40 protein-coding genes (2 of these 40 running past the window's edge) are annotated in these 57,671 nt (G+C 71.2%); 19 read left to right on the top strand and 21 right to left on the bottom strand.

Annotated elements, in window-relative coordinates; translation table 11 throughout:
• Positions 1 to 679: the 3' portion of a bifunctional aspartate kinase/homoserine dehydrogenase I gene (gene thrA, locus K8625_RS34480; RefSeq protein WP_223785074.1), read on the top strand. The gene continues 1,775 nt to the left of window position 1, outside the view; the window shows 679 of its 2,454 coding nt (coding positions 1,776-2,454); its start codon lies off the left edge, out of view; the stop codon is at positions 677 to 679.
• On the opposite strand, the gene K8625_RS34475 is transcribed toward thrA, so the two are convergent.
• A complete protein-coding gene (locus tag K8625_RS34475) occupies positions 601 to 2,727 on the bottom strand; it encodes a PAS domain S-box protein (protein WP_223785073.1) in 2,127 nt (708 codons plus the stop codon). The two genes, thrA and K8625_RS34475, sit on opposite strands and share 79 nt — an antisense overlap.
• A 297-nt stretch (positions 2,728 to 3,024) precedes the next feature.
• On the opposite strand from K8625_RS34475, the gene K8625_RS34470 reads away from it, so the two are divergent.
• Both K8625_RS34470 and K8625_RS34465 read left to right on the top strand, forming a co-directional pair.
• A complete protein-coding gene (locus K8625_RS34470) occupies positions 3,025 to 4,629 on the top strand; it encodes a hypothetical protein (RefSeq protein ID WP_223751240.1) in 1,605 nt (534 codons plus the stop codon).
• A 38-nt stretch (positions 4,630 to 4,667) separates the two neighbouring features.
• Entirely contained in the window at positions 4,668 to 5,174 is a 507-nt protein-coding gene (locus K8625_RS34465; protein ID WP_223785072.1) for a hypothetical protein, read from the top strand.
• A 413-nt stretch (positions 5,175 to 5,587) separates the two neighbouring features.
• On the opposite strand, the gene rsgA is transcribed toward K8625_RS34465, so the two are convergent.
• Positions 5,588 to 6,676, bottom strand: coding sequence for a ribosome small subunit-dependent GTPase A (gene rsgA, locus K8625_RS34460; RefSeq protein WP_223751238.1), 1,089 nt, complete (start codon positions 6,674 to 6,676; stop codon positions 5,588 to 5,590).
• Positions 6,677 to 7,005: 329 nt separating this feature from the next.
• Here rsgA and K8625_RS34455 point away from each other — a divergent pair, with 329 nt between their 5' ends.
• Positions 7,006 to 11,049 carry a serine/threonine-protein kinase gene (locus K8625_RS34455; protein WP_223785071.1) on the top strand — a complete coding sequence of 1,348 codons (4,044 nt, stop codon included), beginning with the start codon at positions 7,006 to 7,008 and terminating at the stop codon, positions 11,047 to 11,049.
• An 11-nt stretch (positions 11,050 to 11,060) separates the two neighbouring features.
• Here K8625_RS34455 and K8625_RS34450 read toward each other — a convergent pair whose 3' ends face one another.
• The gene (locus K8625_RS34450; protein ID WP_223752218.1) at positions 11,061 to 11,555 is read right to left on the bottom strand and encodes a hypothetical protein; all 495 of its coding nucleotides are present in this window, start codon (positions 11,553 to 11,555) and stop codon (positions 11,061 to 11,063) included.
• Positions 11,556 to 11,642: 87 nt separating this feature from the next.
• Positions 11,643 to 13,208, bottom strand: a complete 1,566-nt coding sequence (locus K8625_RS34445) for a sigma 54-interacting transcriptional regulator (protein ID WP_223785070.1) — start codon at positions 13,206 to 13,208, stop codon at positions 11,643 to 11,645.
• 214 nt (positions 13,209 to 13,422) lie between these two features.
• Here K8625_RS34445 and K8625_RS34440 point away from each other — a divergent pair, with 214 nt between their 5' ends.
• On the top strand, positions 13,423 to 14,190 hold the full coding sequence (locus K8625_RS34440) for a sigma-70 family RNA polymerase sigma factor (RefSeq protein WP_223785069.1): 768 nt from the start codon (positions 13,423 to 13,425) through the stop codon (positions 14,188 to 14,190).
• On the opposite strand, the gene K8625_RS34435 is transcribed toward K8625_RS34440, so the two are convergent.
• Both K8625_RS34435 and K8625_RS34430 read right to left on the bottom strand, forming a co-directional pair.
• Positions 14,126 to 15,487, bottom strand: coding sequence for a TAXI family TRAP transporter solute-binding subunit (locus K8625_RS34435; protein ID WP_223785068.1), 1,362 nt, complete (start codon positions 15,485 to 15,487; stop codon positions 14,126 to 14,128). The genes K8625_RS34440 and K8625_RS34435 overlap by 65 nt on opposite strands.
• A gap of 60 nt (positions 15,488 to 15,547) precedes the next feature.
• A complete protein-coding gene (locus tag K8625_RS34430) occupies positions 15,548 to 17,041 on the bottom strand; it encodes a hypothetical protein (protein ID WP_223752214.1) in 1,494 nt (497 codons plus the stop codon).
• Between the two features lie 344 nt (positions 17,042 to 17,385).
• Here K8625_RS34430 and K8625_RS34425 point away from each other — a divergent pair, with 344 nt between their 5' ends.
• Positions 17,386 to 19,392 (top strand): hypothetical protein, encoded by a 2,007-nt coding sequence (locus tag K8625_RS34425; protein ID WP_223752213.1) that lies wholly within the window; start codon positions 17,386 to 17,388, stop codon positions 19,390 to 19,392.
• 67 nt (positions 19,393 to 19,459) lie between these two features.
• On the opposite strand, the gene K8625_RS34420 is transcribed toward K8625_RS34425, so the two are convergent.
• From K8625_RS34420 to K8625_RS34405, 5 genes are all read right to left on the bottom strand, one after another.
• The gene (locus K8625_RS34420; RefSeq protein ID WP_223785067.1) at positions 19,460 to 20,206 is read right to left on the bottom strand and encodes a hypothetical protein; all 747 of its coding nucleotides are present in this window, start codon (positions 20,204 to 20,206) and stop codon (positions 19,460 to 19,462) included.
• 51 nt (positions 20,207 to 20,257) lie between these two features.
• Complete coding sequence (locus tag K8625_RS43985; protein WP_255666187.1) at positions 20,258 to 20,386, bottom strand: hypothetical protein; 129 nt, start codon at positions 20,384 to 20,386, stop codon at positions 20,258 to 20,260.
• A 147-nt stretch (positions 20,387 to 20,533) separates the two neighbouring features.
• Positions 20,534 to 21,346 (bottom strand): LytTR family DNA-binding domain-containing protein, encoded by an 813-nt coding sequence (locus K8625_RS34415; RefSeq protein ID WP_223785066.1) that lies wholly within the window; start codon positions 21,344 to 21,346, stop codon positions 20,534 to 20,536.
• A 273-nt stretch (positions 21,347 to 21,619) separates the two neighbouring features.
• Positions 21,620 to 22,750, bottom strand: coding sequence for a sensor histidine kinase (locus K8625_RS34410; RefSeq protein ID WP_223785119.1), 1,131 nt, complete (start codon positions 22,748 to 22,750; stop codon positions 21,620 to 21,622).
• 163 nt (positions 22,751 to 22,913) lie between these two features.
• Positions 22,914 to 24,572, bottom strand: coding sequence for a M14 family zinc carboxypeptidase (locus K8625_RS34405; RefSeq protein WP_223785065.1), 1,659 nt, complete (start codon positions 24,570 to 24,572; stop codon positions 22,914 to 22,916).
• 79 nt (positions 24,573 to 24,651) lie between these two features.
• On the opposite strand from K8625_RS34405, the gene K8625_RS34400 reads away from it, so the two are divergent.
• Complete coding sequence (locus K8625_RS34400; RefSeq protein ID WP_141325926.1) at positions 24,652 to 25,110, top strand: YaiI/YqxD family protein; 459 nt, start codon at positions 24,652 to 24,654, stop codon at positions 25,108 to 25,110.
• Positions 25,111 to 25,120: 10 nt separating this feature from the next.
• Here the strand turns inward: K8625_RS34400 and K8625_RS34395 are convergent, their stop codons facing one another.
• The 3 genes from K8625_RS34395 to K8625_RS34385 form a co-directional block, all read right to left on the bottom strand.
• Positions 25,121 to 26,578, bottom strand: coding sequence for a glycoside hydrolase family 6 protein (locus K8625_RS34395; RefSeq protein ID WP_223785064.1), 1,458 nt, complete (start codon positions 26,576 to 26,578; stop codon positions 25,121 to 25,123).
• Between the two features lie 196 nt (positions 26,579 to 26,774).
• Positions 26,775 to 28,448, bottom strand: a complete 1,674-nt coding sequence (locus tag K8625_RS34390; RefSeq protein WP_223752208.1) for an amidase — start codon at positions 28,446 to 28,448, stop codon at positions 26,775 to 26,777.
• A gap of 26 nt (positions 28,449 to 28,474) precedes the next feature.
• Positions 28,475 to 29,212: a 1-acyl-sn-glycerol-3-phosphate acyltransferase gene (locus tag K8625_RS34385; protein ID WP_223752207.1), complete on the bottom strand. Its 738-nt coding sequence runs from the start codon at positions 29,210 to 29,212 to the stop codon at positions 28,475 to 28,477.
• A 113-nt stretch (positions 29,213 to 29,325) separates the two neighbouring features.
• On the opposite strand from K8625_RS34385, the gene K8625_RS34380 reads away from it, so the two are divergent.
• From K8625_RS34380 to K8625_RS34370, 3 genes are all read left to right on the top strand, one after another.
• Positions 29,326 to 30,222 (top strand): PilZ domain-containing protein, encoded by an 897-nt coding sequence (locus tag K8625_RS34380; RefSeq protein ID WP_223752206.1) that lies wholly within the window; start codon positions 29,326 to 29,328, stop codon positions 30,220 to 30,222.
• Positions 30,223 to 30,279: 57 nt separating this feature from the next.
• A complete protein-coding gene (locus K8625_RS34375) occupies positions 30,280 to 32,061 on the top strand; it encodes a leucine-rich repeat domain-containing protein (protein WP_223785063.1) in 1,782 nt (593 codons plus the stop codon).
• A gap of 223 nt (positions 32,062 to 32,284) precedes the next feature.
• Positions 32,285 to 33,112 (top strand): mechanosensitive ion channel family protein, encoded by an 828-nt coding sequence (locus K8625_RS34370; protein ID WP_223785062.1) that lies wholly within the window; start codon positions 32,285 to 32,287, stop codon positions 33,110 to 33,112.
• 66 nt (positions 33,113 to 33,178) lie between these two features.
• On the opposite strand, the gene K8625_RS34365 is transcribed toward K8625_RS34370, so the two are convergent.
• Positions 33,179 to 34,120, bottom strand: coding sequence for a hypothetical protein (locus K8625_RS34365; RefSeq protein ID WP_223752203.1), 942 nt, complete (start codon positions 34,118 to 34,120; stop codon positions 33,179 to 33,181).
• Between the two features lie 2,275 nt (positions 34,121 to 36,395).
• Here K8625_RS34365 and K8625_RS34360 point away from each other — a divergent pair.
• Genes K8625_RS34360 through K8625_RS44305 form a run of 3 tightly spaced genes read left to right on the top strand, consistent with a single transcriptional unit; the run spans position 36,396 to position 42,481 of the window.
• Positions 36,396 to 37,595: an HlyD family secretion protein gene (locus K8625_RS34360; protein WP_223752202.1), complete on the top strand. Its 1,200-nt coding sequence runs from the start codon at positions 36,396 to 36,398 to the stop codon at positions 37,593 to 37,595.
• Positions 37,596 to 37,598: 3 nt separating this feature from the next.
• Positions 37,599 to 40,295 (top strand): ATP-binding cassette domain-containing protein, encoded by a 2,697-nt coding sequence (locus K8625_RS34355; protein ID WP_223752201.1) that lies wholly within the window; start codon positions 37,599 to 37,601, stop codon positions 40,293 to 40,295.
• Entirely contained in the window at positions 40,292 to 42,481 is a 2,190-nt protein-coding gene (locus tag K8625_RS44305) for an ABC transporter ATP-binding protein (protein WP_267696982.1), read from the top strand. The genes K8625_RS34355 and K8625_RS44305 overlap by 4 nt, the downstream gene beginning before the upstream one ends.
• Positions 42,482 to 43,579: 1,098 nt before the next feature.
• Here the strand turns inward: K8625_RS44305 and K8625_RS34345 are convergent.
• Positions 43,580 to 45,379 (bottom strand): hypothetical protein, encoded by a 1,800-nt coding sequence (locus K8625_RS34345; protein WP_223751551.1) that lies wholly within the window; start codon positions 45,377 to 45,379, stop codon positions 43,580 to 43,582.
• 263 nt (positions 45,380 to 45,642) lie between these two features.
• Complete coding sequence (locus tag K8625_RS34340; protein WP_223751550.1) at positions 45,643 to 47,163, bottom strand: cytochrome c peroxidase; 1,521 nt, start codon at positions 47,161 to 47,163, stop codon at positions 45,643 to 45,645.
• 739 nt (positions 47,164 to 47,902) lie between these two features.
• Here K8625_RS34340 and K8625_RS34335 point away from each other — a divergent pair.
• Entirely contained in the window at positions 47,903 to 48,724 is an 822-nt protein-coding gene (locus tag K8625_RS34335; protein ID WP_223751549.1) for a hypothetical protein, read from the top strand.
• Positions 48,725 to 48,826: 102 nt separating this feature from the next.
• Entirely contained in the window at positions 48,827 to 50,221 is a 1,395-nt protein-coding gene (locus K8625_RS34330; RefSeq protein ID WP_223785061.1) for a di-heme oxidoredictase family protein, read from the top strand.
• Positions 50,222 to 50,355: 134 nt separating this feature from the next.
• On the opposite strand, the gene K8625_RS34325 is transcribed toward K8625_RS34330, so the two are convergent.
• Positions 50,356 to 50,871, bottom strand: coding sequence for a hypothetical protein (locus K8625_RS34325; protein ID WP_223751547.1), 516 nt, complete (start codon positions 50,869 to 50,871; stop codon positions 50,356 to 50,358).
• 4 nt (positions 50,872 to 50,875) lie between these two features.
• Positions 50,876 to 51,463, bottom strand: a complete 588-nt coding sequence (locus K8625_RS34320; protein ID WP_223751546.1) for a hypothetical protein — start codon at positions 51,461 to 51,463, stop codon at positions 50,876 to 50,878.
• 220 nt (positions 51,464 to 51,683) lie between these two features.
• Here K8625_RS34320 and K8625_RS34315 point away from each other — a divergent pair, with 220 nt between their 5' ends.
• The gene (locus tag K8625_RS34315; RefSeq protein WP_223751545.1) at positions 51,684 to 52,442 is read left to right on the top strand and encodes an RNase H family protein; all 759 of its coding nucleotides are present in this window, start codon (positions 51,684 to 51,686) and stop codon (positions 52,440 to 52,442) included.
• On the opposite strand, the gene K8625_RS34310 is transcribed toward K8625_RS34315, so the two are convergent.
• Positions 52,427 to 53,404 carry a bifunctional 2-polyprenyl-6-hydroxyphenol methylase/3-demethylubiquinol 3-O-methyltransferase UbiG gene (locus tag K8625_RS34310; protein ID WP_223785060.1) on the bottom strand — a complete coding sequence of 326 codons (978 nt, stop codon included), beginning with the start codon at positions 53,402 to 53,404 and terminating at the stop codon, positions 52,427 to 52,429. The two genes, K8625_RS34315 and K8625_RS34310, sit on opposite strands and share 16 nt — an antisense overlap.
• Positions 53,405 to 53,556: 152 nt before the next feature.
• Here K8625_RS34310 and K8625_RS34305 point away from each other — a divergent pair, with 152 nt between their 5' ends.
• Positions 53,557 to 54,420: a hypothetical protein gene (locus tag K8625_RS34305; RefSeq protein ID WP_223751543.1), complete on the top strand. Its 864-nt coding sequence runs from the start codon at positions 53,557 to 53,559 to the stop codon at positions 54,418 to 54,420.
• A 37-nt stretch (positions 54,421 to 54,457) separates the two neighbouring features.
• Here K8625_RS34305 and K8625_RS34300 read toward each other — a convergent pair whose 3' ends face one another.
• A complete protein-coding gene (locus tag K8625_RS34300) occupies positions 54,458 to 55,354 on the bottom strand; it encodes a DMT family transporter (RefSeq protein ID WP_223785059.1) in 897 nt (298 codons plus the stop codon).
• 124 nt (positions 55,355 to 55,478) lie between these two features.
• Here K8625_RS34300 and K8625_RS34295 point away from each other — a divergent pair, with 124 nt between their 5' ends.
• On the top strand, positions 55,479 to 56,402 hold the full coding sequence (locus K8625_RS34295; RefSeq protein WP_223751541.1) for a LysR substrate-binding domain-containing protein: 924 nt from the start codon (positions 55,479 to 55,481) through the stop codon (positions 56,400 to 56,402).
• Positions 56,403 to 56,417: 15 nt separating this feature from the next.
• Positions 56,418 to 57,671 carry the 5' portion of an aldehyde dehydrogenase family protein gene (locus K8625_RS34290; RefSeq protein WP_223785058.1) on the top strand. The gene runs 279 nt beyond the window's last position, so 1,254 of the gene's 1,533 nt are visible here — the first part of the coding sequence; the start codon lies at positions 56,418 to 56,420; the stop codon falls past the right edge of the window.

Raw genomic sequence — 57,671 nt, 5'->3', positions numbered from 1 at the left:
CGAGACGGCGTCGCGGCACCAGCGCCGCTTCCTGTACGAGACGAACGTGGGCGCCGCCCTGCCCGTCATCGACACGCTCAAGAACATGCTGCGCACCGGCGACCAGGTGCACCGCATCGAGGGCATCCTCTCCGGCTCGCTGTCGTACATCCTCGGCCTGCTGGAGGAAGGCGTGCCGCTGTCGCGCGCGGTGGGCTCCGCCATGGAGAAGCGCTTCACGGAGCCGGACCCGCGCGACGACGTGCAGGGCACGGACGTGGCGCGCAAGGTGCTCATCCTCGCGCGCGAGCTGGGCCGCCCCGTGGAGCTGGAGGAAGTGGCGCTCCAGTCGCTCCTGCCCGAGGACTTCGACGCGTCCGGTCCGCTCGACACGTTCCTCGCGCGGCTGCCGTCGCTCGACGAGGGCTTCCAGCGCCGGGTGGAGGCGCTGCGCACGGAAGGCAAGGTGCTCCGGTACGTGGGCAGCGTCGGCCCCGAGGGCTGCTCGGTGGGGCTCAAGGCCGTGCCGCTCGCCAACCCCCTGGCCGCGGTGAAGGGCGGAGAGAACGCGCTGAGCTTCCTGTCGGAGCGCTACAGCCCCACGCCGCTGGTCATCCGGGGCTATGGCGCGGGCGCGGCGGTGACGGCGTCCGGCGTGTTGGCGGACGTGCTGCGGCTGGTGGAAGGCCCGCTGCCGTGAGTCCAGCGGGGCAGCTCGACGACGAAGCGGGCGCCCCGCCCCGGCTCGCTCTCCACCCAGACCTCTCCGCCATGGGCCTGGGCGATTTGACGGGTGATGAAGAGGCCCAGGCCCAGGCCGCCGTAGTTGGGTGAGGCGGCGCGCTCGAAGCGCTCGAAGATGCGCCCCTGCGACTCGCGGGGGATGCCCATCCCGTGGTCCTCCACGCTCAGCCACACCCGCTCGTCGTGGTGGGCGGACAGCCGCAGCCGGATGGGCCGGCCCGCGCCGTACTTCACCGCGTTCGTCAGGAGGTTCATCAGCACCTGCTCCAGCCGCAGCCGGTCCCACCGGCCCGGCAGGGACCCGGGGGTGTCCAGCACCAGCTCGCAGCCCGCCTTCTCCAGCTGCTCACGCAGGTGGCCCACCACGTCGCGCGTGACGGCGACCAGGTCCATGTCCTCCAGGCGCAAGGACAGCCGCGACTCGTTGATGCGCGAGACATCCAGCAGGTGCTCCACCAGCCGGGACAGCCGCGACAGCTGGCTCTCGCACACGTTCAGCATGCCGGACAGCCGCGCGCGCAGGCCCGAGTCCGCCCGGGGCCGCGACAAGAGGGCGCCCATCTGCTGCATGCGCAGCTTCATGGACGTCAGCGGCGTCTTCAGCTCGTGCGAGGCGATGGAGAGGAACTCGTCGCGCACGCGGATGGCCTCCTGGGACTCGCGGTAGAGCTGCGCGTTGTCGATGGCGTACCCCGCGCGCCGCCCGAGCTCCTCCGCCAGCGCCACCTCGTCCGCGCCGAAGGCCCGCGCCCCCTGTCGCGACACGAGCGTCAGCACGCCCAGGCCCCGCCCGCGCGCCTGCAGGGGCACGCTGAGCGAGGGCTTGCCGCCCCACGCGCGCACATGGCTCCAGCGCGGTGAGCCCAGCCCTCCGTCGCGCAGGATTCCATGGGGCACCGGCGAGCACTCCGAGCGCCCCGACGCCATGACCCCCACCGGGCCGTACGTCACGCCGGGGACCAGCGGATGCGCCTCGAGCAGCTCCCGCACCTCGCGCTCCACGTCGGGCGAGCGCGCCGCCACCGCCACCGGGTGCAGCCCGCGACTGCCGTCGGGCATGAAGACGATGCACACGTCCCCCAGACGGGGCACCGTCAGCTCCGCGACGCGCTGGAGCGTCGTCTCGTAGTCGAGCGACGTGCCCAGCTCCCGCCCCGCCTCCGCGAGGAAGCGCTGGGACTCCTCCAGGCGCTTGCGCTCGGTGATGTCGGTGGAGATGCCGCAGACGGCGTAGGGCACACCCGACGCGTCCAGGAGCGGGAACTTCTGGGTGATGTGCGTGTGGACGCCGTCCTCCTGCGGGACGCGCTCCTCGCGCACCACGGGCAGCCGCTGCTCCAGCACCTGCTCGCTCAGCGCCTGGAACTCTCTCGCGCTGTCCTCCGGGAAGATGTCGTGCACCGTCTTGCCGAAGACCTCCTCGCGCGTGCGGCGGAACATCAGCTCCCACTGGCGGTTCACGAAGATGTAGCGCCCGTGGGTGTCGAGCAGGAAGAAGACGGAGGTGGCGTTGTCCAGGATGGCGCGCAGCTGCCGCTCGCTCTGCTGGAGCGCCTCCTCGGCGCGCTTGCGCTCGGTGACGTCCAGCAGCACCGCCAGGGAGCGCACGCAGGCGCCCGAGACGTCGCGCTCCATGATGGCGGACAGCAGCACGTCCAGCCGCGTCCCGTCCTTCTTCACCAGCTGGTACGGCACGTCCTTGCAGCGGCCCGTCCTGTGGAAGGCCGGCAGCACCTCCTCGCGCGCCCGCCGGGCCGACTCCTCGGTGAGGAACTCCGTGGAGTCGCGGCCGAGCACCTCCTCGCGCGTGTAGCCCAGCGTGGCCAGCCAGCAGTCGCTGACACTCACCAGCCGGCCCGCCCGGTCGATGGAGTGCATCATCACCGGCGTGTTGTTGTAGAGCGTGCGGTACTTCTCCTCGCTCTCGCGCAGGGCCCGCTCGACGCCGGCGAGGTCCCGGGAGGCCTCGGGAGGTGACGCGGGGCTGTCGGTCGGGTGGGGCATGGCGAGGAGGCGATGGGCCGTGGGGTCGCCCGCCCTCCGCGCGTGACGCCCTCCTCAATGATTGGCGCGCCCCCGGGCCCCGCCAACCCGGCCTCCGCGCCACCCCCAGGTCGGCCAACCCACCGAGCCCCGGAAGACGGGCACGCCCGCCAGGATGCTGTCCCGCACCCGCCCCTCACGACGGACAAGCCTCATCCCACGGCCTTCTCCGGGTCCTCCGTGTTTGAAGTTCCCGGACGTCCCGTCGAGAATGGCCCGCCACCCATCTCAGGCGACGAAAGGAAGGGGGAGGACGGAATGTACGTATCTCGCAAATCAGCGTGGGCCCGCACAGGCGCGACGCTGGCACTCGCGCTCGGTCTCACCGTGCTCGGTTGTTCCGACAAGGAGGGTGACGACGACAAGGACGAGGGGACGCCCGTCACGGCCACCCTCACGGGCCGGGTGACGTTCGACTCCGTCCCGGCCGTCTACACGCCGACGACGCGCCAGGGCTCGCTCGCCTTCAACCAGGTGAGCGTCAAGCCCGTGCGCAACGCCACCGTGCAGGTGCTCCGGGGCAGCACGGTGCTCGCCTCGGCGACCACCGACGACGACGGCCGCTACCAGCTCACCTTCACGGCCGGCGACCAGGCCGACGTGACGCTGGCCACGCTCGCCAAGACGACCACGCCGGACATCCAGGTGGAGGACAACACCGACGGCAACGCCATCTGGGCGGTGGTGACGCAAATCAAGGGCGGCACCACGAGCAAGGACCTGCACGCGGGCCACGGCTGGAACGGCTCCAGCTACACCGCCAACCAGCGCGTCGCGGCGCCCTTCGCCATCCTGGACGCCATGTACACCGCGTCCCACGCCTTCCTGGCGGAGCGCCCCGTGCCCTTCCCGCCGCTCAAGGTGAACTGGAGCCCGAACAACGCCCCGCAGAACGGCGACAAGGCCCGGGGCCAGATTGGCACCTCGCACTTCTCCCCCAACGAGAACGAGGTCTACGTGCTGGGCCTCGCGGGCGCGGACACCGACGAGTTCGACAGCCACGTCATCGTCCACGAGTGGGGGCACTTCTTCGAGGCCAACCTGTCGCGCGCCGACAACCCCGGTGGCCCGCACTCCTCCGGCGACGTGCTGGACCCGCGCATCGCCTTCGGCGAGGGCTACGGCAACGCGCTGTCCGGCATGCTCCTGCCCAGCTCCATCTACGTGGACACGCTCTGGAGCGGCACCCGGCTGGGCGCGTTCGGCTTCGACCTGGAGACGCCGCCGACGACCACGGACGACCCGAACCCGGGCGTCTTCTCCGAGTTCAGCATCATGCGCTTCCTCTACGACCTGCACGACGAGTCGACGCTGTCGGAGACCCCGTTCGACCAGGTGTCCCTGAGCCTGGGCACGCTCTATGACGTGCTGGTGGGGCCGCAGCGCACCACGGAGGCGGTGACCACCGTCGGCTCCTTCATCCACGGCCTCAAGGCCCAGCCGGGCGTGGACGCCGCCGCGGTGGACCGGCTCGCGGCGCACTACAACATCGGCGCCATCCGCTCGGAGTGGGGCGAGGGGGACACGGACCTGTATGGCATGTACAAGTTCGTGACGGTGCCCTTCTCGGAGAACAACTTCTTCACCCGAGGCGAGCCCTTCAACCAGCGGCAGCAGAACCGGTACTACGTCTTCACCGGCAATGGCCGCAGGATGACCGTCACCGCCGACTCCACGGAGGACGTGAGCATCCTCGCCCTGCAGCAGGGCGCCACGGCGGGTGAGGCCGACCGCTTCACCACCGGCAAGGAGACCTTCGACTTCAACAGCCAGACCGACCGGCGCTACGTCCTGGTCACGACGGGCTGGGCCGACGAGGGCTCGGGCAACTACAACTACACCCTCTCCATCAGCAGCCAATGAGCGGACCTCTCACTCCTCCCGCGTTCCCAGGAGCACCCATGAATCGCATTGCCTCCGCGGTCCTCTCCGGCCTCCTGGCGCTGATGGCGCCCCTGGCCTGCACCTCTCCGGCGAAGAGCAGCACCCCGGCGGACAGCGCCGACCACCCGGGCTCCACCGCCAAGCTCAGCGCGCCCGTGGACGTGGGCGCCAAGGTGTCCGACACCAGCGCCACCGTCTCGCTGCGCTTCCAGGTCCCCGGCGAGGATGTCCGGGTGGAGGTCTCCGGCGTCGACGGGCTCCAGGTGACCAGCAGCACCTCGCCCGTGACGGGCGTGAGCGTGGAGAAGGCGGCCGTCACGAACCTGGACGTGGCCTTCGCGCCGGGCGCCGGACGCTCCCACCTGGTGGTGACGGTGAGCGGCATCTTCCAGGGCGTGCCCCTGACGAAGGTGGCCAGCTTCGCCGTCGGTCAGCCCACCGAGCAGCAGAAGGCAGACGGCTCCGTGGTGACGGATGACCAGGGCCAGCGCATCAAGATGATGCCCTCGTCGGACACGAAGTAGTCCACGACGCGGGCGGGTCCGAAGAAGGACCCTGAAAAGAACCGCGGGGAGCGCGCCCCCTCGACGCGCTCCCCGCCGTATGAAGGACTGCGAGAATTCGTACCTCCGGTCCAGCGTGAGCGCGCCCCTCGGCGCACCCTCCGGAAGCCACGCCCCTCCCCAGGGGCGCCCCCTCAAAAGGTCCGAGGCGAGCCCCCCGGCGCGCCTCTTCCCCCCTCGAACGTCGGACGTTCGAAAACCCGAGTGCCGGTGATTCCCCCGGACACTCCCCCCACCCACCTGCCCGGACGCTCAGCGCCCGAAGCCCTCGGACATCCAGGCTCTGCCCGGGTGTCCCCACCTTTCGAAATATCCAAACGCGGCCCGTCGGAATCCTTGAGCGGAGGATTTACGGCGAATTTTCGGTCCGGGTTTCAGTCCCGTCGGCGCTTGGCGCGGGTGATTTCCCAGCCCTGCACGGAGCGGCTCTTGTCGATGCGCCGCTGCTCCTTCTGCAGCGCGGTGCTCGACTGACGCGCCTGGAAGGCCTTCTCCTTTTGCAGCTTCTCGAAGCTCGAGAGGCGCTCTTCGGGGAGGGCCCCGGACTGGACGGCGGCGCGGACGGCGCAGCCGGGCTCACGCTGGTGCGTGCAGTCGCGGAAGCGGCAGCCCTCGGCGAGCTCGAGGATGTCGGTGAAGGCCTGCTCAATCGCCTTCTCCTCCTCGCCGAGCAGCCCCAGCTCGCGCATTCCGGGTCCGTCGATGAGCAGCCCCCCGTGGGGGAGGCGGAACAGCTCGCGGTGGGTCGTGGTGTGACGCCCCTTGTCGTCCTCGTAGCGCACCTCCTGCGTGGCCAGGCGCGACTCACCCAGCAGGCGGTTGACGAGGGTGGACTTGCCCACGCCGGAGGAGCCCAGCAGGGCCCCGGTGCGGTGCTCGGGGATGAGGGCCCGCACGGCGTCCAGCCCCTCGCCGGTCCTGGAGCTCAGGGCCAGCACGGGGACGCCGGGGGCCAGCGCGGAGACCTCCTCGACGACGGCGTCGGCGTCGTCATGGAGGTCCGCCTTGGTGAGCAGCACCGCGGGGGAGGCGCCGCTCGTCCAGGCCAGGGTGAGGGCGCGCTCGATGCGGCGGGGGTTGAAGTTCCCGTCCAGGCCGGCGACCAGGAGCACCACGTCCAGGTTGGCGGCGATGAGCTGCACCTCCCTCTCGCGTCCCACCTCGCGGCGCGCGAGCAGGCTCTTGCGGGGGAGCACGGCGTGGAGCATCCCCTCCCCTTCGCCTGGAGGAAGCTGGAGGGCCACCCAGTCCCCCACGGTGGGCAGGGACTCAGCGCTGGAGGATTGGTGGAGCAGCCGGCCGGCGGTGCGCGCCAGCAGGGTGCGCTCCGCGGTCTGGACGGTGAGCAGCCCTCGGGCCTGGCGCACCACGCGGCCGGGGACGAGGGGAAGAGGGGACGACTCGACGAGGAGGGAGAAAGCCTGGGCCAGCTGGGGCCCCCAACCAAAAGTTTCGAGAGACACTGAGAAGGACTCCGGACAAGGCGGTGCCTGCGGCGCACCTGGATTCGTCAGGGCACCCGGAGCGAGGACCGCGCTGTGACGGACCTTCACGTCGGCCTGTTCAGGCCGACGTCCTCCGGGCGAACGGGACTCCCACCGCGGCAAGATCAATATCGGCGTACATGGGGCCCTCCGGGACCGGGCGGGGCGGCGTCCATCGCCGTCCGGCGCTCCCTGCATATCAATCCAGCCCGGCGCCTGCACGGGATGTCGTCGGGGGCGGGGTGGTACAACCCTCCCCGCACGGCGTTCCGGCGGGGCCCGGACGCGCGCGCGCCCGGGGACCACCGATGCGCGAGGACGACGAGGCGGAGCTGCGAGCGGTGCTCCTCGAGGGCCTGCTGGCCGACGACGAGGTGGAGTCCCTGCGGGCGGCCGTCGAGCGCGAGCAGAAAGGCCCCCTGGACCTGCTCCATGCCCGGGGGCGACTGTCCGAGGCCACCCTCGCCTCCCTCCGGAGCGCCTCGCGGGCCGCCCTCCAGGAAGCGCTCGTGGGCCCGCCCACGGTCCAGGTCGGGGCGCCCCGCCCGCTGGAGCCCGAGGCCCTGGAGGCCGAGCCCCCCTTCCCCGTGCCGGGCTGGGAGCGTTATGCGCCCATCCGCTTCCTGGGCCAGGGCGGCATGGGGCGCGTCTTCCTGGTGCAGGACCTGGTGCTGCGGCGGCTCGTGGCGCTCAAGTTCGTGAAGGACGACGAGCCCGGGCGGGTGAGGCACTTCGTGGCGGAGGCGCAGGCCCAGGCGCGCGTGGAGCACGAGCGCGTGTGCAAGGTCTACGAGGTGGGCCAGGTCCAGGGGCGCGCGTACATCGCGATGCAGTACGTGGACGGCCTGCCGCTCCACCAGGTCGCGAGCCAGCTCTCCGTCGAGCAGAAGGCGCTGCTGCTGGCGCAGGCCGCCGAGGGCGTACACGCGGCGCACCGGGCCGGCCTCATCCACCGCGACATCAAGCCGTCCAACATCCTGGTGGAGCGCACGGCCGACGGACAGTGGAAGCCCTACGTCATGGACTTCGGGCTGGCGCGGGCGCCGGGCGAAGGCGTCACCGCCACGGGGGCCATCCTGGGCACGCCGCACTACATGGCGCCCGAGCAGGCGCGCGGCGAGGTGAGCCGGCTGGACCGTCGCGTGGATGTGTACGCGCTGGGCGCCACGCTCTACGCGCTCCTGGTGGGCCAGGCGCCCGTGCCCGGGAGCAACGCGCTGGAGGTGCTCAGCCGCATCCCCACGGAGGAGCCCCGGCCTCCGCGCGCGCTGGCGCCCGAGGTGCCCGCGGACCTGGAGGCCATCGTCCTCAAGTGCCTGGAGAAGGAGCGCGGGGGCCGGTACGACTCGGCGCGGGCGCTGGTGGAGGACCTGCGGCGCTTCCTCGATGGGGCGCCGGTGCTCGCGCGCTCGACGGGGCCGGGCTACCGGATGGCGCGGCTGGCGCGCAGGCACTGGCGGGGGCTGACGCTGGCGGCGGTGGTGGGGCTGGTGTTGCTGCTCGCGGGGGTGCAGGCGGTGCTCGCCCGACGCGAGGCGGACGTGCGCGAACATCTTGCGCGCCGCTTCTCCGAGCTCGCCGAGCACGTGGAGGCCCGCGCCCGGTACACCGCCCTGGCGCGGCTGCACGACACGCGGGAGGAGCGGCGCACGCTGGAGGCGCGCCTGGAGGACATCGCTCGGGAGATGCGCGCGGGAGGCGAGCGCGCGCTGGGGCCGGGCAACGAGGCGCTGGGACGGGGCTGGTTGGCGATGGGGGAGCCCGGGCGCGCGAAGGAGGCGCTGGAGGCCGCGTGGCACCACGGGACGCGGACGCCTCGCGTCGCGTGCGCGCTGGCGCTCGCGCTGGGGCAGCTCTACCAGGAGCAGCTGCGCGCGTCCGAGCACCTGCCCGCGCTGGAGCGGCAGGGGCGACGCAAGGCGCTGGTGGCGCAGTATCGGGAGCCGGCGCTGGAGTGGTTGAGGAAGGGCGGCGACGTGGACCTGCCCCCCGCCGAGTACGTCGCGGCGCTGCTCGCGTACCACGAGGAGCGCTACGCGGACGCGTTGGAGCGGCTGGATGCGTTGGGTGAGCGGCTGCCCTGGTTCTTCGAGGCGCCGCTGCTGCGGGGGGACGTGCTGGTGGCGCGCGCCACGAGTCATTGGGATGCGGGGCGGCGCGAGTCCGCGCAGGAGGACCTGGACGCGGCGCGACGGGCGCATGCCCGGGCCGCGTCGCTCGCGGAGAGTCTGCCGGAGGCGCACCTGGCGCTCGCGGGTGTGGAGCAGGTGGCGCTGCGCATGGGGCTGTATGGCCAGGGGGACGTGACGCCCCACCTGGAGCGGGCCTTGGAGGCGTTGGAGCGCGGGCTCACGGCCTCGCCTCGGCATGTGCCGTCGTTGGTCCGCAAGGCCATGCTGCATCGCAGGCTCGCGGAGTATCGCGGCAGACAGGGTGGGGATGTGCGGGCGCCACTGGAGGCCGCTTTGAAGGCGGCGCGCGCGGCGCTCGAGGTGGAGCCGAATCGCAGCGAGGCGCGGCAGGCGCTCGGGTTGGTGCTCTGGCAGGAGGCGCGGCTGCGGCAGGCGCGCAGCGAGGACCCTCGCGCGCTGCTGCGTCAGTCCATCGAGGCGTTCGAAGGGGTGGCGCCGCGGGAGCGCGGCTACGACTATCACGCCAACCTGGGGCTCATCTTCAAGGTCTGGGCGGACCATGAGGACGCGGTGGGCGAGGACTCGCTCGGCAACCGGCAGCGCGCCATCGAGGCGTACCGCACCGCCATCGGCATCGACGAGTCGCTGCCGGATGCGTGGATCAACCTGGGCAGCGCCTGGTTCAAGCGCGCGTCGAATCCACGCAGCACCACGGCGGATGAGGATCTGGAGCGCGCCCGGGAGGCGCTGGAGAAGGCGCGGAGCCTCAACCCGCGCAACCTGGTCAGCCACTTCTACGAAGCGCAGGTGCATGCGCTCCGCGCGGCGCGCGCGCGTGACTCGGGCAAGGATGCACGGTCCGCGCTGGACGCGGCGCTCGGTTCGTATCGAAGCGCGCTCGCGCTCAACGCCGAGGTGCCGCAGCTCCACGGTGGCGTGGGGCTGGTGCACCTGGAGCGTGCTCGCGATGCGTGGCAGCGAGGAGAATCCCCCTTCCCTGCTGTCGACGAGGCCCGCGAGGCCTTCGTCCGGGCTCGCGCGCTCGCGCCGAAACAGGGGCTGACGTACAGCAACCTGTCGGAGGCGCTGGCGGCTCGCGCGGCGTATCGGCTGGAGCTCGGGGAGGACCCGCGCGAGGACGCCCAGGCCGCGAAGCGCGAGGCCCAGGCGGCGCTCGCGCTCCAGCCGGAGCTGTCGACCGCGTGGGCCAACCTGGGCCACGCCGAGCTGCTGCTCGCGACGTACGCGTGGGAGCGCGGCCTGGGGTTCAGCCACGCACGCGTGGCCCCCCTGCGCGACGTGGCAACGCGCGCTCCACGCGATGCCTCTGCGGTAAACCACCCGCGCGAAGATGCGGTGCAAGGCGTGGCAACGCGCGCTCCACGCGAGGCCCCTGCGGTAAACCACGCGCGCGAAGATGCCTTGCAAAGCGCGGCAACGCGCGCTCCACGCGAGGCCTCTGCGGTAAACCACGCGCGCGAAGATGCCTTGCAAAGCGCGGCAACGCGCGCTCCACGCGATGAGCATGCTGCGAACCACCCGCGCGAAGATGCCATGCAAGGCGTGGCAACTCGCGCTCCACGCGATGAGCATGCTGCGAACCACTCGCCCGAGGCTGCTGCTCGCGACGCGGCCCAGCGCAATCCGCGGGACGCCCTTGAGGTGGTCCACCCGCTCGAAGCCGCCGAGCTCGCGCTGCGCGAAGCGGTCACGCGCAATCCCCGCGATGAGGAAGCCCTGCGCTATGTGGCGAAGGCCCGACGCCTGAGGGCGCTCGTATGGCGAGGGACACGAGGCACAGCCCCCCTCATCGCGAGCCCTCCGCCCTCCGGCCTCCCGCGGGAACAAGAGGCGGTCTTCACCGAGGCGGCGCAGGCGCACGAAGCCGTGCTCGCCCTCAGCGCGCGTCCCCATGACGACCGGCTCGCGCTCGCGCGACTCCTCATGGACCACGCCCTCGCCCGACATCTCGCCGATGCCTCCCCAGGCGACGCGCTGGAGAGAGGCCTCGCGCATGCATCCGCGGTGCTGAAGGTGCGCCCCGATGACCTCGAGGCGCGCGCACTGCATGCGGCGCTGGAACTCCTGCGCGTGCGCTCATCGCCCACGCAGCCCCTCGATGAACAAGCGCGGGCCCGTGAGGCCCTGTCGCGCGCGCTGGTGGCCCGCCCTCGACTCGGGCGGACCTGGGTGCCCCTGCTCACGACCTCACCGCGTTGAGCAAGCGGTCCTCACCCCTCCTCGGGCTCGCCTGGATCCCTCACCACCTCCAGCTCTCCAGGCTGGCCCTCTCCCGTGCCCGAGGACACCCGGAAGGGATAGTCCATCCACCACGCCTTGGCCGAGACCTTTGCGCACCACGAAGGCCTGTACCAGGAGTCCAGCTTGACGATGTCCGACGGCTCCCCCTCGAACAGGTGACCCGAGGGGTCACCGTCGAAGTGGATGGTGGCGTGCGACACGTCCTCAGCCAGCCGGAGCTTGAGCCACTGCCTCCGATGGATGCAGGAGAAGGCGGGCGTCACCGGCTCCGGCCCCCGTCCGATGGTGATGGTGCACACCTCGTCCGGCGCGATCTTCGGACACAGTCCGTGCACCAAGGTGCAAGACACCTCCCGCAGCTTGGAACACTCGACGTCCTGCGCCTGCGCCCCCGTCTCGAGGACCTCCTCGGGCGCGGCCTGCTCCGGAGCACACCCCATTCCCAGCCACATCACGACTGCCATCCCATGCAACTTCATCACGCGAGCCTCCTCACGTCGTTCGACTGAATGGAGCGTGGCCGCGAGAGCCCGCCACGCCGGATGACGCCATCACTCGGCGGGCCCGAGCCCCAGCTCACGGACCCGCCGCTGGAGCGCGCGCCGGGAGACCTCCAGCCGTCGCACCATCGCGTCCAGGTCCCCCGCGCACTCGTGGAAGCAGCGAGAGATCTCCTCCGCGCTCACGTCCTTCACCGTGCGGATATGCGGGCTGCGGTCCACCAGGTTGTAGAGCGACGCCCGGGTGATGCCCAGCCGCTCCGCCGTGCCCTTCAAATCCCACGAGCACTCCCGCAGCGCCTCCAGGAGCTCCCGCTCCGACACCTCCGCCGGCTTGCGGCGCGTCAGCGCCACGGGCTCCTCGCGCTTGCCGGAGCCCAGCTCCGCCTCCAGCGACGCATCCACCTGGAGCCGAGGCTGCCCCCGACTGCTGATGACCAGCTGCCGGACCACGTTGCGAAGCTGGCGCACGTTGCCGGGCCACTCGAAGTCCAACAGCCGCGTCGCCAGCGACGCGGGCAGCCACGGCTCCGCGTAGGGGTCCTCGGGCTCCAGCCGCCACGCCTCGCCCAGCGACTCCAGCTCCAGCCGCGCGAAGTGATGGAAGAGCAGCGCGATGTCCTCACGCCGCTCCCGCAGCGCCGGCATCTGGAGCGTGTAACCGGAGAGCCGATGCAACAGTGGTGCGCGAAACCGCCCCTGCTCGATGAGCTCCTCCAAGGGCGCGTCCGTCGCGGCGACCAGCCGCACGTCCGTGACGACGGGCGTATGTGACCCCACCGGGAACACCTCCCCCGTCTCCAGCACGCGCAAGAGCGCCACCTGCACCTCCGGCGGAGCCTCCCCCACCTCGTCCAGGAAGAGCGTGCCGCCATGGGCCGCGCGGAAGAACCCCTCGCGACTCTGCGACGCACCTGTGTAGGCCCCGCGCTGCGCGCCGAACAACTCCGAGGCCGCGAGCTCGCGTGCCAGCGTGCCCAGGTTGACGCTGATGAACGGCCCCCTGCGACGAGGACTCCGCTGATGGAGCGCCCGGGCGACCAGCTCCTTCCCCGTGCCCGTCTCCCCCCGCACGAGCACCGGCACCTCCAGGTCCGCCACCTGCCGCACGCGGGTGCGCACGCGGCCCAGGGCCAGGCTCTGCCCCACCATGCCCAGGGTGTCCGCCGAGCGCTCCGCGTCCAGCGCCACGCGATGCAGCAGCACCACCACCCGCCCGCCCAGCTCCAGCGTCACCCCCGCCGCGAGCACCTCCGGCCGGAAATCCCACGCCCCCCCGGGCACACCTCCGACCACCACGGACGTGCCCTCCGCGTCCACCTCCAGCCGGAGCCCGCCCTCCGGACGCGGCAGGAAGCGCAGCGGACGTCGGCTCAGGAACGGGTCCGCCAGCGGTCGCCCCACCCCCTCCCCCGCGCGCGTGAAGAGCGGCTCGTTGCGCGACAGGGCCACCTCACGCCCCGCGAGCAAGGCCTCCATCACGTAGCGCTCCCCCACCCTCGACGCGAGCGGATGGGAGACCAGCGTCAGCGCCGGCGCCAGGGGCGCGGACTGGGAGTCGCCGCCACGCCGCGGGGGGCTGGCGGTGGAGACATCATCGAGGAATCGCTGCGACATGAGGGGGACGCTCGGCGCCGGAGCCGGGGTTCTCCTCCAGGCTACACCGAGGAGGCCCGGGTCGAGTCTGACGCCAGCCTCCCCGGGCCTTCGGCTGACATGTCAGCGCCCGACGCTGACATGCCAGTCCACGCCTCCGGGCGCCGCCGTCCGAGGGACAGGCGTGGGCATGGCCGTTGCTCAAGGGGGCCTCACACGCAGGGGTGAGTCCACGGTGAAGACTCTCAACGAAACGACGTCGATCCGCTTCTGGGAGCTGTGGCGACAGCACCAACCGAGGCTCCTCGCCAGGAGCGTGCGCCAGCTCGGAGGCAACCACGCCGACGCGGAGGACGCGCTGGGCGCCGCGATGCTCCGGGCCGCGGAGGCCTGGCCCCGCGAGTCCCACCGCCTCCACAACCCCGAGGCCTGGCTGACGCGCATCCTCCACAACACCTGTGTGGACCAGCACCGCGCACGGGCCCGCCGCGCGGACGACCTCACCGACGACACGTGCACCGAGGCCACGGCCCCCCTCCACGCCCCCTCGCCCGAGCACCTCCTGCTCGAGCGCGAGCGGGCCCGGCTCCTGTGGCGCCACGTCTCCCAGTTGCCGGAAGCCCTGCGCCAGGCCTGCGTCATGCGCTTCGAGCGGGACCTGGATGGACGCACCATGGCCGCACAGCTCGGGCTCACCCACGTGAACACGCGGCGGCGCCTGATGCGCGCCTGTCAGGTGCTGCGCGTGGCCATGACGGGAGGCGTCGACCGAAGCACGCAGAGGGGGCCAGTCCCCCGTGCCCCCGTTACGCGCGTGACGGGCGCGGGGCTGTCGCCGGCGCCAGGCGGGTGGAGCCCCGAGCCGGGGCCGACACCTCGCGCCCCCACGACCCCGGGCGTGGCGCCCACGCGAGCGCCCCGCGCGAGGTCCGAGCCGACTACGCGCTGGCGGAGTGCGCGTGCGCGTCCGCCCCGTCCCGCCCACCGGAGAGCCGACGGATGAGGCGACGGCGCACCACCTCGATGTGCTCGCGGAAGAAGTAGAGGTTCTCCGCGTACGCCAGCGGCATGGGGATGCGATTGACCTCGCGCTCCGCCTCCTCCAGGCGCTTGAGCATGTCCTCGAGCATCTGCTGCCCGGGGTTCTCATCGAGCTGGATTTCAATCTCCTTCAGTCGCGCATACCAACGCACGATGCGCGAGCGCATGCGCCACTGGTACACCGCCGGCACCGCCCGGAACAGCGGCACCACCACCGCGATGATGGGCACCAGCATCACCCACAGCCGGTCCACCAGGTTGGCGGCCCAGAACGGCAGGTAGCGCTGCAGCAGGGGGACCCCCGCCTCGTAGTAGCGCTTCGCCTCATCGCTGAGCGGGAAGCCCGTCTCGCGGGGCGCGGGGAACTCGGCCGCGCCGTCCAACAGGCCCGCCTTGCCGTGGACCTCGCTGGCCGCGCGCATCAGCAGATACGCCAGCGCCGGGTGCAGCGAGTCGCGCGCCACCAGGTTCGCCGTGGGCGCGATGACCACCACGTCCTCGGCCGGCACGTCCGAGGCCAGGTTGAACACACCCCGGGGCAACACCAGCCGCGACAGGTACGGGAAGCGCCGCGCGTACGCCGCGCCCCGCGTGAAGCTCAACAGCCGGATGCCGGGCACCGCCGCCAGCCGGTGGATGGCGGGCGACTCGGCCGGAGAGATGAGGAAGATGGCGTCCACCGTCCCCTGCTTGAGCTGCTCGATGGCGGCCTCGCGCTCCAGCGGCATCAGCTCCGTGGGCGCCTCGTCGATGCCGTTGGCCTTCAAGAGCGTGACGGCGAGCGCGCGCGTGCCGCTGCCCTCCGGCCCCACCGCCACCTTGCGGCCCTTGAGCTGGCGCACGTCCTCCAGGGGCTCACCCCGGTAGAACACCCACAGGGGCACGTAGGACAGACTGCCCAGCGACACCACGTTCCCCGCGGCCTCCCCCGCCACCGTGCCGCTCTGCACGAAGGCCACGTCCACGCCCGAGGACTCGTCCGCCAGCAGCGCCACGTTCTCGATGGAGCCCTTCGTCGAGCGCAGCTCCAGCTTGATGTCGTGCCTGGCCAGGAAGTCCTGGTACTTCCGCGCGTAGTAGCGGAAGCCGCCCTCGTCCTGGGACATGGCCAGCACCAGCGTCTTGGGCGGCGCGGGCTTGATGAAGTGGAACGCGGCGGCGAAGGCGACGCCGATGAGGAGCAGCGCGGGTGTGAGCGTCAGCCACAAATCCCGCCGGAGCGTGCGCCGCAGGTGCTGCTTGAGGGAGTCCGCCGTCATGGTGGGCGCGGAGTATAGACATGCCTCCGCGCCCACATCCGAACCTTGGTGGACCGAGGACTACGGGCAGTCAGCCGGGCAGACGGTGGTCGTCTCCCACGGCTGGCACGTGGCATCCCCGCACGAGGCGTTCAGGAACGTCTCCAGCACCGCCTTGCGGTGGGGCAGGAAGACGTTGGTGAGCGCCGGGGAGATGCGGTAGCGCGGGCCGAACACCCCCGAAAGCGGGTCGAACTGCTCACCCACGTGCACGAAGCCGCCCGACGGAGGCCAGACGAGCCCGCCGCCGAGGTTCGCGCCATTGCTGTTCTCGTGGCAGCCGGCGCACGACAGCGCCATGGAGCGCGCCACCACCTGCTGCGGCGTCAGCGTGCTGCCCGCCGCGGCAATCGCCGCCTGGACGTTGGTGTGGAAGGGGCTGGGGCCGGGGCCGAACTGCGCGACGTACTGGTTCTCGAACACCCCCACGTGGCTCTGCCCGCTGTTGAACGCGTCCGGGATGGTGTTGTTGAACAGGTTGATGTCATTGACGGCCAGCGCGGGCACCTGTCCGGGGAACAGCGAGCCCTGGAACGTGGGCGCGAGCGCGTGGCCGGACGCCGGGTTGAACAGCGTCCCACCCGGGTTGACCTTCACCGTCACCGGGACGAAGCGCAGCTGGCAGGGGGTGGCGCCGCACATCGTCCGGCGCACGCTGAACTCACGCAGCGTCCACGGCCGCCCGATGAACTGGTTGGTGCGCACCTGCCCCGTCGCCACGCTCCCGGAGCGGTTGCCGTAGTTGTCGATGTGCACCACCGGCATGACGCCCGCGCCCGGCAGGCCGTTGAAGTAGAAGCCCTGCAGCGCGGCGATGCGGGACGACAGCGTGGTCATCCCCGTCAGCGAGGCCCAGAAGTTGGCGACCGGCTGACAGCCATTGAGGCCCGCGGCGGGGTTGGGGTTGGGCAGCACCGCCTCGAAGATGAGCAGGTTGCGATTGCCGCCGCCCGGGATGCCCGAGCGCTTGCCGAAGACGATGCGGTACTCACCGCAGTCGCTGCCCGACACCGGCGCCAGGTCGAAGCGGTTGACCAGCGCCAGCGGGATGTACTCGTCGGGGTTGGTGCCCGGGTTGATGAAGGGGTTGACGAACGCCTGGTTCGACTCCGGCCGCGGACACTCGAAGGGGAAGGTGTTGAAGACGGGCAGACAGCCCGGGGGCGCCTGCGTGCTCCACCAGTCCTGGAAGAGCGCCAGCGGCGTCAGGCCCGCGACCCCCGACTGCGTCACCAGCTGCGTCATCACCCGCAGCAGCGTGAAGTTCCTCACGATGGCGTCCTCGGTGACGATGAGCGACGCCCGAGGGTCCACCGTGATGGCCATCGCCGACGGCCCGCTCGGCAACGGCAACATGCCGATGCCACGACGCTCCGGATGACGCGCCGGGTCCGCCTCCACCACCTCGGGCACCGGTGACTCGGGCTCCACCGCCGCGTCCCCACACGCCGAACCCAAGGCCAACAGCGCGCACACCACTCCCACGCGCCAGCTTCCCTGGCGCATTTCAAACATGCGTTGCATTCGCGTTCTCACACCCGCGCGGACGGCCGCGCCCCCTGCCAGGGATGAGCAACTCCGGCCCCTGCCGGAATCACGACTTGGCAAGATATGCCGTGATTACACGTTTATACATTGTTCATTGGCATAAATCCACGCCAACCCGCACACGGGGTGACGCGGGAGCAGTGCCATCCCGAAGACGTGAAACACCTCCAAGGTGGGACGGGCGACAGACGCGCGGGCGGGTCGTGCGGGCTCTGGGCGGGGGAGATGCACAGCATGATGCGGGGTGCCGGTGACACCAGCACTCGCGCGGAGAGGGGACGCCGCGCCGGGTCATCGAGGGGGGAACATTCATGGACACGACACGACGCGCCGTGCGCGTCCGCGCGAGCTTTCATCTGGCCATCCTGATGACCTGTCTCGTCGGCTGCGGCGGCCACCTGGAGTCACCCGACACATCCGGGGGGGAGGCCGTGGACCAGCGCGTGGAGTGGGCCTATCAGGACTACTACCGCGTGGACCTCGGCCCCTCGGGCGCGCTGGCCAGCAGCCGGCTCAGCCATGGGACGGTGTTCGTCCCCATGCTGCGCCCGGGGACGCACGCCCCTGTCCTGGGGCTGGATGGAACACCGCTGCGCTACACGTGTGGTGTCACGTTCATCTCACCGCGCCGGGCCATCACCGCGGCGCATTGCGTGGATGCCACGAACGTGTGGTCCCCCGCGAACCAGCTGCTCGAGGTCCGCATGTATGACCCCATGCGCAGCGACGAGGTGGGCTGGGAGGCCACTGCGCGGAGCCTGTCGGGCACCTTCCCGCGCTATCGCAAGACACCGCTGGGGCCGGGCTACAGCACGACGTCCTACGGCTGCCGCGTGGTGGCGCGCTGCGGAGGGCCGTATGGCGACTACCGCTGCCCCGCGGCCTTCCCCCGCGCGGACACCGCGCTGCTCGACTGCGGAGATTCGAGCCCCGGCTGTCGCTATGACTACCTGGGCGTGGCCGGGTCCGAGGGCGAGGGCCTCCCCGTCTCGATGTCGTGGACCCACGAGGTCTACACCATCCCCGCGGACCGGGGCTCCGACCTCTGGCGCCACTACACGCGCTACGCCGGCCACGAGCCCACGCTCAACTACCACTACTACGACGCCCACCAGCTGCTGCCGCTGCGCTCCACGCCGTGGTCCCCCTCCGGCCGCCCCCGCGTCTCGCTGGGCGTGACGTCGACGGGCACGGACGCTCGCCTCACCGAGCTGCATGGCTGCCACGGCTCTTCGGGCGCGGGCATCACCCAGCGCAACACGGCGCTGGGCACCGAGGAGCTGCTCGGGCCCGTGGCCGTGTGGGATTCGTGGGTGTTCCTGGCGCACGACTACGACTTCCTCTGCGAGGACCCCGAGCGCACCGCGCGCGGCCCGGGAGACGCGGGGCTGGGCTACGCGCGGCTGGCCTTCACGCGCAAGCTCGTGGAGTCGAGGAGCGCCTCGGATGTCTGCGATGCCCAATCGCCCGGCCTGTTCCCCAACCTCCACCTGTGGCTGGAGCACGATGTCTGGCTATTGCGCCGCGCCCCGCTCACGCCGCAGGCCTTTCCCAAGCCCTGGCCCTGCGTCGAGGCCACGTGCTCCGCCTGGGAGCGCGTGCGCTTCCCCAACGAGCCGCTGGTACCCGTCGGGCGGAGCAGCCCCCTCTCGCTGCCGCCCGCGCGGGTGGTCTCCGGCATGAGCTATCGCGTGTCGGTCCGCGTCCGCGCGCTGGAGGCCACGCCGCCGCGAGTCACCCTCACCCTGGGCGGCCAGACGCTCCTGCGCGGAGCCAGGCCCCAGAGCCGTCCGGGCGAGGCCGCGGGGCTCGTCGCCACCACCTTCGTCGCGACCAGCGGAGGCACGCAGACGCTGAAGCTCTCGCTGGAGGCGGACTCCGGCGCCGCCGCGGTGACGGAGTGGGTCGTCGTCTCCGACACGCTGGCCCAGGGCTTCGAGTACCGCTCGCAGCGCGTGGGGGTGGGCATCCTGGAGCCCGGAGCGTCCGTGCCGGTGCCGGCCACGTGGACCCGGGGTGAGACCTCGCGCTTCGCGTCGCTGCTTCGCGGCGGACAGCGGTGGGTGGCGACGCGGCAGGCGCTCGTGCCGGGGCGCGGCTGGGCCGTGGCCTTCGACACGTCGCGCGCCACGCGGGGGATGATGTGCGGCTTCATCACCGCCGACGGGCGGGAGCCACGCATGCCGTGTGACGCGGTGGCGAAGCGGGTGCGCGCCAACTTCCAGCTGGGCACCGCGCAGCCCGTCGCGTTCTTCGTCGACCTGCCCGAGGGCCACCCCGACGTGGCCCTGGACAACCTGCGCCTGCAGTCGCGCTGAGATGCTCGCGCGGGGCCCTTCCGCCCGGAAGAGGGATGACTCCGGGCGGAGGCGCTCACGCGGTGGCTCAGTGGCTCACGTCGCAGGTGCCGTCGTCGGACAGCAGCCCGCCGACGCGGACGTGGTAGAGCTCCCCGGGGACGAACGGCTCGTACTGGTGGCGCACGAAGTAGAGCGTGCGCTGGTCCGGCGAGAGCGTCGGGTGGTACTCGTCCAGGTCCGTGTTCACCGTCGGCCCCAGGTTGCGCGCCGGCTGCCAGCCACGCCACGTCTTGCGGGCGACGTAGAGGTCACCGTAGCCGTGGCCATCCGGGCGGGCGATGGACGCGAACAGCAGCGTCCTGCCGTCCGCGAGGACGTTGGGGTTGAACTCCCAGGACTCGGTGTTGATGGCGGGTCCCAGGTTCTCCGCGGGGCCGTAGGAGCCGTCGTGACGCGGGCGCGAGCGGTAGATGTCCCAGCCGCCGTAGCCGCCCTCGCGGTCCGAGCCGAAGTACAGCGTGCCCTCCGCGTCCACGCTCGGGTAGAGCTCGTCGGCGGTGCTGTGGACCGCGGCGCCCAGGTGACGCGGCTCGCCCCAGCCGCCATCGCGGCGACGCTCCACCACCCACATCTCCACGTCCGTGCGCGGCTGGCCGTTGACGGGACGGATGGAGGAGAAGAAGAGGCGGCGTCCGTCGGGGGAGACGAACGGGTCGATGTCTGAGTGCACGCCGGAGAAGGACGCGGGGCGGGGCTGCGTCCAGCGGCCGTTGCGCCACTCGGAGAAGACGATGGTGGCCTGACGCGTCTCGGGGAAGAAGCCGGCGCTCACGCCCCAGAACGCGGTGCGGCCGTCCGGCGTGAAGGCGATGCGCCACTCCTCCTACTCGGGCAGGGAGATGAAGCCGGGGGAGAGCACCTCCGGCGTGCTGGGCGCGGAGGCGGAGGCGGACGTCGCGACGGACAGCGCGAGCGTCGCGAGCAGCGTGGGGATGCGACGGGACGACGACATGGTGAGCTCCTCTCGGGTGTGGCGAAAGGAGCCGGGCTCGCTCTCGCCATGGCCGTAGAGGTACAGGGTGCCCGCTCGCCTGTCCGGGAAGCGGGGATGAAGCGAGGGGGGCGCGGGATGGATGGCGCGCCACCAGGGACGGCGCCTTCAGCGGGCGCTGTCGCTTCCCAATCCCAGCGCGGCCTCGACGCGCGCGCGGTGACTGCGACCGGTGCGCACGGCGGTACCGCTCGAGCCGAGCACCAGCAGGTACTCCCCCTGGGACAGCGGCTCCGCCTCGCGCACCTGGTCCAGGTTCACGAGCACGGAGCGGTGCACGCGCAGGAAGCGCCGTGTGTCCAGGCGCTCCTCCAGGTGCGTCAGCGTCTCGCGCAGCACGTGCTGCTCCGCGCCCACGTGCACGCGCACGTAGTTGGCCTCGGACTCGACGTGGGAGATGGCGGAGCAGTCGACGAAGCGGATGCGACCGTCCACCTTGACGGGCAGACGCCGCAGCGGGGCCTCCGCCAGCGCGAGCCCGGACAGGAGCGCCTCCTGCCGAGCCACCGCCTCGCCTCGACGCACCAGCCGCACCTGCTGGCGCGCGCGGGCGAGCGCGGCGCGGAAGCGCTCCTTGTCATAGGGCTTGAGCAGGAAGTCCAACGCCTGGGCCTCGAAAGCGCGCACGGCGTGCTGCTGCCACGCGGTGACGAAGACGACCACGGGCAGCGACTCGGGCGGCAGCGCGCGGAGGACCTCGAAGCCGTCTCCCGCTGGCATCTCGACGTCCAGCAGCAGCACGTCCGGCGAGGACTGGAGCACGCCGCGCACGGCCTCCGCGCCGCTGGCGGCCTCGGAGACGAGCTCGACATGCGGCTCCGCGGCGAGCAATGCGCGCAGGCGCGAACGGGCGAGCGGCTCGTCATCCGCGAGCGCCACGCGAAGCACGGACGGCTCCACCGCTTCACCACCGCCCATCATCACCCAGCCCTCCCGGACGCGCGCTCCATCACGACACGCCGACGCGCGGCTCTCATGCGGCCACCCGCTCCGGCGAGCGCCACGCGAAGCACCGACGGCTCCACGACCTCATTACCGCCCATCATCACCCTGCCCCCTCCACGCGCGGCCCTCCTGCCGCCACCCGCTCCGGCGAGCGCCACGCGAAGCACCGACGGCTCCACGACCTCTTTGCCGCCCATCATCACCCTGCCCCCGGAGGCGGGCTCCATCACGCCCCCCCACGCGCGGCGCTCATGCGGCCACCCGCTCCGCGCCGGGCGCGTCATCGAGCGGAACCCGCAGCTCCACCACCGCGCCGCGAGGCGTCCCCGCGCGCAGCTCCAGCGCGGCACGAGGCCCGTACAACGTCGCCAGCCGGGCGCGCAGGTTCGACAGCCCCACCCCGCCACCTCGCGGAGGGCCGCTCACGGGGGGGCCCATCCCGTCATCGCTCACGCACAGGCGCAGCACGTCGCCCTCCCGCTCAGCGGAGATCTCGATGCGCCCGGGCTCCGCGCGCGGCGCCAGCCCATGACGGATGGCGTTCTCCACCAACGGCTGCAACGCCAGATACGGCACGCGCGCATCCAGCACGTCGGGCCCCAGCCTCCAGGCGACCTCCAGTCGCGGCCCGAAGCGCGTCTGCTCGATGTCCAGATACGGCGCCAGCGCCTGCTGCTCCTCGCGCAGCGTCACCTCCTGCCGCGCATGGGACTCCAGGCTGTGGCGCAGCAAGTCCCCCAGGCGCGCCAGCATCTTCTCGGCGGCGTCCGGGTCCACGTGGACCAGCGAGGACACGGCGTTGAGCGCGTTGAAGAGGAAGTGGGGGCGCAGCTGCGACGCCAGGGCCTGCAGCCGCGCCTGCGCGAGCTGCGCCTGGAGCTGGTCGGCGCGACGCTGACGCACGTGCGCGCGGCGCGCCAGCCCCAGCGCATGCGCGCCCGCCGTCAGCAACACGAAGGGCAGCAGGTTGTTGACGACGCTCTGCGCGAGCACGTCGAGCACCTGCGGCGTGCGCTCGTACCAGCCGATGAGCTCCTGCGTGAGCACGACGAAAGTCGCCCGCCCCAGCACGACGACGAGCAGCGCCCCTCCGTGGAAGCCCAGCGCCCGCCGCAGGTGCCCCCGCGACAGGGGCACCCGCTCGGACAGGCGCAGACACATCACCGTGATCGGCACCCACAGCAGGGAGCTGGCCAGCGACATCCGCCACAGCGCCCCCTCCACGACCTTCAGCTCGCCGATGCGCTGCAGCAGCTGCGTCTGGCTCACGGAGATGAGCGCATCCGCGAGCCACCACCCCAACGCCCCGAGCCACACGGCCCAGGACGGCAGGGGCTCCACCTCATCCACTCGGGGACGAACCGGCTCCGCGTCGCGCATGCGCACGGAGGCTAGCCATCTCCCGGGACCGCTTCCACGTGCCCTGGGATGAACCGCGCCACCTCAGGGATGAACGGCGTGCCCCCCGTCAGGCGGGCACTCCAGCGTCGCGGTGACGTTGCCACCCTGCTGGACCCCGACCCGCGTCAGGGCCCTTGGGGCCTCACTCCGCCTTCTTCGGCGCGGGAGCGGGGCTCACCACGCGGTGCACGGGATAGTAACCGCCCACCTCCAACAAGGTGTCCAGGAACTGCCACCGGCAGAAGCCATCATCGGAGTGCGGCTCCAGCAGGTAGACGGCCAGCGTGCCCGCGCGCTGCGCGGTGGGGACGCGGAGCGTGCCCTGGGCGAACTCGCGCTCGCCGCGCTCGGGCGACACCGTCAGCACCGTCTCGAAGCGCACCGGCTTGGGCTTCTGGCTCAGCGGCACCTCCGCCTGCCCCGGCGGCGGCACATTGGCGGCCACGTCCGGGCTGAAGGTCTCCTCGCGCCGGGCGATGCGGTAGCTGTCCACCAGGAAGCGCTGCGCCTTGGGGAGCACCTCGAAGCGGATGCCCTGCGACTCCAGCCGGGGCGCCAGCTCCGCGGGCACCAGGTACGCCTCCGGCGTGCTCACCGACTGCGTCGGGATGAAGGTGCGGAAGTGCGGCACGCGGTAGACCTTGCGCTTCTTGCCCGGGAAGCGCCGCTCCGCGACGCTCTTCTCGTCGAACGCCTGGATGCGCGCCAGGTCTCCGGGCTTCACGTAGGCCGGGTAGTCGAACGTCAGCTTCCCCTCCCCGTCCCGCGTGGCCACGCCGTAGTTGATGCCCACCAGCGTCTGCGGATCCGGCGTGGTGCCCCGGGCGATGATGGCCTCTTCCTGCGCCTGGGTGAGCGCGCGGTACGTCTTCGCGCTCCGGGCCGCCTCGCGAATCAGCTCCAGCAGCCACGCGTACATCACCGCGCAGCGGCGCGGGAAGTCGATGTAGCTGTACGTCTCCAGCAGCACGTCCAGCCGGCCGAGCAGTCCCCGGTAGTGGCTGCCGAAGCGCGGCAGCGCCGGGTACGTATGCCAGCCCGAGCTGGGCACGCCCTCCTCGCGGTAGTTGCCGTACCAGAAGCTGTCGAAGCCGTGGCGCTTCTGCACCGCCTGGGCGACGCGGTCCAGCATCTGCCGGTTGTAGTCGCGCAGCTCCTGGAACAGCGGCTCGTTGGAGTGCGACGTGTCGTAGGTCAGGTCGAAGTCGTGGATGCTGCCGTCGGTGGTGTGGCAGTCGATGAACAGCTCCGGCCACCACGTCTGGTGCAGCTTCGCCATGGCGCGCGTCTCCGGCGCCTCCTGCTTGGTGCTGTCGCGGTTGAGGTTCCAGCCCTCGCCCGTGTAGCGCGTGCCCACGCCGCCCGCCGGGTTGACCTGCCCCTCCAGGTCCTGGAGGTTCAGCTTGCGGTTGTTGGGGCTGATGCGGTCATTGCCGTCCGGGTTGAAGTTCGGCACCAGCACGAGCACCAGCTTGTCGAGCAGCTTCTGGCCCAGCTTGCTGAGCGTCAAATCCCGCGCGAGCGCGAGCACCGACTCCTTGCCCTCCACCTCGCCGGCGTGGATGTTGGCCTCCACCATCACCACGACCTTCTTCTGCTTGCGCGCCAGCTCCGGCGTGAAGCAGTTGCGGTCGCTCACCACCAGCGACACCAGGGGCTGGCCCTCGCCGCTGGTGCCGAAGTCCACCCGTCGGGCGAGCTTCGTGCGGCGGCAGAGCTCGTCGATGAAGGCGAGCACGTCGGAATGACGCGAGGTTTCAGCGTGATTCGAGGCTTCGGCGCGGGTGAGCAGCTCGGACATGGGCGCGCATCCGAGCGCCACGCATGGGCGGCGTCAAGCACTTCATCTTCGCGCCTGTCCACGCGAGGATGCGAGCGCCATGCGAATCTGGGTCGACGCCGATGCCTGCCCCACGCCCGTCCGCGACATCCTCCTGCGCGCCTCACAGCGCCTGAAGGTGCCGCTCGTCTTCGTGGCCAACAAGTCCCTGTCCCTGCCCCGCTCGGAGCTCGTCTCCACCGTGCAGGTGGGCGCGGGGCTGGACGTGGCGGACCAGCACATCGCCACCTCCGCCCAGAAGGGGGACCTGGCCGTCACCCAGGACATCCCCCTGGCGGCGCTGCTGGTGCCTCGCGGCGTGGTGACCCTGGACCCGCGCGGCGAGCTGTTCTCCGAGGAGAACATCGCCGAGCGGCTGTCCGTGCGGAACTTCATGCAGGAGCTGCGCGAGAGCGGCGTCGTGACGGGCGGCCCCAGCGGCTTCAACGCCCAGGACCGCCAGCGCTTCGCCGCCACGCTGGACCGCGAGCTGGCCCGGCTCCTGCCCAAGCGAGGCTGAGCCCCGCCCGTCAGGTGCCGTCGATGAGCCGGAGGGCCAGGTCGGGGCTGAACGTGCCCGCGGGCGTGTTCGGCGCGATGCCGCAGTTGCCGTCGGAGTCCCCCGGCACCTTCACCCACAGGAGCAGCTCCGCGCCACCGCCCACCTGGGACGTCACGCCCAGCCGGCGGCCGCCGGGGTTGCACCACTCGCCGTTGTGGCCGTTGCCATTGCGGCTGGTGTCCACGACGAAGGGCTTCGTGTAGCCGTAGCGCGAGGTGAGCGCGGTGTTGACGTGGGTGCCGTACGTCGTCGACTGCGCCGTCGTGTAGAAGTTCGACACGTTGAGCGCGAAGCCGCGGATGTTGCGCACGCCCGCGGACTCCAGCCGCTGCGCCATGGTGTCCGCGCCAATCCAGTTCGCGTTGCCGCCGTCCAGGTAGGCCCAGGTGTTGGGCGCCCTGTCGCGCAGCTGCTCCGTCGCGTAGCGCAGCAGGGCCAGGCGCGTCTGGCGCTCGGGGTCGCTGGGCAGACAATCCAGCTGCGCGACGGCATCCGGCTCGATGATGACGATGGCGGGGCGGCTGCCCAGGCCGGTGACGAAGGCGGAGATCCACGCGCGATAGGCCTCCGGGCTGCCCGCGCCGCCGCCGGAGTGGCTGCCGCAGTCACGCCCGGGGATGTTGTACGCCACGAGCACCGGCAGCTTGTCGGCCGTGTCCGCCGCGCCCACGAAGCCGGACACCGCGGCCGTGATGTCGCCGCTCCAGTTGCCGAACCAGCGCGCCCCCGGCTTGCTCGCGATGGACGTCTGGATGCGCGAGGCGCGCGAGTCCCCGCCGTTGTCGCGCACCCAGACGGCCGGGTTGGAGTGGGGGTCCACGTAGAAGCCGCTCGTCATCGCCACCGGCCCGCCGCCGCCCGGATTGCCTCCGCCCGACGTGGTGAGCGAGACGTTGTCCAGGAACAGCGAGAAGGCGCCCCGCCCGCCCACCTGGAACGTCACCTGCCCCGCCGCCGTCGCGAGATTCGAAGTGAAGGGGAACGTGAACGTGCGCGCCGTGCCATCCAGCGTGATGTTCTGGTCCAGCGGCGCGGTGTACGGCGCCGCGCCCAGCTGCACCGTGGCCCGCACCGTCACGTTCGCCGTCGCGGAGGCGGTGAAGGTCAGCGTGTACGCCTGCCCGTTCGCGAGCGCGATGTTGTCCTGCCCCATGGGCGCGTCCCACGGATTCGCCGTGCCACCCGTGACGTTGACGCGCAGCCGGCCGTTCTCCACCACCGACTGAGTGTTCGGTCCGCTCCACCAGGGCGCGGTCTGCCCGTTGCTGAAATCTCCGTTGACCACCAGCTCCACCAACTCCGCGGCCCGCACGCCTGTCGACTCCGGCGTTGGCGCGGGCGTCTCCGACGAGGACGGACCACATGCCGCCACCAGCGACGCCGCGAGGACGAACGGCACCCAACCCACCTGCGGACGCAGTTGCATGAAACAATTCCTCCTGCCCGGAACCGGATGCCAGGAATTGACGTCCAGCGAATCACGGGCCTGTGGCAGCCTGGAGAGTCCACGCTGCCGCGCCGAGGGAATATGGGCGGGTCTTTCTGGTTTTGCCAGCGTTAATACACACAAGCCCACCAGGAACGATGGGCTTGGCAAATTCCAGGATGTCTTTGAATCGTGCTCAGCGCAGGGCGGTGACATGCACGGCGGGCGTGCGAGCGGCCGTGGCGCGCTCCACGACGCGGCCCAGGCGCAGCAGCAGGTGCTCCTCGTAGGGGCGCCCCATGAGCTGCAGGCCCACGGGCAGACCCGCGCTGTCGTGGCCGGCCGGGACGGACAGGGCGGGGAAGCCCGTCAGGTTCCCCTCGCGCACGAAGCGCATCAGCGCGTCGACGACGGGCAGGTTCGACTCGCCGTCGGGCAGCGTGCCCTCGGGGATGAGGGGCGCGGTGGTGGCCGTCGACGGGGTGACGAGGACATCCACGCCCGCCATGACGGCGAGCAGCTCGCGCGTCAGCCGGTGGCGATGCCGCAGGGCGTGCACCAGGTCCGTGGCCCGGAAGTGCCTGCCGATGGCCAGGTTGGTGCGCGAGTCGAGCCCGAAGTCCGAGGCGTGCTCGCGCGAGTGCGGCAACATCGACTCGGCCATCTCGCTGAGGATGATGCAGCTGTGCGTCCAGAGCACGGTGTTCAAATCCGGCGCGGGCACCTCCACCACGGTGGCGCCCGCGGCCGTCAGCGCGCGCACCGCCTCCTTGCAGCGCGCCACCACGTCCGGGGACGCGTCCTCGAAGTAGGGCCAGCAGATGCCCAGCCTCACGCCCGTCAGGTCCGCGCGCTCGTAACCGGACAGGTGATGCGGGGGCTGGCCCTGGGAGACCAGGTCCTTGCCGTCAGGTCCGGCGAGCAGCGCATACGCCGCCGCGACGTCGTCCACCGTGAGGCCCAGGGGCCCCACGTGCCCCACGTTCCAGCACAGGGGCGGCACGCCCGTCTCGGGGATGCGGCCCCACGTCGCCTTGAGGCCGACGATGCCGCACAGGGCCGCCGGGATGCGGATGGAGCCACCGCCGTCCGCGCCGATGCTCAGCGGACACAGGCCCGCGGCGACGACGGCGGCCGAGCCGCTGGAGCTGCCTCCGGTGATGTGGCCCCGGTTCCACGGGTTGCGCGCGACGCCGTGGTGCGGATTCAACCCGATGGGGTTGATGCCAATCTCGTTCATGTTGGCCTTGCCCAGGATGAGCGCGCCCGCGGCCTTGAGGCGCGCGGCCACCGTCGAGTCCACCGAGGCCACCTGGTGGCGGAAGCGCGTGCCCAGCGTGGTGGGGAAGCCCGCCAGGTCCACCTCGTCCTTGAGCACCACCGGCACGCCGTCCAGCACGCTCAGCGCGCGGCCCTCGCGATGGCGCCCGGCGGAGGCCTCGGCGGCGCGGAGCACCTCGTCGGGCTTGCGCGCGATGAACCACCCCATGCGCGCCTCGCCGCGCTCCAGCCGGTCGATGGCCTCGTTCAGGCGACGGGCCACGGAGACCGGGTCCGCGCCGCCCTCGCGGTAGGCCCGGACATACGCGCCCACGGTCTCGCGCTCCGGCGTCACGGGCTGCGCCAGGATGGCGCGCGAGGCCTGCTCCGTGGGGGACTGGGGCTCGGTGGCGGGCGCGCCCGGAGGCAGCGGGTACTGGAGCGGGGGCGCATCACCGGCGGACAGCTCCCGCCACCGGTCGATGCCGCTGTCGCGCACCAGCTTCTCCAGCACGGGTGAGCCGACGGCGCTCTCCAGGGTGTTGACGAACGCCTTGAGCGCCAGCCCCGACACGCGTGGCGCCTTCACCGGGTTGCGTTGGTAGGACATGCCCTGGAGCCTACCCCCGGGCGGGGCTATTCCAAGCCCCGCTCCCGGGCGAGGGCGCGCAGCCGCTCCACGAGCGCGTCCCGGTCCTCGTAGCGCAGGCCCTCGGTGGGGATGGCGGGCAACAGCTCCACGCGCACCCGCCCCGGCCTGACGCGCCACTCCCCGAAGGGCAGCACGTCCCGCGCGCCGTGGAACACCATGGGGACCAGGGCGGCGCCGGAGCGGATGGCGAGCACCGCCGCGCCCTTGCGGTAGGGATTGAGCCGGCCGTCCTCGCTGCGTCGGCCCTCGATGGACATGTAATAGCTGGCGCCCTCGCGCAGGGCCTGGGCGGCGCGGTCCACGGCGCGGCGCGCCTGCGCGCTCCACTGGCGCACCACCACCGTGGAGCCCTGGGCCCAGGGCACCCAGCCCGCGAAGGGCAGCGCCGCATACTCGATGTTCATGAAGATGCGCACGGGCCGGGGCAGCGCCGGGGGCGTCACGAACGTCTCGCTCAAGCTCGTCTGGTTCAGTTGCAGGAACAGATACGAGGATGCGTCGTAGCGGCCCTCGTTGTGGTCCACCACCTCCACGTCCACGCCGAAGACGCGCCGGGCCCACAGACACCACGTCCGCATCAGCGCGTCCGAGGCCCCGGGGCTGACGGGCCCCAGCAGGAGCGCGGGCGTGAGCAGGGGCGGCATCGCCGCGCACGCCACACCCCAGCGCAGCAGGCTCGACAGCAGGCCCGGGCGGGTAGGAAGCGAGGGAGGGACGTCCATGCGCTGGCCTATACCAGGGTGTATGCATGAGGACAGGGTGGAAGTGGACCTCTCGCGCCAGTCCGTGAGGACATGGCAGGCTGGGAGGCGCGAAAGGCAGGCAGGGGGGCATCATGGGAAGTCCACGCGCCAACGCGCTCGAGGAATACAAGACGCTGCTGGAGCGACAGCGCACGGCGCCGCTCGGCCCCGACGAAGCGCAGCGTCTGGAGTTGCTCCGGGACGTGCTGCTGGAATTGGGAGCGCTGCCCCCCGAGGGCAGCCCCCTGCCCGCGCGTCCCGCTCGCGCGGACGCGGTGTTGGAGCTGACGTTCGCCACGCAGGATGACGTGGTGCGCGCGTACAGCAGGAACATCGGCACGGGAGGGCTCGCCATCCGCACCCCGCGCGCGCTGCCGGTGGGGAGCACGCTGGAGCTGCGCATCACCCTCCCCGACTCGGCCCAGGCGCTGCGGGCCTTCGGTCAGGTGGCGTGGTCGCGCGAGGACGGCATGGGCGTGGCCTTCACGCAGCTGGCACCCGACGGTGAGCAGCGATTGAAGGCGTTCGTGGCCCAGGACGCCTCGCTGCTCCAGCGCGTGCGGGGCGTGCTGAAGACGGATGTGATGGAGCTCTTGAAGAAGGACGTGAGGGAGCTGGGCAAGGGGCCCGCGCCCCAGGCCGCCAACGCGGTGGAGCTGGACACGCGGGAGCCGGTGCTGGTGCGCCTGTCGGACGCGCGCTTGATGGCGCTCATCACCGAGCTGTTCGAGCAGAAGGGTTTGCGCGTCGTGACGGACAGCGACAAGCCCGCGCGCATCATCATCGTGGACACGGGCTCCGCGCTGGATGTGCTCAGCACGGCGGCGCGCCCCGGCTCGCGCATCGTCATGGTGAACGTGAGCGGACCGGACTCGCTGATGGGCCGCCTGTCCAACCTCAGCCCCGCCGCCTTCGTCAAGCACCCGGCCAGCGCGGCCGCCGTGCTCGTCGCCGTGGAGAGGCTCCTGTCGGCGACGAAGTCCTCCTGAGCCGGGAGGGGAACCGCTACGCTCGGCCCGATGAGACCTGGGACGTGGCGGCTCCTCGTGGGATTCCTGATGGGCTGCGCCACCACGCCGCCTGTCGCCCCTCCTGCTCCTCCTCCGCGCGTCGAGCCACCTCCCGCGCTGCTCACCGCCTACCGCGTGCTTCCCGAAGGAGGGCTCGAGCGCTGGCGCCCCCTGACGACGGACGCGACTGGCTTCCAGCCCCCCACCGGGGGCACGTGGTGCGCGGAGCCGCTCGGCGCGCTCGTGACGGAGGAGGAGGCACGTCAGCGGGCCACCGCTTTGAAGGCGCATCAGGTGCCCGAGCTCTGCTTCGACTCGGCGCCCCTGCCCGCCCCGTCGCTCCTCGCGCGGCTGCTGCGCGACTCGGGCGCGGTGGGCCTGCGCGCCTCGGGCACCCCGCTGGGCGACGCGCACCTGGAGGCCCTGCGGGAGTTCACATCCCTGGAGGCCCTGCACCTGGACGGCACCCGGGTGACCGACGGGGGGCTCGCGCACGTGAGGGAGATGCGGAGGCTGGCCGTCGTGCGTCTGGATGAGACGGCCATCTCCGACGCGGGCCTCGGCTTCCTCTCCGGGCTGACGACGCTGCGGCGCCTCACCCTCGCGAGCACCGCCATCAGCCCGCGTGCGCTGTCGGCCCTCGCCGCCCAGTCGGAGCTCGAGTGGCTGGACCTCTCCGACACCGCGGTGGACGACACCGTCCTCGCCTGGGTGCCCGGAGCGCGCCTGCACACGCTGGTGCTGAGCGGGACGCACGTGACGGACGCGGGCCTCGCGCGGCTGCGGGAGCTGCCGGGCCTCACGTGGCTGGGCCTCGCGCGCACCGGGCTCACCGACACGGGCCTCGCGCACCTCGGCACGCTGCGGAACCTGGAGGCGCTGCACCTGGGCCACACCCGCATCACCGACCTGGGCCTTGGCCACCTCTCCGGCCTGAAGGCGCTGCGCGCCCTGGTCCTCACGAAGACCCACCTGCGGGGCCCGGGGCTCCGGCACCTCGCGGCACTGAGCGCGCTGGAGCTGCTCCACCTCGACGACACCCGCGTGGACGACGCGGCCCTGCGACAGGTGCGAGGACTCGTGGCCCTGCGGGAGCTGGAGCTGTCGAGGACCGCCGTCGCGGCGGGGGGACTCGACGTGCTCGCGGGCTTCATCGCGCTGGAGCGGCTGGGCCTGTCCGGCCTGGCCGTGACGGATGACTCGCTCGCCACGCTTCGAGGGCTGGAGCGATTGGTTCGGCTCGACCTGAGCGCCACGCCCATGGGCCCCCAGGCCCTGGGGCATCTGCACGCGGCCCTGCGCGAGCTGGACGTGAGCCGGACCGCCTTCAACGACGAGTGGCTGCCCGCGCTGCGCGCCCTGCCCCACCTCCAGTCCCTGCGCGCCGAGCGCACCCTGCTCACCGACCTGGGGCTGGGGCAGCTGGCCGAGCTGGCCGGCCTGGAGTCGATTCACGTCGCGGGCACGCCCATCAGCGGCTCCGGACTGGTGGCCCTCCAGCGACTGCCGCGCCTGACACGACTGGACCTGGGCGCCACGTGGCTCAACGACGAGAGCCTCCAGGCCCTGAGGGGCTTCCCCCAGCTCACCTGGCTCAGCCTCGCCCGGGCGCGCATCGGCGATGCGTCCCTGGGACATCTGCCCAGGACGCTGCACACGCTCCACCTGCCCCGCACCGGTGTCACCGACGCGGGCCTGGCCGCGCTGCGCGCCCTGCCCCAGTTGCGCGTGCTGGATGTACGAGGAACCTCGGTGTCGGGCGAGGCCCTCGGGGCGCTGGTCCGGGAGCGAGGGCTGCGGCTCGTCACCGCGCCCTGAAGGGCCCACGCCGCCGCGTCGAGGCCCCCCTGACGCGTCAACGTTCGCGGCTGACGTGTCCAGGCTGGGGAGGACCTCCCCGCGTCGCTTGTGACCTCGGCATGAGGAAGCCGGGCATTCGCGGACTTACGTGAGGCCGCCGGGATGGCCCGTGCCCTGCACACGCGGCCGGACCGGAGCAGGCCCGCCACGTCCGTGGACTCTCGGCCGCTTCAGGAGCGTCATGGACGCGGTCATCGAACAGTTGAAGACGTTGGCTCTCGCGGAGGCCTTCCCGTTCCTGCTCAAGGCAATGGGCGCCCTCGTGTTGTGGTTCGTGGGACGTGCAATCATCAGCACCTTCCGGCGCGTGTTGAACCTGACGCTGCAGAAGCGGCAGTTCGACGCCACGCTCATCCGGTACATCGAGTCGCTGTTCGCGGGCTCCCTCACCATCCTGTTGCTGCTGGGCATCCTGGGGATGATGGGGTTCGAGACCACCTCGTTCGCCGCGCTGCTGGCCGCCGCGGGCATCGCCATCGGCACGGCGTGGTCCGGGCTGCTCTCCAACTTCGCCGCGGGCATCTTCCTGCTGGTGCTGCGGCCCTTCCGCGTGGGCGACGAAATCTCCGCCGCCGGCGTCACGGGCCTGGTGCAGGAGATCGGCCTGTTCGCCACCACCATCGACACGGGCGACAACCTGCGCATCTCCGTCGGCAACAACCGCCTCTTCAGCGACAACATCATCAACTTCAGCCACCACCCCCACCGCCGCATCGTGGTGAAGGTGCCGCTGACGCACGGCGGGGACATCCATGGGCTGATGAAGGCCTTCCGCGAGCGCGTCGTGGTGGTGCCCGGCGTCCAGGCGGTGCCCGTGCCCAGCGTCGACGTGGCGGAGTTCACCGCGCAGGGGCCCGTCATCGCCATCGGCGTGAATTGCAAGCCCACCCAGGCGGGCGCCGTGCAGGGCGCCGTCTCGCTCGCCGTGGAGGAGACGCTCATCGCCACCGGCTACGTCGTCCTCGCGCCGTCGGCCCTGCCGCCGCCACAGCTGGCCCGGGCCGGCTGAAGCAAGGCGCCTTCCCGGGGCGCCCCTTGGAGCCGAGAGGGGCGCTCCCAGGTCCGGCGGAGGCGCTCAGCGCGCGTTCACCGCGGCGTTGCACGCGGCGTTGGCCGCGTCGGCCCAGCGCTTCCCGATGGCCGCGTACCCCGGCGCCTGGACGAACGGCGGCAGCATGTCCTCCGACGTGCGCTCGTTGTGCATGTTGAGCGGCCAGATGTCCTGGGCGGCGCAGGCCAGCCGGACGGCCCTCCAGGACAGCCCCGCCGCCTCCATCACCCGCAGGTAGTCGTCCCGCTCCAGACTCCTGGCCGCGTTCTCGAAGATTTGTGGCCGCATGGCGCGCGTCGCCGGCTGCACGGGCCACCAGTCCTTGCTGCGCCGGCGGTACTCCTTCACGTCCGCCTCCCGCAGGGCCGCCAGTCGCGTCTGGAAGCTCGCCTCCGTGTCCGTCAGCAGCTCCAGCGCCTTCTGCCCCATGGCCGCGTAGAACACGTCGCTCGAGTGGTCCTTGCGAGCCTGAGGCCCCACGAACGCGACGTACTCCCGCGTCGCCGCGAGCAGCTCCCGCTCCGCGTCCTCCACCGAGGGCACCGCCGCCGAGCGCGTCTCCGGCACCTCGCGAAAGCCGTCCTCCTGCGACACGGCGGACTGGGCCTGGGGGCCCGGCCACGGGAAGAAGTAGCGGTACCAGACCACCCGGTCCGGGAACACCAGCGCCAGCTCCGGCAACCGGGGCGGGGAGTCGGGCGGATCGTACAGCACCCAGATCGAAGGGTCGGAGACGCGGAGCGAGCGGATGGCCAGGAGCCCCCGCGCCTTCATCCGCTCGAACCACCGGTCGAACGACGGCTCGAAGCCCCCGTCCACCTCGAAGCCCAGGAAGGTCTCCGGGCTCCGCGCGAAGGAGCCCGCCCACGGGTCCTCGAGCATCAGCGCGCGCACCGGGCGGCCCTCCAGCCGCGCGTTGCCGACGATGGCCGCCTGCCAAGCATACACATGAACCGGGTTGATCATCCCGGGGACTCTAGCGCGCCCTCCCCACGACAGGGATTCGCGCGAGCCTCACCGGGCCCCGCAATGACAGCCGCCAGAGGGCGAGGAACTCCGCCCCCTGGCGACTCGCGTCTTGGACAGGCACTCTACGTGCCCAAACAAGGACTACAGCGCGTAGGCGGCGTCCAGCACGGGCTGCGTGGGCAGCGGGAGAGAGCCACCACAGCCACGGGGACCACCACGAACCTTGGTCTTGATCTGCATGACGAGCTCCTATCGAGAACAGCCTGGGTTGGACTCAGTCTGGAAGACTGACGACTACGGGATCTGCGTGAGGACGCCGCCCGTGGTGCGCACGGGAATCGCAACACCACCGCCACAGCCACGGGGACCGCCACGAACCTTGGTCTTGATCTGCATGATGGACTCCTCGGAATCAGGTGTGAGTGAAGTCAGCTCGGGATGCTGACGGAGGACTACGGGATGGCCGCGAGCGCGTCGGAACGCACCGCGATGATCACGCCACCACCGCAACCACGGGGACCGCCACGAACCTTGGTCTTGATCTGCATGATGAGCTCCTTGGTGAGGATGACTCCATCGCTGGAGTCGGGTGAGGATGATCCAGCGCCGACTACGGCAGCTGGGTGCGGACCGTGCCGGTCAGCACGGGCAGGGAACCGCCGCAACCACGGGGACCGCCACGAACCTTGGTCTTGATCTGCATGATGAGCTCCTGGTGAGGATGACTCCATCGCTGGAGTCGGATGGATGAAGCGGTGATGCCAGTCGACTACGGCAGCTGCGTGCGGACCTGGTTGGTCAGCACCACGCCACCACCGCAACCACGGGGACCGCCACGAACCTTGGTCTTGATCTGCATGGTACGCTCCTGGATGTACTGCGTTGACACCAGACACCCAACCCCGGGGATTGGATGGCTGGAAGGCGTTGATGAAAAGCTCTTGAGTCTACGGACGACGACACCTTCTGGTTCTTCCGGTGCCAGCCAATCTATACACACCCCTCTGACACGCGAGCTCCAAGGTCACCCGCGGTCCCGCCGCCCCTCGGCCGGCGCTGCTCCCGGCCCCTCCACAACCCGCGCTACCCGCCCCTATTCCCCGTCCATCCAGCCATTACGCGGCTCCCGAGTCGCCATTGCGTGCGATTCACCGTTCCCGGTCCGCATCGGAAGTAGAATCATTAAAGGCGGGTGTAATCGGCCAGTCAAGTGACCACGCAAAGAATGCGGCGAAAGTCTTTGTAACCTCTCACGCCACAGCCAATCTCAGACTTCGCGAATCGGAAGAAAATACAGGCGACCTCGCGAAGGCATAAAAAAATCGCCAGCGAGCGATGTTCCGCTCACTGGCGATTTCGAGCTTCGTCCGAGCGAATCACCGCCCGGGGACGAAACTACGGGAGCTGCTGGAGCACGTCGTCGTACCAGATGCTGATGCCGCCGGGGCCGCAACCACGGGGACCGCCACGAACCTTGGTCTTGATCTTCATGTGTCTGCTCCTGGTGATTGAGTCACTACGGTGAAACAACGACGTCTGGACGACTACGCCAGAACGGTGTCGTACCAGATGCTGATGCCGCCCGGGCCACAGCCGCGGGGACCGCCACGAACCTTGGTCTTGATCTTCATGATGTCGCTCCTGGGTTGAACCACGTTCGCTCCAGGCGACACGGTTGCCCATGCACACCCGGAGTAGAATCATTAAAAATCGATGAAAATTGGGAGTCAAGCCTTGAACTGAAAAACCCGCCAATCCAAATAGATCCGGGGACTTGGATAGATGGCGCAGTTTATCGAAACCTGAGAGACCCCTGGGTCATGAATCCACCTGGGGCCCGAAGCCAGTGCGCCCGAACCGGTTACAAGGGGCCGGCTCCGGACGCGGCGGAGGGGCGCCGCCTCGGTGATACGTGGAGACCGCATCACGCCCCGCGTCGCAATATCCTGAAAACATGTTTTAGCCATTTTATGAGCCCTATCTTCGAGATAGGACTGACCTGGACAACCCTTGACATGTCGGCCGGCTGTGTTCCGGGCGCCGCGCGGCTCCGGGCCTGGATGGATTGTCCATTCACGAAGGCGCGGAGAAGACAATCGCGGACGGGGCGCGTGCGGCATGGGGAGGTGACGCCCCTGGCTTTGCCGCGCGTCAGTCCGCCGGGCGAGGATGGGCGCCGACCTCCGGGAGCGTCCCGGGTGGAAGGTCTGGCGGGGAGTCCGTCTGTTCCACGGTGATGAGGTAGGCTTCGCTCATGAGAGTTGGTGAAGGAATGTTCCCGCGCACCGTGCGCGCGCTGCTGCGGGGGCGAGGGCGCTCGGCGCTCTGGTTGTTGCCGGTGGGGCTGTTCGCCGTCTGGGGCGTGTGGTTCCTGCGAGCGAGCATCACCGTCTACGAGCCCAGCGTGCAGGCGCGGCTGGAGGTCCACCGCGAGGTGTACGCCGTGGATGCGCCGGTGGACGGGCGGCTGGTGAAGACGCGGGTGGAGCTGCACCGGCAGGTGCGCGCGGGCGAGGTGCTCTTCGAGCTCGCCCACGAGCAGGAGGCGCGGCAGCTGGCGGAGGCGGAGGCCCAGCTTCGGGGCCTGGGGCCGCAGCTGACGGCGGCGCGCGCGGAGCTCGAGGTGGAGCAGGGCGCGCTCGTGGCCCAGCAGGAGCGCGGCGCTGCGGGCGTGGAGGAGGCCAAGGCCCGGCTGGTGGAGGCCGAGGCGCTGGCGCGCCGGGCGCTCGAGGAGAAGGCGAGCGCGGAGCAGTTGCACTCGCGCCAGTTGATCAGCGAGTCCGAGTGGAGCCGCGTGCGCACCGAGCTGGAGCGCGCCCAGGCCTCCGAGCAGGCCTCCCGCGCGGCGCTCACGCGCGTGAAGATGGATGGGACGATGCTGGCCACCGAGCGGCGCATCCGGGCCGCGGCGCTCAAGCGGGACATCGCGGAGCTGGAGGCCGCCGAGAGCGTGGCGCAGGCCTCCGTGGAGCGCCTGCGTGAAGAGCTGGAGCGGCGCGTGGTGAAGGCGCCCGCCGACGGCATCCTCGGCGAGACGAGCCCGGTGCGCGTGGGCACGCAGGTGAGGGCCGGGGACCGCATGGCCACCGTCGTCGCGGGGGGCGACGTGCGCATCGTCGCGCAGCTGTCCCCCGCCACGGCGCTGGGCCGGGTGCGCGCGGGCCAGCCGGCGCGCATGAAGCTGGAGGGCTTCGCCTGGACGGAGTTCGGCATGGTGCGCGCCACGGTGGTGGCGGTGGCGAGCGAGGCGCGCGACGGGCTGGTGCGCGTGGAGCTGTCCGTGGACGAGATGCCGGTGGGCATCCCCCTGGAGCACGGCCTGCCGGGCACCGTGGACATCGCGGTGGAGGACTCCACGCCGCTCAAGCTGGTGCTGCGCGCGCTGGGGCGGGGGCTGGAGGCGCCGGCGCGCTCGCGCCCGTTGCCGCCGCGCTCGTCGGGGGATTTGGAGATGTCGCGGGGCGGGAGCTGAGCCATGGCGGGCACACGAAGGCTGCTCATCCCCGAAGTCATCCAGACCTCCGCCATGGACTGCGGTCCGGCGGCCCTCAAGGCGCTCTTCGACGGCTTCGGCGTGTCCGTCAGCTACGGCCGGCTGCGCGAGGCCTGCCAGACGGACATCGACGGGACGTCCGTGGACGTGCTGGAGGAGCTGGCCGGCAAGCTGGGCCTGGAGGCCACCCAGGTCGTCCTGCCTCGCGACCAGGTGCTGATGCCGGAGACGAAGACGCTGCCGGCCATCATGGTGGTGCGTCTGGCGGACAGCAACCTGCACTTCATCGTCGTCTGGCGCCGCATCGGTGACCGGGTGCAGATCATGGACCCCGCGCTGGGACGGCGCTGGGTGTCGGTGGCGGAGCTGATGGACCGGCTCTACGTCCACGCCCTGCCCGTCCCGGCCGAGGCCTTCCGCGACTGGGCCGGCACGGACGAGTTCCTCGCCGGGATGCGCCTGAGGCTGCAGGCGCTCGTGGACAAGGCGCTCGCGGCGAGGCTGCTCGACGAGGCCCTGGCCGACGCGAGCTGGAAGGGCGTGGCGTGCCTGGACGCGACGACACGCATGGTCCAGACGCTGGTGGACGGCGGCGGCGTGGAGCACGGCGAGGGGTCCGCGCGCTTCCTGGAGCAGCTGTTGAAGGAAGTGCACGTGGCCCTGGAGGAGGGCCGCGCCGAGCAGGTCATCCCCGCCACCTACTGGACGGCGGTGGGCGCTCCGGATGGCGAGGAGGTGACGTTGCGCGGCGTGGTCTGCATCCTCGCCCGGGGCCTGCGCCAGACGCGGGAGGAGGACGAGGAGCCCCTGTCCGCGGACCTCAAGGCGGCGCTCCTGGAGCCCCCCACCCGTCCGCTGCGCGAGCTCATCGGGCTGATGCGCCGCGACGGCCTGTTGGCCCCCTCCATCCTCGCGGCCATCGCCCTGACGGCCGCGGTGGGAGGCTTCCTGGAGGCGCTGCTGCTGCGCGGCATCATCGACGCGGGCCGCTACCTCACCACCCAGGAGCAGCGGCTGGCGGGCATCGTGACGCTGCTGGTGCTGATGGGCGTGCTGTTCACGCTGGAGCTGCCCCTGGCCATGGGGACGCTGAAGCTGGGCCGCCGCCTGGAGGTCCGGCTGCGGCTGGCGTTCCTCGACAAGATTCCCCGGCTGGGGGACCGCTACTTCAAGAGCCGGCTCGTCTCCGACATGGCGCAGCGCTGCCACGGCATCCACCAGGTGCGCAGCGTGCCCACGCTCGGCGTCGGCGTGCTGCGCGCCACCTCGGAGATGCTGGTGACGCTGGGAGGGCTGGTGTGGCTTGCCCCCGGCAGCGCGCCGCTCATCGTGCTGGGCGGGGCCATGGCGCTGGCGGTGCCGCTGCTCGCCCAGCGCTCGCTGCTGGAGGCGGACCGGCGCATGCGCGACTTCGACGGCGTGCTGTCGCGCTTCTACCTGGACGCCATGCGGGGCGCCGTGGCGCTGCGCGCGCACCGCGCGGAGCTGACCCTGCGGCGCGCGCACGAGGAGCCCCTGCACGAGTACGTTGGCGCCGCGCGCACGCTGCTGGGCCGGGGCATCCTCACCGACACCCTGTCCATGCTGGCGGCCACCGGAGGCTCGGTGGCCATCGTGCTGCACGCCGTGTCCCAGGGCATCCAGCCCGGGGCGGTGCTGCTGCTGGTGTACTGGGCCCTGGCGCTGGCCACGGTGGGCAAGCAGCTGGCGGACGCGCTGCGGCAGTACCCCGCCGCGTCGTCGCTCACCGGCCGGCTGATGGAGCCGCTCTTGGCCCCCGACGAGGTGGGCGCGGGCCTGGAGGCGGTGGAGGAGCCGTCCCCCGCGGCGCTCGCGAGCCAGCCCCGCGGCGTGGGCTTCACGCTCGAGCAGGTGGAGGTCAAGGCGGCGGGCTTCACGGTGCTGCAGGGCATCGACATGACGGTGCGGCCCGGCGAGCACGTGGCCATCGTCGGCCCGTCGGGCGCGGGCAAGTCGTCGCTCGTGGGCATCCTGCTGGGCTGGCACCGCCCGTCCTCCGGACAGGTGACGGTGGACGGCGAGCCGCTCAAGGGCCAGACGCTGGCGCGCCTGCGCCGGCAGACGGCGTGGGTGGAGCCCGAGGTGACGCTGTGGAACAAGTCGCTGGTGGACAACCTGGCCTACGGGGTGGAGACGGGCGAGGTGCTGCCGCGCGTGGGGCAGGCGCTCAGGTCCGCGGACCTCATCGAGTTCCTGGACAAGCTGCCCCAGGGGCTCCAGACGCGCCTGGGCGAGGGCGGCAGCCTGCTGTCCGGCGGCCAGGGGCAGCGCGTGCGCCTGGGCCGGGCGCTCCTGAGGCCCGGGGTGCGGCTGGCCATCTTCGACGAGCCCTTCCGCGGCCTGGAGCGGGACCGGCGCGCGGCGCTGCTGGAGCGCTCCCGGCAGGAGCTGGAGGGGGCGACGATGCTGTGCATCATGCATGACATCGCGGAGACGCTGACGTTCGACCGGGTGCTGGTCATCAAGGGCGGCCAGCTGGTCGAGGACGCCAACCCGCGCGAGCTCGCGAAGCGGGAGGACTCCGTGTACCGCTCGCTGCTGGACGAGGAGGAGCAGATGCGGCGGGCCCTGGGCGGCCAGGGCGGCTGGAGGCGGATGATGCTGGACCAGGGACAGCTCGCCGAGCAGCCCCCGGAGTCGAAGCGGGGTGCGGCATGACGCGCGCCTCGGAGGCGAGGGGGGCCCGGCCCGCGGAGCCCCTGGCGGGGCTGGTGTGGCCCATGGCGCGCGGCGCGGAGGCGCTGGAGGCGCTGGCGCGCTCGGCGGGCCTGCCGCTGCCCCGGACGCGGGCGAAGGTCGTCGGGCAGGCGCCCACGGACCCGAACCGGCTGGGCGAGTGGCTGGACGCCGCCGCCCAGTCGCAGGGGCTGGAGCTGGACCTGGCGTACACGCGCCATGGCGAGGTGGAGAAGGCGCTCCTGCGCGCCTCCCCTGCCCTCCTGGACGTCGTCACCAGCGAGGGCGTCCAGGTGGCGGCGCTGCTGCGCGTGTCCGCCTCCGGCCGCACCGCGCGCGTCATCGCGCCGGACGAGACGGAGCGCGACGTGCCCCTGGCCTGGCTCACGTCCGGGGTGCAGGCCCTGGTCGAGGGCACCCAGGCCTCCACGGTGGACCGGGTGCTGTCGCGCGCGGCGATGCCGGAGCCTCAGCGGCTGCTCGCCCGGCGCGCGCTGCTGGGCGCGCAGCTGGCCAACACGCACCTGGTGGCGTCGCGCACGCTGCGGCTGCCGCCGGGCGCCCGGCTGGTCCACCACCTCAAGGCCCTGTCCACCGCGCCGCGGCTGGCGCTGGTGCTGGTGCTGGCGGTGCTCATCCAGGTGTGCGTGCTCAGCGCGTGGTGGCTGATTGGCCGGGGCGCGTTCGAGGGGCAGTTGGACCACGGCTGGCTGTGGGCGTGGGCGCTGATGGGGCTGACGGCGGTGCCGCTGCAGGCGGCGCTGGCGTGGACGCAGGGCTCGCTGGCGTTGGATTTGTCCGCGCTGCTCAGGCGCAGGCTTCTCGCCGGCGCGCTGGCCATGCCGGTGGACGAGGCGAAGCGCGGCGGCATCGGCGAGTACGTGGGGAGGACCTTCGAGAGCGCGGGCATGGAGCAGATGGCGCTCGCCGGCAGCTTCACCAGCCTGCTCGCGGTGGTGGACCTGACCCTGGCCGGCAGCGTGACGCTGTCGGGCCCCGCGGGCACGCTGGGGCTCGCGGCGCTGGGCGGCTACTGCGTCCTGCTGGGCGTGCTCGTGGCGCGCCAGTCGCTGCTGTTCCGGGGCTGGACGGAGGCGCGCGTGGTGATGACCCACGCGCTCATCGAGCGGATGCTCGGCCACCGCACGCGGCTGGCGCAGGAGCAGCCCTCGCGCTGGCACGAGGAGGAGGACCAGGAGCTGGCGCGCTACTCGGACGCCTCCGAGCGCTGGGACGCGGGCACCGCGCGGGTGACGACGCTCGCGCGCCGGGGCCTGTTGCCGGTGGCCATCATCGCCATCCTCCCCGGCGTGCTGGCCGGGGCGGACACGGCGAGCATCGCGGTGGGCGTGGGCGCGGCCCTGCTGGGTGCCCGCGCGGTGATGTCGCTGGCGGTGGGCGCGCTGGCGCTCATCGGCTCACGAGTGCTGTTCTCCGCGGTGCGCCCCATGCTCGACGCGGCCCGGCTCTCCGGCGCCGTGGGCGGGGGCAAGGACGGCGAGGACGCCGCGCCCCAGGTGACGCCGCTCGCGGCCACCGAGGCGCCGTCCAAGAGCCAGGCGCTGCTCGAGGTGCGCGACGTGTACTTCAAGCACCCCGCCTCGCCGCGCGCGGTGCTCGAGGGCGCGTCCGTGGTCATCCATCCCGGAGAGCGCGTGCTGCTGGAGGGCGCGTCCGGCTCCGGCAAGTCCACGCTCGCCTCCATCCTCACGGGCCTCAGGCGCCAGGGCTCCGGCGTGGTGCTGCTGCGCGGCCTGGACATGTCCACCTGGACGCAGGACGGCTGGGGCGCGCAGATCGCCGGCGCGCCGCAGTTCCACGAGAACCACATCATCTCCGGCACGCTGGCGATGAACCTGCTGCTGGGCCGCGCCTGGCCCCACACCCAGGACGACGTGAAGCTGGCGCGCGAGCTGTGCGAGGAGCTGGGCCTGGGCGAGCTGCTCCAGCGCATGCCCGCCGGAATCCTGCAGATGGTGGGCGAGCGCGGCTGGCAGCTGTCCCACGGCGAGCAGAGCCGCATCTTCGTCGCGCGCGCCCTGCTCCAGCGCGTCCAGGTCGTGGTGCTCGACGAGGCCTTCGGCGCGCTGGACCCGGTGACGATGCGCAAGGTGATGGCGTGCGTCGAGGCGCGCGCGCCCACGCTCATCGTCATCGCGCACCCCTGAAGGGATTGGGAGCGCCGCCCGCGGGGCCCGGCCACGGCCCTCGGGCGGTGTAACCCCTCCGGCGCGCGCCCCACGTCACCGACGAGGCGCTGGAAACACGACGGCCGCCAGCAGGCACGAAGCCCACTGACGGCCGAAGGACTGACTCCGGGTCTGAATCAGACCTCGTCGTACCAGATGCTGATGCCACCCGGGCCGCAACCACGGGGACCGCCACGAACCTTGGTCTTGATCTTCATGGTGTTTGCTCCTGAGGTGCGAGGGTGGAATTACAGCTCGTAGTAGATGCTGATGCCGCCGGGACCACAGCCACGGGGACCGCCACGAACCTTGGTCTTGATCTTCATGGTGTTTGCTCCTGAGGTGCGAGGCTGGAATTACAGCTCGTAGTAGATGCTGATGCCGCCGGGACCACAGCCACGGGGACCGCCACGAACCTTGGTCTTGATCTTCATGGTGCTTGCTCCTGGTGTGTGATGCGTGAACGACGACTCCGGGCGACGACTACTCCAGCACTTCGTAGCTGATGCCACCGGGGCCACAGCCGCGAGGGCCACCACGAACCTTGGTCTTGATCTTCATCTGGATTGCTCCTGGTGAAAGAGAGAACGGGTTCAGCGGTTCAGCGACAACACAGCTCAGACAGCGATGACGCCGCCACAGCCACGGGGACCGCCACGGACCTTGGTCTTGATCTGCATGTGCTTGCTCCTGGTGAGAGGTTGAGGACCTCAGCTACTGCACAGCTCAGACAGCCTTGACGAGAACGCCGCCACCACAGCTACGGGGACCGCCACGAACCTTGGTCTTGATCTGCATGTGCATGCTCCTGGTGAGAGGTGAGAACCTCAGCGACAGAACGACTCAGACAGCGATGACGACCCCACCACCACAGCTACGGGGACCGCCACGAACCTTCGTCTTGATCTGCATGGGGCTTCCTCCAGGACTCCGAGGCATCAGCACCAATCGCGACAGTTCAGCTAACTGACGTTTTTGGCTACTCCGATATAAGTCGGTGAAACATGTGAGTCAAGCTTCCCGGGCCTGAAACATTCCATCATGGCTCCAGGCCCGGGAGTGAAACACCGCGTCATCTCACGCGGCCACGGCGCGGGGGTTGCCCTGGGTGATGGTGACGGACGCGACGTCGTCCTGGATGGTCAGCCCGAGCTCCTCACGGAACACCTCCATCAGGTAGGGCAGCACGCCGATGGTGGCGAACCGCAGCCGGTGGTGGATGGAGAGGTCCAGGTTGGTGAAGTGGCGCTGGGGGTGCTCGCGCTTGAGCAGCTTGTTGACCTCACGCTGCACGTTGTCCAGCGTGCCCACCGCGGAGCGCTCGATGGTGATGTAGTCGGCGAGCACGTCCGCCAGCCGGTCCGTCAGCTCGGGGTTGGCGCCCTCGGGCGCCGGGGCCCGCTCGCGGAACAGCGCGCGCAGCTGCTGGACCGTCTCCTCGTGCACGGCGTCCTTGGCCGGCGAGAACACGTCGGAGATGTGCTGCAGCTTGTCCTCGGAGAAGCCGCGCAGGCCGCGCTGGGCGCGGTCGTACATCTCCACGTAGCGCGCCTTGGCCCAGGCGCGCTGGACCTCGGTGTGCTGACGGGTGGGCTGGATGATCTTCCAGTCCTTCTCCAGCCGCTCGCGCAGCCGGCCCCAGCCGGTCGTCTTCGGGGCCTCGGCCTGGAGGATGATGTCGCGCAGCCGCTCGTAGGTGTGACACATGTGCGCCCAGAGCGTGAACTGGAGCGAGTACAGCTGCAGGCCGCGCAGGCCATAGTCGAACGCGGCGGGAATCTCCTCCAGCCACGTCGGCGGGGGCAGCGGCTCGCCCGCCAGGGGCTTTCCGTCCAGCATGGTCGCGAAGAACTCCTCGACCATGTGCGGCGGGCCGGCGCACACGCCGCGCGTGGACAGGAAGTGGTTGTCGCGCTCCGTCAGGTGCAGCAGCGACGCCGGGTTGATGGGCGTCTCGTACGGCATGGGCTGCTCGGGCAGGAACATCAGGTAGATGCTCACCATGCGCACGCCGTCGGTGACGCGGAACACCGACGACAGCAGCGGGTCCAGCGTCCCGTTGGGGACGGGGTTCTCCCCCCGGAGCAGCATCATCGACGGCAGCGCGAGCACCGCGCAGCTGAACGCGTGCAGGTCGCCGATGCGCCACTGGCCGTCCGGCAGCAGCGGGTAGCGCTTGAGGAACTCGTCGCGCAGGATGAGCATCGCCTGCAGCGAGGGCTTCCAGACCTTGGTCATGGACTTGAGCGCCGTGACGTTCATCAGCGCGTCGTCGCGGAAGCGGCTGCCCGGGTACGGGCACATGCGCCACTCGGTCTCCATGCGCATGCGCATCGAGTCCGGGAAGACGTTGTTCTCGCCGATGTGCCGCCCTTCCGCGTCCAGCGCCGCGTGCGCCGCGCGGTGCACCGGCAGCATCGCCTCCAGGAAGCCGAACTCCATGGGCCGGCCCACCAGCTGCTTGAGCACGCCCTCCGTGTCGGGGTTCCACCACAGGGGGGACTCGGGCGCGGGGCGCTTGGCCTCCGCCGCCATGACCATCTTGTGGTAGTCGGTCTCCGCCGCGAGCTTCGGCGCCTCGCGCGACAGGATGTTCTCCGACAGCAGGTGCTCGAGCAGCTCCTTCACCCGCTCCCACGGCAGCGGCTCACCGGTGGACCAGCCCGTGGCCACGCCCGCCATGAAGCTGTCCTGCTTGAGCAGGTTCTCGCCGAAGGCGTGCAGCTCGGGCTCCTCGATGCTGATCTCCTTGAGCCCGTAGTAGATGCGCAGCTCGGTGGTGCCCTCTTCCGTCTGCACGTACTCACTCATGAACCGGCGCCGCATGGGCAGGTACAGCGTCTCATGCGGGTCGATGGGCACGGCTTGCTGACTCATGCGACTGCTCCTGGGGAGAAACCCGTTGTTCAGACCTGACGCAAAGGTCAGGAACTCTTCCACGAGGCCCCCGGAGCATCAAGCGAGCCCCGGGAGTCGAGACAGCGCCCATTTTGACACGAGCCCTGACATCCGCGTTCCAGCCGGGTAGCCAGGGCCTCCCGCGCAAACCTTGCGTCCGGGAGTGCCAGAAAGGGCGAGGCCACCCAGGGGACTCAAGTCTCCCGTGGGTGGCCTGGCGTGTTACGGGAGGTGGCCTCGCGTCAGTTGCAGACGCCGAGCCCGGCGCGGCCCGTGACGGGCAGCGTCTCGCGGTTGGGGAACGTCAGCTCCGGGTGGTCGAACGGGGCGCGGTAGGTCTTGACGCGGCAGTCCGTGAGGGCGTTGCGCAGGAAGTCCACCAGCGCGGAGCGCTCGCTCGCGGTGAAGGTGCGCGGGACGATGTCCAGCGACTTCTCCGGGTTGGCGAAGTCACCGCCGCGCTCGTAGAAGTCCACCACGTCCTCGAGCGTGGGGTAGCCGCCGTTGTGGAAGTACGGCGGGTTGAGGCCCACGTTGCGCAGGGTGGGCGTCTTGAACGCGCCCATGTCGAACGGGGAGAGGCTGACGGAGTTGGGCACGCCGCCGAAGACGCCCAGGTCGCCGCGCGCCAGGTCGTCCTCGGTGGGACGCACGCCGATGTTGTGGAAGCCCGTGTCGCCGCCGTCGCGGTTGAGCGGGCCGGCGATCTCGTACCAGGACACCGTGGCGTCGGTCAGCATGGCGCCGGTGTGGCAGTTGATGCACTCGCCCTTGCCCACGAACACGGACAGGCCCTTGAGCTGCTTGGGCGTGAGCGCGGAGAGGTTGCCGCCCAGGAAGCGGTCGAACGGCGTCTGGTCCGGGATGAGCGTGGCCTGGTAGGCCTGGAGCGCCTCGCCCCAGAAGAGCGAGAAGGCGTTCTCGCCGACGTTCGCCAGCGCGTCGCCGAACGCGTCGCGAATCATCCGGTCGTACGTGCACGGCACGCCGTTGCAGAGCAGGCCCGGGCCGTCCGGGTTCGCCATGGCGCCCAGCACGCTGTCGTTGACGGACACGCGCTGGTGGCGCAGCGGCTGACGCGGAATCAGCTTCGTGCCCAGGCTGTCGGGGCCGAGAATCTGACGGCCCGAGCAGCCCTGCTCGCTGAAGTTCGTCACGGGGCCGGTGGCCTGCGACGCCAGCGACGCGCCCTCGATGCGCACCAGGAAGCCCTGGCCGTTGTTGCCCGAGTCACCCCAGATGTTCACGCCGTTGAAGAGGACGTTCGCCTCGCCGCCCCAGAACTGGTTGCGGTAGAAGCCGGAGCCCACCACGGTCGGCGTGTGGCGCGGGCCCACCAGCCGGAACTCGTTGAACGGCTCGGCCGGCACCACCACGCACTGGTCCGCCGGGTTGTCCAGGTTGTCCATGTCCAGGCCGAGGAACGCGGCGCGGAACGGGCCCTGCGAGCCCACGCGGTCATCGCTGGTGATCTTCGCCAGCGTGAAGTCCTGGCCGGGCCCCGCGATGCTGTCGAACGTGTTGTCGAAGCCCGGGTGGATGGTGTTGTTCTTGCGGTCATCCGCGCCCGCGGCGAAGTGACAGCTGGCGCACGCCGTCTCGCCGTCACCGCTCGACTGGATGTCCCAGAAGAAGGCCTTGCCCAGCCGGATGGCCGCGGCCTTGTTGATGATGCGGCTGCCCACCGGCTGCGGCACCGGCTCATGAGACAGCGGACGCAGCGAGAACACGGCCATGCTGTCCAGCAGGGCCTTCGCATCCACCGCCACTTCCTCATTCTCGGCGGGGGAGGGCTTGGGAGGCTCGACCTGTCCGGCCGGCTCACACGCCGACAAGGAAACCGCCAGAGCAGACGAGAAAAGGCCGCGGTTCAACCAACCACTCACTCCGCGGGACCACGACGAACGAGCCATAGAGAATGCCCCCTTCTCAGAGCGTCAGGACTTGTATGAGGTTGGCGGAATCACCAGTGTCTCCAGTCTGACGGACAGTTTTATACCGGTTCCGCATTATTCCTGTCCAGGCGGCCTCGACCCAGGGTGCACTTCCAGCCTCAGCGTAATATCCGGGTAGTAATCGCTCGCGGATTGGAACGACCTCACTGGGTGGGCGCGCTAAACCCGATGACGCGCCCTGTCCAGGGTACCCGGCTCCACGGCCCTGACAGCCCCTCTAGGAATGCGAGCCATTCGCATGACCAGACATGGAGCGAATGCCCATCACCCTGGGTGAATGCCTCATCCGGTGAGAATCGTGGGTGTGTAGCAAGCCGCGATACATGGCGCCCGTCGCCTGTGACGGTGGGCGCTACAGAGGGGCGGGCCGCGGAGGTGCAAAGGCTTGCTGATACAGAGGAGGTGAAACACGGCCGGGGGCGTTGGCGTGCGGGGTGCAATGGACAGGAGCGCCGCCGGAGGGTGGCATCCGGGCAGGGCCGGCACCGGATGCGGAAGGCCACTGGCGGAGCAGCGCATTCCCCCTATTGAAGAGGTAGGTCATTCCATGCAGCTGAAGATGATGAGCCGTCTGATGGCGGCCGCGCTCCTGAGTGTTTTGTCGGGCTGCCAGGGCGAGGAGCCCACGTCCACCGAGGGAGAGGTCGCCGCCCAGGAGGCCGGTGCGAAGACGCAGTGCATGACGCGTTTCGACGGCATCACGAGCTGCGCGCTGGGCAACGCGCAGCTGTCCGCGACGGACAAGGGCCTGAACGTGACGGGCCTGCGCAGCGCCCGCACGGACGGCGTGTCGAGCAGCTTCGGCCGCGCGGCCCGCTGGTCGCAGACGACGTCGGTGGCGCTGGGATCCACGGGCCAGCTGCAGCTGGAGGCGCGCTCGGGTGACCAGGTGGTCAGCACGCTGCGCGTGACGCCGGGCCGCGACGTGGACTCGGCCTTCGTGACGCCGACGTTCACCGGTTCGCCGGGCGGATCCGGCTTCCGCATGAACATCTACCGCGAGGGCGTGCTGCAGGGCACGTCCACCCACAGCCCGAACGCGATGATCGTCTTCACCAACTGGCGGGACTTCTTCCGCTGGCTGGTGGCGGTCGCCGACTTCTACGAGCTGGACATCATCTGGACCAAAACGGGTGAGGCCACGGCCGAGAGCAACGTGGGCGCCTGCGGCTGGCAGATGACCACGCCGGGCAACACGTTCTCCGTGACGCTGGCGGACGGCAAGGTGGTCACCGGTGACTCCTTCGAGTTCGTCGAGGAGATCGGCGACGGCCACTATCCGTACAACGGCTTCACGGGCATGGACGTGAAGGCGACGGGCAAGGGGCTGAGCATCCTGAGCGAGACCTTCGTCCCGGCCGCGAAGTAGTTCCGGGTCCCATGCCGCGCACGGCATGGGGCTGGCGCCGGGCGGCGCGTGGCAGCACCTTCGCCGCCCGGCGTCTTCATCGATGTTCCTGGAGAGCTCGCGATGAGACGGCGGCTGTACCTGCTGGGCATCCCCCTTGGAGCGATGATGCTCACGGCCGTGTGGGCCCGGGCAGGCCGGCCTCCGCCGCCCCCTCCCCTCGTGCTCGGCGAGCTGCCGCTCGTGTCGGTGCCCGGCGAGGAGCTGTCCGGTGGCGGCGCGACGGTGAAGGACACGGGGCGCAACGCCTTCGGTCGCTCGCCGCCGAACCTGGACCGCGCGCGCTGGCCCCAGTTCCACATCGGCAAGCGGGTGTTCGACCGCGACTGGAGCGACCCCGCGCACGGACCGGGGTTGGGGCCGCTGTTCAGCGCCAGCTCGTGCATGACGTGCCACGTGAAGGACGGGCGCGGGCGTCCACCCGAGTCCCCTTCCGAGCCCGTCGTGTCCATCGCGTTCCAGCTGGGCTCGCCTGACGGTCCGGGACCGCATCCCGTGTATGGAGAGCAGCTCGACCTGCACCGGTTGGGCGGGCTCCGGGGCGAGGGCACCGTGGTGGTGCGCCACGAGGAGTTCTCCGGCCGATTCTCCTCCGGTGAGCCCTACGTGCTCGCGCGGCCCGTCTACCAGTTCGAGCACCTGGCCCAGGGGCCGCTGGGTGAAGGCACGCCCTTCTCGCCTCGCGTGGCGCCGGCGAACTTCGGGCTGGGGCTGCTGGAGGCCCTCCCCGAGGAGACGCTGCTCGTCCGGGAGGATGCCGAGGACCGCGACCAGGATGGCATCTCCGGACGCGCCAACCGGGTCGAGGATGTGCGGACGCGCGGCACGCGCATGGGGCGGTTCGGGTGGAAGGCGAATCAGCCCACCCTGCTCCAGCAGGTGGCGCATGCGCTGGTGGCGGACATGGGGCTGACGAACGAGCTCTATCCGCGCGCGCAGGAGGCGGAGGCCAGAGCGGCGCCGGAGGCCGTCGACGTGCGGGCCTACGACCTGGAGCAGCTGATGTTCTACACGCGCCTGCTCGCGGTGCCGAAGCGACGGGACTGGGATGCGCCCGCGGTGCTGCGTGGCAAGGCGGTGTTCCGCGCCATCGGGTGTGCCGCGTGTCATGTCGACGAGCCGATGGAGACGGGGGACGTGCCTGGCTTCCCGGAGCTGTCGCGGCAGGTCATCTACCCGTACTCGGACCTGCTGCTGCACGACATGGGCGAGGCGCTGGCGGATGGACGACCGGACGGACTGGCCACCGGCCAGGAGTGGCGCACGCCGCCCCTGTGGGGCATCGGCCTGACGGCGACGGTGAACGGCCACACGCGCTTCCTGCATGACGGACGCGCGAGGAACCTCGAGGAGGCCGTGCTGTGGCACGGCGGCGAGGCGGCCCCCGCGCAGACCCGCTACACGCGGCTGCCCCGTGAGGACCGTGAGGCGCTGCTCGCGTTCCTCGGCTCGCTCTGAGCGGGAGCGGCATGGCGCGTGGGCTTACGGCCCACGTCACATGAGCCGGCCATGCACCCGTCCGCGATGGAGCGCGACTCAACGCGAAGGCGACGTCTCCCAAGTCGCCGCGTGGGACGTCCGCGGCCCGCGAGTCAGGCGGGCTGCCGCGCCGGCTCGTGACTCGCGCAGCGCTTGCGCCCCAGCGCGTACGAGACGCCCAGCGCTGGCAACGCGAGCAGGTCCGTCACGTCCATCGTGTGCGCCACCGGCGCCACGGCGGGGACCGCGCGACTGGAGAGCACCGCCCACGCCGCTCGCACGGGCCACTGCAACCCACCGAGCCCCCAGCGCCAGGCCTCGGCCGCGGGCTCCCAGACCTTGATGGCGGTGAACACGCACGCCGTCAGCACCACGCACGCCGTCAGCACCGCGAGCGACGGCCGGAAGCCGCCCCGCGCGCTTCGTCCCCGCGCCTGCTCCCAGAGTCCCTGCAGGAGCAGCGGGAACATCGCCAGCCCCGCCACGTCCGACAGCTTGCCCGTCCACCAGGACGGCCAGCGCGCCTTGAACACATGGTCGTTCAGCACGAGCACCAACACCGCGCAGAACACCAGCGGATGCAGCAGCGTGTCACCCGGCACGCACGCGGTGGCACGCGAGGTCCTCACGCGGTCAGCGAGGCCCCACGGTGAACTCGAGCCCCTGCGGCTCCTCGTCCACCGTCTCGTCGAAGCTCACCTCACCCACCATCTTCCAGTCCACCTCCACCACGCCGTGGACCGGCGAGCCCTCCGCGAACGCCACGTCGAGCGTCGCCGCCCACTCGCACGGCTGCTGGAGCCGGCAGACATCCCCGTCCGATTCCGCGTCGAACGTCACCGCCGCCCCCTCCGACACCCCCAGTTCCTGCGTCCTCGGCTTGAGCGGATGGGGCCCGAAGCGCAGCGTCGCCGTGAGACTCGGCGCCGTCCGTGAGCCCCCCTCGTCGTGCGTCCAACGGGCGGAGAGCGGCGCGCGCATCGTGGCCCATACCGTCTGCGTGGAGCCGTTCGGCACCGCCAGCCGCACCGGCAACACCACGCTGGCCGAGGGCGCGTCCGCCGTCAGCCTCAGCACGCCCGGCGCCGACTCCTCGACGCGGGGGCTCGGCGCGCTGCGCGACGTGGCCACCGAGGCGGCCGCCGCCACCAGCAGCGCGAGCCTGGCGGCCCACGCCCTGCCGCGCGAGGAGACGGGCCTGGAATCGCTCTGGGAGGACATGGAGTGCTCGGTCGACATGGTGGTGTGGATGGCTTTCCCTCGGGCACCGGCGCTCCCGCCCGAGCCCTCGCGGCTTGAGCAAGCCACGTACCACGCTCACGCCTCCAGGTGAGGAGGACTCGGGCTCCCGGTGGAATCATGACTTTCATGTCAGCCCGAGGACGCCTGTGTCGCGAGTCGTCCTGGCCGCCCCGCCCCGAGGCCGCCTAGGGTGCGCCGCATGAAGAGCCACGCCACGGTCGTCTTCGCCGACGGAGCCTGCTCCGGCAACCCGGGCCCCGGGGGCTGGGGCGTCATCATCGCCACGCCCGACGGACAGGTGACGGAGCTGGGCGGCCACGAGCGGGAGACCACCAACAACCGGATGGAGCTCACGGCCGTGGGCATGGCGCTGCGCCACCTGGAGGCCACGGCGGGCCCGCTGCGCATCCACACCGACTCCACCTATGTGATTCAGGGAATCACGAAGTGGGCGTTCGGCTGGAGCAAGCGCGGCTGGAAGACGGCCGAGGGAAAGGAGGTGGCCAACGCCCCTTACTGGAGGCGGCTGATGGCGCTGCTCGCCCAGCGCAAGCAGACCCACTCCGGCGAGGCCGCCGCCGTCGAGTGGCACTACGTGCGCGGCCACGTGGGCGTGCCCGGCAACGAGCGGGTCGATGAAATCGCCGTGGGCTACTCGCGCGGCAAGGGCGTGCGGCTCTACTCGGGCGCGCTGTCCACGTACGACGTGGACGTCTACGACGTCCCCGAGGACACCTCGCTCCCCGAGGAGAAGCCCCGACAGCCCGCGGCCAAGGCGCACTCGTACCTGAGCCAGGTGGGCCGCAGCGTGAAGCGCCACGCCACGTGGGCCGCGTGCGAGCGCCGCGTCAAGGGCGTCTCCGACGCGCGCTTCAAGAAGACCAAGAGCCCCGAGGACGAGGCCCAGGTGCTCGCGGACTGGGGCGTCAAGCCCGGGGACGTTCAGTCGGAGGACTGAGCCCCGCCGCGCACCGCCGTGAGCAGCAGGTCGAACTTCCCGCCGAGGAACGTGCGGAAGCCGTGCTGGTGCAGGTAGCGGCGGTAGAACGACAGGTCCTTCACGAGCAGGGACAGGTCCGACTCGCGCAGGTTGCGCACGCGGGCACCGTAGACGACCTCGCCGTCGCGGAAGCGCGAGTTGGGAAAGCCGAGCACGAGCGTCGCCTCGGACTCCAGATGCTCCTGGACCAGCGTCCGCAACAACGCGTGGTCATCCACCCCGGGGCTCTGCAACGTGCCCACGGACACCACCAGGTGGAAGCGCCCCAGCGCGGCGGGCAGCGCGTTGAGGTCCGCCACGTGGAAGGCGTGACGCGCGTCCGGGAAGCGGGCGCGCGCCTGGGCAATCGCGGAGGCGCTGTGGTCCACGCCCACGAAGGAGACGTCGGGCACCTCGTCCAGCCAGGAGAACGCGTCCAGTTCGTCCCCGCGATTGACGCCCAGGTCCAACACCCTCGCGCCCGCGGGCAACCTCACGCGCCCCAGCGCCTCCAACCACGGCAACAGGAAGCCCGCGTCCTCCAGCTTGCGCACGCGCGCGAAGGCGGAGTCCGCCCCATATCGCTCCTCCGCGGGCACCGCCGCCTCCGTCCTCGCGCTCCCCGCGTGCCACGAGGCCTCCGCGCCCAGGGACTCGAAGGTCAGCGACACGTGCGTCGCCTCCACGCCGCGCGGCGTGCGCAGCCGGCAGCCCAGCCCCTCCGCCAGATCACACCAGTGGCGCAGCGGACGGTGCACCAGGCCCCCCTCCGGCCCCACCCGCTCGCCCGGATAGCGCCCGGCCCCGAGGTCCGGGTCCGGCACCTCGATGCGCACCCGGCCCGCCTCCGTGAGCCCCGCCTTCAGGTGGCGGAGGATGACGATGAGCGGCTCGTCGTGGAAGCGGCGCGCGGGGAGCAGGGCATCGGGGTGGCGGGACATCGCGCCGGCAGCGTACCTCGACGCGGCACCTCAGGACGCGGTGCGTTGGCACCCGTCCCTTTGACCGGGGCTCAACATCCCTCGCTCGCCCTCCGGCCTCTCGACGAGGCTCGCGTTGACGGGTCCGCGCTGGTCGCTTTCTCATATTAAGCATGAAAATCACGACCATCTCGATTGCATCCCTCGGATTGCTCGTCACCGCGTGTGGAGGGGGCCTCGAGCCCGACGACGGCGCGCTCCAGACGCGCGAGCAGGCGGCCTTCTCCGGCGTCAACGGCGAGTACTGTCTGGTGAGCGCGTACAACTGCAAGCTGCAGGTGAGCGGGGGCAACCGCGTCCCCACCAACGACCCGGCGGACGACAACTGGGGGCTGGTGACGGGCGTGCCCATCCGCGACGGCAACGGCACCGTGGTGGGCACCAACACGCGCTCGAGCGCCGCCTTCAACCACGGCCAGACGCGCACGTTCGCCGGGGAGCTGCACGCCTTCGCCGTCTCCACGTCCAATTCGAGCGCGGGGTGGCTGCCCATCTCCAGCATCCTGGGGCGCACGTCCTTCGAGCAGAAGGTGGGCCATGTCTCCGCCCTGGGCGCGGGGCTGGCGAAGCTGGGCTGCTACGCCGTGCGCAACACGCATGACCCGGTGCTCGAGTTCAAGAAGGTCGTCTACGACAGCGACGCCACCCACGAGCGCGCCGGAGACTACCTGCCGCTGGTGCGCGCCAACGGGCAGCGCTCCGTCAACCTGGTCTTCAACGTGCCCGGCATGGCGCTGGGCGGCCCCGCGGTGGACCACTTCCCCGCGGGCACCAAGTTCCAGCGCCTGGACGTGCCCACCGAGCACGGCGTGCCCTCCATCGACATCCCCCTCTGGGTCCAGGACAGCGCGGGCCGCTACCGCCAGCAGTCGGGGGAGATGAAGTTCCTCTACGGCTACGTCATCGCGGCCACCGGCACCAAGCGCAACGGCTGGATGGCCTACGACGCGCTCCAGGTCAGCTCCGGCTGTCCTTGAGAGCCGTTGGCGCCCCGGCGGCGGTCCGCGCGCACGCTCACGCGGACTGCCGCTGGCTCAGCGCGACGCTGCCCAGGATGAGCGCGCCGGCGACCGCCATGGACAGCGTCACCGGCTCGCCGAGCAGGAGCCACGCCCAGGCCACGCCGAACAGGGGCAACAGGTAGGTGACGGTGACGGCGCGGGAAGCGCCGATGCGCTGGATGAGCCGGTAGTACATGGCGTAGCCCAGCCCCGTGCAGAGCATCCCCAGCGCCGCGGCCGACAGCCAGGACACGCCGCGGATGGGCTGCACGGGCCAGGTCGCGACGGCGAACGGCAGCGTCAGGAGCGCCGCGCAGCCCAGCGTGGCCGCCGCGACGGCGCCCGCCGGCACACCCTGCAGGTGCCTGCGCACCAGGTTCGCCGAGATGCCGTAGAAGAAGGCGGCCGTCAGCGCCGCGGCCACCCCCAGCCCGGGGCTGGCGCCCTCGATCTTCCCGCTGGCGAGCACCACCACGCCCGCGAAGCCCACCACCAGCGCCACCCCACGACGCGAGCCGATGCGCTCGCCGTAGAAGAGGAAGGCCACCAGCGCGGTGAAGAGCACGGTCATGCTGTTGCTGATGGCGCTGATGCCCGCGGGCACGCGCTGCGCCGCCCAGGCGAAGAGCGCGAAGGGCACCGCCGCGTTGAGCGTCCCCACCAGCGCGAGCTTGGGCCAGTGCGCCGGGGTGATGGAGGCGCGCGCGCGCAGCAGCAGGGGCAGCAGCACCAGCGAGCCGAGCACCAGCCGCACCACCACGAGCGGCAGGGGCCCGAAGTCCGGCGCCGCGATGCGCATGAACATGAAGGACGAGCCCCACAGGGCCCCCAGGAGCCCCAGCTCCAGGAAGGTCAGCCAGGCACCGGACAACGTCGGGACGACGGGACGGACAAGCGAGGGAGTGGTCATGGGCGGTTCACCAGGTGGAGCGAGGCACGAATCTGACTCCGGTCGCTCCCTTATCTGCGCCTCTGGCACGGGAGTCACAACCGCATGGTTTTGCGGTCAGCCACGCGTATGATTTGAGGCTCCCATGACTCTTCCCACGGCGTGGCTGCCGGCCCTGGCGGCCTTCGAGGCGGCCGCGCGGCACCAGAACTTCGCCCGCGCGGGCCAGGAGCTGCACCTGACGGCCAGCGCCGTCAGCCACCACGTGCGCAAGCTGGAGGGGATGCTCGGCGTCACCCTCTTCCAGCGCCACGCGCGCGGCGTGGAGCTCACCGTCGAGGGGCGCCAGCTGGCGGACGCGGCGAGCGGCGCGCTGACGGACATCCATGACGTGGTGCGCGAGCTCTCGGATGCCCGGAGCGAGCGCCACCTGGTGCGCGTGACCACCATGCACTCCCTGGCGCACACGTGGGTGGTGCCCCGGCTGGCGGACTTCAACGCCCAGCATCCCCGCCTGCGCGTGCGCATCGACTCGGAGACGGCGCTGTCGCGCTTCGAGGAGGGCGGCCCGGACCTGGGCATCCGCTACGGCCTGGGCCACTGGCCCGGGATGACCGCCCACGCGCTGATGCCCGACGCCATGTTCCCGGTGGCCTCCCCTCGCCTGCCCGGCGTCGACGCGGTGCGCACGCCGGCGGACATCCCCCGGCTGCCGCTGGTCGAGGACCTGGCGCGACAGTCGTGGCCGGACTGGCTGCGCGCCGCGGACGTCCATGGTGCCACGCTGGACGTGCGCCACAGCTTCAGCGACACCACCAACGCGATGCAGGCCGCCGTGTGGGGCCTGGGCGCGGCGCTCGCCCGGGAGCGCGTCTGCGAGACCTTCCTCGCCGACGGCAGCCTCCTGCGACTGCCCGGCCCCGCGCTGCCCACCCGCTACTCCTACTTCGTCGTGTACCCCTCCCACCGCCGACTGCGCACTGCGGCACGCGCCTTCATGGACTGGCTGCTGACCCAGCCCGGACGCCCCGCCCCGACGCGGGTCGCCACGAAGCCCCCGACGTTGTAAGCAGCCCCAAACGCCATGCTCCATCCCATTCTCGACGCGCTCGGCCTCGGCGAGCACAACCCCGGCAGCTACCTCGGCGACGGCGAGTGGGCGGACTCCCGCTCCGAGCCCTTGCTGGAGGTCCTCAATCCCTCCAACGGACAGCAGCTCGCCACCGTGTCGTCGGCGACGGCGGACGAGTACGAGCGGATGATGCACGCCGCGGCCCAGGCCTTCGTCGCGTGGAGGGCCCTGCCGGCGCCGCGTCGGGGCGAGGCCATCCGCCTGTGCGGCGAGGCGCTGCGCCGCCACAAGGACGCGCTCGGCTCGCTCGTGTCGCTGGAGATGGGCAAGGTGAAGGCCGAGGGCGACGGCGAGGTGCAGGAGATGATCGACATCGCCGACTTCGCCGTCGGCCAGTCGCGCATGCTCTACGGCCTGACGATGCACTCCGAGCGCCCCGGCCACCGGATGTACGAGCAGTGGCATCCGCTGGGCCTCGTCGGCATCATCAGCGCCTTCAACTTCCCGGTGGCCGTCTGGTCCTGGAACGCGTTCATCGCCGCGGTGTGCGGCGACGTGTCCATCTGGAAGCCCTCCCCCAAGACGCCGCTGACGTCCATCGCCGCCACGCGCATCTGCAACGCGGCGCTGAAGGCCGGCGGCTTCCCGGAGGTGTTCTTCCTGCTCAACGCCGCGGGCACCGCGCGCGCCGAGCGGCTGGTGGACGATTCGCGCGTCGCGCTGGTGAGCTTCACCGGCTCGTCCGCCGTCGGGCGTCAGGTGGGCGTGCGCGTCGCGCAGCGACTGGGCCGCAGCCTGCTGGAGCTGGGTGGCAACAACGCCATCATCGTGGACGCCACCGCGGACCTGAAGCTGGCCATCCCCGCCATCGTCTTCGGCGCGGTGGGCACCGCGGGCCAGCGCTGCACCACCACCCGCCGGCTCATCGTCCACGAGTCCATCGTCGACGACGTGCTGAACAAGCTCGCCAGCGCCTACGCCCAGGTGGAGAAGCGCATCGGAGACCCGCTGGAGGCCGGCACGCTGATGGGCCCGCTCATCGACCGGGCCGCGGTGCAGCGCTTCGAGGCCACGCTCGAGAAGGCGCGCGCCGCGGGGGCCCGCGTGGTGAGCGGCGGCAAGGCGCTGGAGCGCCCCGGCCACTACGTGCAGCCCACGCTGGTCACCGACGTGGAGCCCACCGACGCGTGGGTCCAGGAGGAGACCTTCGCGCCCATCCTCTACGTCATGCCCTACCGCACGCTCGAGGACGCCATCGTCATCCAG

This window comes from Myxococcus sp. AS-1-15 (assembly GCF_020037055.1).
In the GTDB taxonomy this organism is placed as follows: Bacteria; Myxococcota; Myxococcia; order Myxococcales; family Myxococcaceae; genus Myxococcus; species Myxococcus fulvus.
Note: the sequence above shows the minus strand (reverse complement) of the source record. Positions and strands in the feature narration are given on the sequence as shown.

What these genes read in the sequence shown, in the direction of transcription:
- K8625_RS34335 (WP_223751549.1), top strand. Translation starts at nt 47,903, where the DNA reads ATGCAGCTGAAGATGATGAGCCGTCTGATGGCGGCCGCGCTCCTGAGT.
- K8625_RS34430 (WP_223752214.1), bottom strand. Translation starts at nt 17,041, where the DNA reads ATGTTTGAAATGCGCCAGGGAAGCTGGCGCGTGGGAGTGGTGTGCGCG.
- K8625_RS34365 (WP_223752203.1), bottom strand. Translation starts at nt 34,120, where the DNA reads ATGATCAACCCGGTTCATGTGTATGCTTGGCAGGCGGCCATCGTCGGC.
- K8625_RS34445 (WP_223785070.1), bottom strand. Translation starts at nt 13,208, where the DNA reads ATGTCGCAGCGATTCCTCGATGATGTCTCCACCGCCAGCCCCCCGCGG.
- K8625_RS34475 (WP_223785073.1), bottom strand. Translation starts at nt 2,727, where the DNA reads ATGCCCCACCCGACCGACAGCCCCGCGTCACCTCCCGAGGCCTCCCGG.
- K8625_RS34450 (WP_223752218.1), bottom strand. Translation starts at nt 11,555, where the DNA reads ATGGCAGTCGTGATGTGGCTGGGAATGGGGTGTGCTCCGGAGCAGGCC.
- K8625_RS34360 (WP_223752202.1), top strand. Translation starts at nt 36,396, where the DNA reads ATGTTCCCGCGCACCGTGCGCGCGCTGCTGCGGGGGCGAGGGCGCTCG.
- K8625_RS34390 (WP_223752208.1), bottom strand. Translation starts at nt 28,448, where the DNA reads ATGTCCTACCAACGCAACCCGGTGAAGGCGCCACGCGTGTCGGGGCTG.
- K8625_RS34410 (WP_223785119.1), bottom strand. Translation starts at nt 22,750, where the DNA reads ATGCGCGACGCGGAGCCGGTTCGTCCCCGAGTGGATGAGGTGGAGCCC.
- K8625_RS34310 (WP_223785060.1), bottom strand. Translation starts at nt 53,404, where the DNA reads ATGTCCCGCCACCCCGATGCCCTGCTCCCCGCGCGCCGCTTCCACGAC.
- K8625_RS43985 (WP_255666187.1), bottom strand. Translation starts at nt 20,386, where the DNA reads ATGTCGTCGTCCCGTCGCATCCCCACGCTGCTCGCGACGCTCGCGCTG.
- K8625_RS34470 (WP_223751240.1), top strand. Translation starts at nt 3,025, where the DNA reads ATGTACGTATCTCGCAAATCAGCGTGGGCCCGCACAGGCGCGACGCTG.
- K8625_RS34455 (WP_223785071.1), top strand. Translation starts at nt 7,006, where the DNA reads ATGCGCGAGGACGACGAGGCGGAGCTGCGAGCGGTGCTCCTCGAGGGC.
- K8625_RS34370 (WP_223785062.1), top strand. Translation starts at nt 32,285, where the DNA reads ATGGACGCGGTCATCGAACAGTTGAAGACGTTGGCTCTCGCGGAGGCC.
- K8625_RS44305 (WP_267696982.1), top strand. Translation starts at nt 40,292, where the DNA reads ATGACGCGCGCCTCGGAGGCGAGGGGGGCCCGGCCCGCGGAGCCCCTG.
- K8625_RS34395 (WP_223785064.1), bottom strand. Translation starts at nt 26,578, where the DNA reads ATGCAACTGCGTCCGCAGGTGGGTTGGGTGCCGTTCGTCCTCGCGGCG.
- K8625_RS34435 (WP_223785068.1), bottom strand. Translation starts at nt 15,487, where the DNA reads ATGACGGCGGACTCCCTCAAGCAGCACCTGCGGCGCACGCTCCGGCGG.
- K8625_RS34380 (WP_223752206.1), top strand. Translation starts at nt 29,326, where the DNA reads ATGGGAAGTCCACGCGCCAACGCGCTCGAGGAATACAAGACGCTGCTG.
- K8625_RS34425 (WP_223752213.1), top strand. Translation starts at nt 17,386, where the DNA reads ATGGACACGACACGACGCGCCGTGCGCGTCCGCGCGAGCTTTCATCTG.
- K8625_RS34330 (WP_223785061.1), top strand. Translation starts at nt 48,827, where the DNA reads ATGAGACGGCGGCTGTACCTGCTGGGCATCCCCCTTGGAGCGATGATG.
- K8625_RS34300 (WP_223785059.1), bottom strand. Translation starts at nt 55,354, where the DNA reads ATGACCACTCCCTCGCTTGTCCGTCCCGTCGTCCCGACGTTGTCCGGT.
- K8625_RS34295 (WP_223751541.1), top strand. Translation starts at nt 55,479, where the DNA reads ATGACTCTTCCCACGGCGTGGCTGCCGGCCCTGGCGGCCTTCGAGGCG.
- K8625_RS34320 (WP_223751546.1), bottom strand. Translation starts at nt 51,463, where the DNA reads ATGTCCTCCCAGAGCGATTCCAGGCCCGTCTCCTCGCGCGGCAGGGCG.
- K8625_RS34400 (WP_141325926.1), top strand. Translation starts at nt 24,652, where the DNA reads ATGCGAATCTGGGTCGACGCCGATGCCTGCCCCACGCCCGTCCGCGAC.
- K8625_RS34355 (WP_223752201.1), top strand. Translation starts at nt 37,599, where the DNA reads ATGGCGGGCACACGAAGGCTGCTCATCCCCGAAGTCATCCAGACCTCC.
- K8625_RS34415 (WP_223785066.1), bottom strand. Translation starts at nt 21,346, where the DNA reads ATGATGGGCGGTGGTGAAGCGGTGGAGCCGTCCGTGCTTCGCGTGGCG.
- K8625_RS34465 (WP_223785072.1), top strand. Translation starts at nt 4,668, where the DNA reads ATGAATCGCATTGCCTCCGCGGTCCTCTCCGGCCTCCTGGCGCTGATG.
- K8625_RS34385 (WP_223752207.1), bottom strand. Translation starts at nt 29,212, where the DNA reads ATGGACGTCCCTCCCTCGCTTCCTACCCGCCCGGGCCTGCTGTCGAGC.
- K8625_RS34345 (WP_223751551.1), bottom strand. Translation starts at nt 45,379, where the DNA reads ATGAGTCAGCAAGCCGTGCCCATCGACCCGCATGAGACGCTGTACCTG.
- K8625_RS34305 (WP_223751543.1), top strand. Translation starts at nt 53,557, where the DNA reads ATGAAAATCACGACCATCTCGATTGCATCCCTCGGATTGCTCGTCACC.
- K8625_RS34405 (WP_223785065.1), bottom strand. Translation starts at nt 24,572, where the DNA reads ATGTCCGAGCTGCTCACCCGCGCCGAAGCCTCGAATCACGCTGAAACC.
- K8625_RS34315 (WP_223751545.1), top strand. Translation starts at nt 51,684, where the DNA reads ATGAAGAGCCACGCCACGGTCGTCTTCGCCGACGGAGCCTGCTCCGGC.